79 protein-coding genes and 4 tRNA genes (1 of these 83 only partly in view) are annotated in these 51,180 nt (G+C 55.2%); 40 read left to right on the top strand and 43 right to left on the bottom strand.

Features of this window, described 5'->3' with window-relative positions; translation table 11 throughout:
• Nucleotides 1-189 precede the first annotated feature (189 nt).
• Nucleotides 190-263, top strand: a tRNA-Ala gene (locus tag HXY31_RS04485).
• Here HXY31_RS04485 and HXY31_RS04490 read toward each other — a convergent pair.
• From HXY31_RS04490 to HXY31_RS04500, 3 genes are read right to left on the bottom strand one after another with little or no spacing between them, the layout of a single operon-like run.
• On the bottom strand, nt 245-721 hold the full coding sequence (locus HXY31_RS04490; protein ID WP_292640177.1) for a hypothetical protein: 477 nt from the start codon (nt 719-721) through the stop codon (nt 245-247). The genes HXY31_RS04485 and HXY31_RS04490 overlap by 19 nt on opposite strands.
• On the bottom strand, nt 718-1,416 hold the full coding sequence (locus HXY31_RS04495) for a hypothetical protein (protein ID WP_292640179.1): 699 nt from the start codon (nt 1,414-1,416) through the stop codon (nt 718-720). The genes HXY31_RS04490 and HXY31_RS04495 overlap by 4 nt, the downstream gene beginning before the upstream one ends.
• A complete protein-coding gene (locus HXY31_RS04500) occupies nt 1,413-2,072 on the bottom strand; it encodes a methyltransferase domain-containing protein (protein WP_292640181.1) in 660 nt (219 codons plus the stop codon). The genes HXY31_RS04495 and HXY31_RS04500 overlap by 4 nt, the downstream gene beginning before the upstream one ends.
• Before the next feature lie 108 nt (nt 2,073-2,180).
• Between HXY31_RS04500 and HXY31_RS04505 the strand changes: the two genes are divergently transcribed.
• Complete coding sequence (locus HXY31_RS04505; protein WP_292640183.1) at nt 2,181-2,855, top strand: hypothetical protein; 675 nt, start codon at nt 2,181-2,183, stop codon at nt 2,853-2,855.
• Here the strand turns inward: HXY31_RS04505 and HXY31_RS04510 are convergent.
• The gene (locus HXY31_RS04510; protein ID WP_292640185.1) at nt 2,852-3,247 is read right to left on the bottom strand and encodes a hypothetical protein; all 396 of its coding nucleotides are present in this window, start codon (nt 3,245-3,247) and stop codon (nt 2,852-2,854) included. The two genes, HXY31_RS04505 and HXY31_RS04510, sit on opposite strands and share 4 nt — an antisense overlap.
• A 147-nt stretch (nt 3,248-3,394) precedes the next feature.
• On the opposite strand from HXY31_RS04510, the gene HXY31_RS04515 reads away from it, so the two are divergent.
• Genes HXY31_RS04515 through HXY31_RS04525 form a run of 3 tightly spaced genes read left to right on the top strand, consistent with a single transcriptional unit; the run spans nt 3,395 to nt 4,854 of the window.
• A complete protein-coding gene (locus tag HXY31_RS04515; RefSeq protein ID WP_292640187.1) occupies nt 3,395-4,339 on the top strand; it encodes a hypothetical protein in 945 nt (314 codons plus the stop codon).
• A 35-nt stretch (nt 4,340-4,374) separates the two neighbouring features.
• A complete protein-coding gene (locus HXY31_RS04520; protein ID WP_292640189.1) occupies nt 4,375-4,638 on the top strand; it encodes a hypothetical protein in 264 nt (87 codons plus the stop codon).
• Between the two features lie 39 nt (nt 4,639-4,677).
• Complete coding sequence (locus HXY31_RS04525; protein ID WP_292640193.1) at nt 4,678-4,854, top strand: hypothetical protein; 177 nt, start codon at nt 4,678-4,680, stop codon at nt 4,852-4,854.
• On the opposite strand, the gene HXY31_RS04530 is transcribed toward HXY31_RS04525, so the two are convergent.
• Nucleotides 4,835-5,308 (bottom strand): DNA starvation/stationary phase protection protein, encoded by a 474-nt coding sequence (locus HXY31_RS04530; protein WP_292640195.1) that lies wholly within the window; start codon nt 5,306-5,308, stop codon nt 4,835-4,837. The genes HXY31_RS04525 and HXY31_RS04530 overlap by 20 nt on opposite strands.
• 89 nt (nt 5,309-5,397) lie before the next feature.
• Here HXY31_RS04530 and HXY31_RS04535 point away from each other — a divergent pair, with 89 nt between their 5' ends.
• Genes HXY31_RS04535 through HXY31_RS04545 form a run of 3 tightly spaced genes read left to right on the top strand, consistent with a single transcriptional unit; the run spans nt 5,398 to nt 7,205 of the window.
• Nucleotides 5,398-5,820, top strand: coding sequence for a Fur family transcriptional regulator (locus HXY31_RS04535; protein WP_292640197.1), 423 nt, complete (start codon nt 5,398-5,400; stop codon nt 5,818-5,820).
• 39 nt (nt 5,821-5,859) lie between these two features.
• Nucleotides 5,860-7,005 carry a DUF1512 domain-containing protein gene (locus HXY31_RS04540; RefSeq protein WP_292640199.1) on the top strand — a complete coding sequence of 382 codons (1,146 nt, stop codon included), beginning with the start codon at nt 5,860-5,862 and terminating at the stop codon, nt 7,003-7,005.
• Nucleotides 7,005-7,205 (top strand): hypothetical protein, encoded by a 201-nt coding sequence (locus HXY31_RS04545; protein ID WP_342816339.1) that lies wholly within the window; start codon nt 7,005-7,007, stop codon nt 7,203-7,205. The genes HXY31_RS04540 and HXY31_RS04545 overlap by 1 nt, the downstream gene beginning before the upstream one ends.
• Here the strand turns inward: HXY31_RS04545 and map are convergent.
• From map to HXY31_RS04560, 3 genes are read right to left on the bottom strand one after another with little or no spacing between them, the layout of a single operon-like run.
• On the bottom strand, nt 7,195-8,088 hold the full coding sequence (gene map / locus HXY31_RS04550) for a type II methionyl aminopeptidase (RefSeq protein WP_292640203.1): 894 nt from the start codon (nt 8,086-8,088) through the stop codon (nt 7,195-7,197). The two genes, HXY31_RS04545 and map, sit on opposite strands and share 11 nt — an antisense overlap.
• A gap of 35 nt (nt 8,089-8,123) precedes the next feature.
• The gene (locus HXY31_RS04555) at nt 8,124-8,789 is read right to left on the bottom strand and encodes a matrixin family metalloprotease (RefSeq protein WP_292640205.1); all 666 of its coding nucleotides are present in this window, start codon (nt 8,787-8,789) and stop codon (nt 8,124-8,126) included.
• 32 nt (nt 8,790-8,821) lie between these two features.
• On the bottom strand, nt 8,822-9,163 hold the full coding sequence (locus tag HXY31_RS04560) for a P-II family nitrogen regulator (RefSeq protein WP_292640209.1): 342 nt from the start codon (nt 9,161-9,163) through the stop codon (nt 8,822-8,824).
• Between the two features lie 117 nt (nt 9,164-9,280).
• Here HXY31_RS04560 and HXY31_RS04565 point away from each other — a divergent pair, with 117 nt between their 5' ends.
• The gene (locus HXY31_RS04565) at nt 9,281-11,101 is read left to right on the top strand and encodes a PINc/VapC family ATPase (RefSeq protein ID WP_292640210.1); all 1,821 of its coding nucleotides are present in this window, start codon (nt 9,281-9,283) and stop codon (nt 11,099-11,101) included.
• On the opposite strand, the gene mntR is transcribed toward HXY31_RS04565, so the two are convergent.
• Complete coding sequence (gene mntR / locus HXY31_RS04570; RefSeq protein WP_342816370.1) at nt 11,098-11,466, bottom strand: transcriptional regulator MntR; 369 nt, start codon at nt 11,464-11,466, stop codon at nt 11,098-11,100. The genes HXY31_RS04565 and mntR overlap by 4 nt on opposite strands.
• A 153-nt stretch (nt 11,467-11,619) precedes the next feature.
• On the opposite strand from mntR, the gene HXY31_RS04575 reads away from it, so the two are divergent.
• The gene (locus tag HXY31_RS04575) at nt 11,620-12,411 is read left to right on the top strand and encodes a sulfurtransferase (protein WP_292640215.1); all 792 of its coding nucleotides are present in this window, start codon (nt 11,620-11,622) and stop codon (nt 12,409-12,411) included.
• Here HXY31_RS04575 and HXY31_RS04580 read toward each other — a convergent pair.
• From HXY31_RS04580 to HXY31_RS04595, 4 genes are read right to left on the bottom strand one after another with little or no spacing between them, the layout of a single operon-like run.
• Nucleotides 12,401-13,309, bottom strand: a complete 909-nt coding sequence (locus tag HXY31_RS04580) for an SIS domain-containing protein (protein ID WP_292640218.1) — start codon at nt 13,307-13,309, stop codon at nt 12,401-12,403. The genes HXY31_RS04575 and HXY31_RS04580 overlap by 11 nt on opposite strands.
• 33 nt (nt 13,310-13,342) lie before the next feature.
• Nucleotides 13,343-13,591, bottom strand: a complete 249-nt coding sequence (locus HXY31_RS04585; protein ID WP_292640220.1) for an Lrp/AsnC ligand binding domain-containing protein — start codon at nt 13,589-13,591, stop codon at nt 13,343-13,345.
• 37 nt (nt 13,592-13,628) lie between these two features.
• Complete coding sequence (locus tag HXY31_RS04590; protein WP_292640223.1) at nt 13,629-14,606, bottom strand: methyltransferase domain-containing protein; 978 nt, start codon at nt 14,604-14,606, stop codon at nt 13,629-13,631.
• Between the two features lie 32 nt (nt 14,607-14,638).
• The gene (locus tag HXY31_RS04595; RefSeq protein ID WP_292640226.1) at nt 14,639-15,115 is read right to left on the bottom strand and encodes a hypothetical protein; all 477 of its coding nucleotides are present in this window, start codon (nt 15,113-15,115) and stop codon (nt 14,639-14,641) included.
• A gap of 173 nt (nt 15,116-15,288) precedes the next feature.
• On the opposite strand from HXY31_RS04595, the gene HXY31_RS04600 reads away from it, so the two are divergent.
• The 6 genes from HXY31_RS04600 to HXY31_RS04625 are packed head-to-tail and all read left to right on the top strand — an operon-like array spanning nt 15,289 to nt 18,867.
• Entirely contained in the window at nt 15,289-15,546 is a 258-nt protein-coding gene (locus HXY31_RS04600) for a DNA-binding protein (RefSeq protein WP_342816369.1), read from the top strand.
• A gap of 60 nt (nt 15,547-15,606) precedes the next feature.
• The gene (locus tag HXY31_RS04605) at nt 15,607-16,215 is read left to right on the top strand and encodes a hypothetical protein (protein WP_292640231.1); all 609 of its coding nucleotides are present in this window, start codon (nt 15,607-15,609) and stop codon (nt 16,213-16,215) included.
• A 34-nt stretch (nt 16,216-16,249) separates the two neighbouring features.
• A complete protein-coding gene (locus HXY31_RS04610) occupies nt 16,250-17,167 on the top strand; it encodes a branched-chain amino acid transaminase (RefSeq protein ID WP_292640233.1) in 918 nt (305 codons plus the stop codon).
• A complete protein-coding gene (locus HXY31_RS04615) occupies nt 17,161-18,102 on the top strand; it encodes a Gfo/Idh/MocA family oxidoreductase (protein ID WP_292640235.1) in 942 nt (313 codons plus the stop codon). Before HXY31_RS04610 ends, HXY31_RS04615 begins: the two co-directional genes overlap by 7 nt.
• Nucleotides 18,099-18,365 carry a Trm112 family protein gene (locus HXY31_RS04620; protein WP_292640236.1) on the top strand — a complete coding sequence of 89 codons (267 nt, stop codon included), beginning with the start codon at nt 18,099-18,101 and terminating at the stop codon, nt 18,363-18,365. Before HXY31_RS04615 ends, HXY31_RS04620 begins: the two co-directional genes overlap by 4 nt.
• Before the next feature lie 4 nt (nt 18,366-18,369).
• On the top strand, nt 18,370-18,867 hold the full coding sequence (locus HXY31_RS04625; RefSeq protein ID WP_292640239.1) for an acyltransferase: 498 nt from the start codon (nt 18,370-18,372) through the stop codon (nt 18,865-18,867).
• Here the strand turns inward: HXY31_RS04625 and HXY31_RS04630 are convergent.
• The 3 genes from HXY31_RS04630 to HXY31_RS04640 all read right to left on the bottom strand — a co-directional run bounded on the left by HXY31_RS04630 (nt 18,864) and on the right by HXY31_RS04640 (nt 21,047).
• A complete protein-coding gene (locus tag HXY31_RS04630) occupies nt 18,864-19,832 on the bottom strand; it encodes a D-glycerate dehydrogenase (RefSeq protein ID WP_292640242.1) in 969 nt (322 codons plus the stop codon). The genes HXY31_RS04625 and HXY31_RS04630 overlap by 4 nt on opposite strands.
• 41 nt (nt 19,833-19,873) lie before the next feature.
• Nucleotides 19,874-19,966: transfer RNA gene (locus HXY31_RS04635), tRNA-Gln, on the bottom strand.
• Between the two features lie 49 nt (nt 19,967-20,015).
• A complete protein-coding gene (locus HXY31_RS04640) occupies nt 20,016-21,047 on the bottom strand; it encodes a DUF354 domain-containing protein (protein WP_292640244.1) in 1,032 nt (343 codons plus the stop codon).
• 95 nt (nt 21,048-21,142) lie between these two features.
• Between HXY31_RS04640 and HXY31_RS04645 the strand changes: the two genes are divergently transcribed.
• Together HXY31_RS04645 and cutA are read left to right on the top strand one after the other, a co-directional pair.
• Nucleotides 21,143-22,309, top strand: a complete 1,167-nt coding sequence (locus HXY31_RS04645) for a hypothetical protein (protein WP_292640246.1) — start codon at nt 21,143-21,145, stop codon at nt 22,307-22,309.
• Nucleotides 22,310-22,335: 26 nt separating this feature from the next.
• On the top strand, nt 22,336-22,692 hold the full coding sequence (gene cutA / locus HXY31_RS04650; RefSeq protein ID WP_292640249.1) for a divalent-cation tolerance protein CutA: 357 nt from the start codon (nt 22,336-22,338) through the stop codon (nt 22,690-22,692).
• Here cutA and HXY31_RS04655 read toward each other — a convergent pair.
• The 4 genes from HXY31_RS04655 to HXY31_RS04670 form a co-directional block, all read right to left on the bottom strand.
• Nucleotides 22,645-23,703, bottom strand: a complete 1,059-nt coding sequence (locus HXY31_RS04655; protein WP_292640251.1) for an mRNA surveillance protein pelota — start codon at nt 23,701-23,703, stop codon at nt 22,645-22,647. The genes cutA and HXY31_RS04655 overlap by 48 nt on opposite strands.
• Complete coding sequence (locus HXY31_RS04660) at nt 23,700-24,128, bottom strand: hypothetical protein (protein ID WP_292640254.1); 429 nt, start codon at nt 24,126-24,128, stop codon at nt 23,700-23,702. Before HXY31_RS04660 ends, HXY31_RS04655 begins: the two co-directional genes overlap by 4 nt.
• A gap of 157 nt (nt 24,129-24,285) precedes the next feature.
• Nucleotides 24,286-24,669 (bottom strand): metal-dependent transcriptional regulator, encoded by a 384-nt coding sequence (locus tag HXY31_RS04665; RefSeq protein WP_342816368.1) that lies wholly within the window; start codon nt 24,667-24,669, stop codon nt 24,286-24,288.
• Between the two features lie 112 nt (nt 24,670-24,781).
• Entirely contained in the window at nt 24,782-25,558 is a 777-nt protein-coding gene (locus tag HXY31_RS04670; protein WP_292640259.1) for a TrmB family transcriptional regulator, read from the bottom strand.
• 163 nt (nt 25,559-25,721) lie between these two features.
• Between HXY31_RS04670 and tes the strand changes: the two genes are divergently transcribed.
• The gene (tes, locus tag HXY31_RS04675) at nt 25,722-27,425 is read left to right on the top strand and encodes a tetraether lipid synthase Tes (protein ID WP_292640262.1); all 1,704 of its coding nucleotides are present in this window, start codon (nt 25,722-25,724) and stop codon (nt 27,423-27,425) included.
• A 20-nt stretch (nt 27,426-27,445) separates the two neighbouring features.
• Here the strand turns inward: tes and HXY31_RS04680 are convergent, their stop codons facing one another.
• The 3 genes from HXY31_RS04680 to HXY31_RS04690 form a co-directional block, all read right to left on the bottom strand.
• Nucleotides 27,446-27,943, bottom strand: coding sequence for a winged helix-turn-helix domain-containing protein (locus HXY31_RS04680; RefSeq protein WP_292640265.1), 498 nt, complete (start codon nt 27,941-27,943; stop codon nt 27,446-27,448).
• Between the two features lie 46 nt (nt 27,944-27,989).
• Nucleotides 27,990-28,625, bottom strand: coding sequence for a ubiquinol-cytochrome c reductase iron-sulfur subunit (locus HXY31_RS04685; RefSeq protein WP_292640268.1), 636 nt, complete (start codon nt 28,623-28,625; stop codon nt 27,990-27,992).
• Nucleotides 28,626-28,692: 67 nt separating this feature from the next.
• Entirely contained in the window at nt 28,693-29,055 is a 363-nt protein-coding gene (locus HXY31_RS04690) for a hypothetical protein (protein ID WP_292640272.1), read from the bottom strand.
• A gap of 61 nt (nt 29,056-29,116) precedes the next feature.
• Here HXY31_RS04690 and HXY31_RS04695 point away from each other — a divergent pair, with 61 nt between their 5' ends.
• Nucleotides 29,117-30,565, top strand: a complete 1,449-nt coding sequence (locus HXY31_RS04695) for a M3 family metallopeptidase (protein ID WP_292640275.1) — start codon at nt 29,117-29,119, stop codon at nt 30,563-30,565.
• Here HXY31_RS04695 and HXY31_RS04700 read toward each other — a convergent pair.
• Nucleotides 30,562-30,948 (bottom strand): hypothetical protein, encoded by a 387-nt coding sequence (locus HXY31_RS04700; protein WP_292640278.1) that lies wholly within the window; start codon nt 30,946-30,948, stop codon nt 30,562-30,564. The two genes, HXY31_RS04695 and HXY31_RS04700, sit on opposite strands and share 4 nt — an antisense overlap.
• Before the next feature lie 52 nt (nt 30,949-31,000).
• Nucleotides 31,001-31,660, bottom strand: coding sequence for a proteasome subunit beta (locus HXY31_RS04705; protein ID WP_292640280.1), 660 nt, complete (start codon nt 31,658-31,660; stop codon nt 31,001-31,003).
• Nucleotides 31,661-31,743: 83 nt separating this feature from the next.
• Between HXY31_RS04705 and leuC the strand changes: the two genes are divergently transcribed.
• The 4 genes from leuC (at nt 31,744) to HXY31_RS04725 (ending at nt 35,468) form a co-directional block, all read left to right on the top strand.
• Complete coding sequence (leuC, locus tag HXY31_RS04710; protein WP_292640283.1) at nt 31,744-33,159, top strand: 3-isopropylmalate dehydratase large subunit; 1,416 nt, start codon at nt 31,744-31,746, stop codon at nt 33,157-33,159.
• Complete coding sequence (gene leuD, locus HXY31_RS04715) at nt 33,159-33,746, top strand: 3-isopropylmalate dehydratase small subunit (RefSeq protein ID WP_292640286.1); 588 nt, start codon at nt 33,159-33,161, stop codon at nt 33,744-33,746. The genes leuC and leuD overlap by 1 nt, the downstream gene beginning before the upstream one ends.
• A 37-nt stretch (nt 33,747-33,783) precedes the next feature.
• Nucleotides 33,784-35,157: a hypothetical protein gene (locus tag HXY31_RS04720; protein WP_292640288.1), complete on the top strand. Its 1,374-nt coding sequence runs from the start codon at nt 33,784-33,786 to the stop codon at nt 35,155-35,157.
• A gap of 68 nt (nt 35,158-35,225) precedes the next feature.
• A complete protein-coding gene (locus HXY31_RS04725) occupies nt 35,226-35,468 on the top strand; it encodes a hypothetical protein (protein ID WP_292640290.1) in 243 nt (80 codons plus the stop codon).
• Here HXY31_RS04725 and HXY31_RS04730 read toward each other — a convergent pair.
• Complete coding sequence (locus tag HXY31_RS04730; protein ID WP_292640292.1) at nt 35,463-36,017, bottom strand: hypothetical protein; 555 nt, start codon at nt 36,015-36,017, stop codon at nt 35,463-35,465. The genes HXY31_RS04725 and HXY31_RS04730 overlap by 6 nt on opposite strands.
• 86 nt (nt 36,018-36,103) lie before the next feature.
• On the opposite strand from HXY31_RS04730, the gene HXY31_RS04735 reads away from it, so the two are divergent.
• Nucleotides 36,104-36,412: a hypothetical protein gene (locus tag HXY31_RS04735; RefSeq protein ID WP_292640294.1), complete on the top strand. Its 309-nt coding sequence runs from the start codon at nt 36,104-36,106 to the stop codon at nt 36,410-36,412.
• Nucleotides 36,412-37,236 (top strand): hypothetical protein, encoded by an 825-nt coding sequence (locus HXY31_RS04740; protein WP_292640297.1) that lies wholly within the window; start codon nt 36,412-36,414, stop codon nt 37,234-37,236. The genes HXY31_RS04735 and HXY31_RS04740 overlap by 1 nt, the downstream gene beginning before the upstream one ends.
• Before the next feature lies 1 nt (nt 37,237).
• Here HXY31_RS04740 and HXY31_RS04745 read toward each other — a convergent pair.
• Nucleotides 37,238-37,311 (bottom strand) — tRNA-Pro (locus tag HXY31_RS04745).
• A gap of 154 nt (nt 37,312-37,465) precedes the next feature.
• Here HXY31_RS04745 and HXY31_RS04750 point away from each other — a divergent pair.
• Nucleotides 37,466-37,711, top strand: a complete 246-nt coding sequence (locus tag HXY31_RS04750) for a hypothetical protein (protein ID WP_292640299.1) — start codon at nt 37,466-37,468, stop codon at nt 37,709-37,711.
• 11 nt (nt 37,712-37,722) lie between these two features.
• Here HXY31_RS04750 and HXY31_RS04755 read toward each other — a convergent pair whose 3' ends face one another.
• The 5 genes from HXY31_RS04755 to HXY31_RS04775 all read right to left on the bottom strand — a co-directional run bounded on the left by HXY31_RS04755 (nt 37,723) and on the right by HXY31_RS04775 (nt 39,291).
• The gene (locus HXY31_RS04755; RefSeq protein ID WP_292640301.1) at nt 37,723-37,920 is read right to left on the bottom strand and encodes a hypothetical protein; all 198 of its coding nucleotides are present in this window, start codon (nt 37,918-37,920) and stop codon (nt 37,723-37,725) included.
• Nucleotides 37,921-38,172: 252 nt separating this feature from the next.
• Nucleotides 38,173-38,310: a hypothetical protein gene (locus tag HXY31_RS04760; protein WP_292640303.1), complete on the bottom strand. Its 138-nt coding sequence runs from the start codon at nt 38,308-38,310 to the stop codon at nt 38,173-38,175.
• A 73-nt stretch (nt 38,311-38,383) separates the two neighbouring features.
• A complete protein-coding gene (locus HXY31_RS04765) occupies nt 38,384-38,506 on the bottom strand; it encodes a hypothetical protein (RefSeq protein ID WP_292640305.1) in 123 nt (40 codons plus the stop codon).
• A gap of 37 nt (nt 38,507-38,543) precedes the next feature.
• Nucleotides 38,544-39,047: a hypothetical protein gene (locus HXY31_RS04770; RefSeq protein ID WP_292640307.1), complete on the bottom strand. Its 504-nt coding sequence runs from the start codon at nt 39,045-39,047 to the stop codon at nt 38,544-38,546.
• Nucleotides 39,048-39,087: 40 nt separating this feature from the next.
• A complete protein-coding gene (locus HXY31_RS04775) occupies nt 39,088-39,291 on the bottom strand; it encodes a hypothetical protein (RefSeq protein ID WP_292640309.1) in 204 nt (67 codons plus the stop codon).
• A 151-nt stretch (nt 39,292-39,442) separates the two neighbouring features.
• On the opposite strand from HXY31_RS04775, the gene HXY31_RS04780 reads away from it, so the two are divergent.
• Nucleotides 39,443-40,657 carry a CHRD domain-containing protein gene (locus HXY31_RS04780; RefSeq protein ID WP_292640312.1) on the top strand — a complete coding sequence of 405 codons (1,215 nt, stop codon included), beginning with the start codon at nt 39,443-39,445 and terminating at the stop codon, nt 40,655-40,657.
• 88 nt (nt 40,658-40,745) lie between these two features.
• On the opposite strand, the gene HXY31_RS04785 is transcribed toward HXY31_RS04780, so the two are convergent.
• Nucleotides 40,746-40,997 (bottom strand): Lrp/AsnC ligand binding domain-containing protein, encoded by a 252-nt coding sequence (locus HXY31_RS04785; protein WP_292640314.1) that lies wholly within the window; start codon nt 40,995-40,997, stop codon nt 40,746-40,748.
• 112 nt (nt 40,998-41,109) lie between these two features.
• Here HXY31_RS04785 and HXY31_RS04790 point away from each other — a divergent pair, with 112 nt between their 5' ends.
• Entirely contained in the window at nt 41,110-41,292 is a 183-nt protein-coding gene (locus HXY31_RS04790; RefSeq protein ID WP_292640316.1) for a hypothetical protein, read from the top strand.
• Between the two features lie 99 nt (nt 41,293-41,391).
• Here HXY31_RS04790 and HXY31_RS04795 read toward each other — a convergent pair whose 3' ends face one another.
• Together HXY31_RS04795 and HXY31_RS04800 are read right to left on the bottom strand one after the other, a co-directional pair.
• Nucleotides 41,392-41,694 (bottom strand): hypothetical protein, encoded by a 303-nt coding sequence (locus tag HXY31_RS04795; RefSeq protein WP_292640318.1) that lies wholly within the window; start codon nt 41,692-41,694, stop codon nt 41,392-41,394.
• A gap of 91 nt (nt 41,695-41,785) precedes the next feature.
• The gene (locus tag HXY31_RS04800; protein WP_292640319.1) at nt 41,786-42,430 is read right to left on the bottom strand and encodes a hypothetical protein; all 645 of its coding nucleotides are present in this window, start codon (nt 42,428-42,430) and stop codon (nt 41,786-41,788) included.
• A 91-nt stretch (nt 42,431-42,521) separates the two neighbouring features.
• Here HXY31_RS04800 and HXY31_RS04805 point away from each other — a divergent pair, with 91 nt between their 5' ends.
• The 3 genes from HXY31_RS04805 to HXY31_RS04815 all read left to right on the top strand — a co-directional run bounded on the left by HXY31_RS04805 (nt 42,522) and on the right by HXY31_RS04815 (nt 43,853).
• A complete protein-coding gene (locus tag HXY31_RS04805; RefSeq protein WP_292640321.1) occupies nt 42,522-42,839 on the top strand; it encodes a hypothetical protein in 318 nt (105 codons plus the stop codon).
• 194 nt (nt 42,840-43,033) lie between these two features.
• On the top strand, nt 43,034-43,192 hold the full coding sequence (locus HXY31_RS04810; protein WP_292640323.1) for a hypothetical protein: 159 nt from the start codon (nt 43,034-43,036) through the stop codon (nt 43,190-43,192).
• Between the two features lie 412 nt (nt 43,193-43,604).
• Nucleotides 43,605-43,853 (top strand): hypothetical protein, encoded by a 249-nt coding sequence (locus HXY31_RS04815; RefSeq protein ID WP_292640325.1) that lies wholly within the window; start codon nt 43,605-43,607, stop codon nt 43,851-43,853.
• A 24-nt stretch (nt 43,854-43,877) separates the two neighbouring features.
• Here the strand turns inward: HXY31_RS04815 and HXY31_RS04820 are convergent, their stop codons facing one another.
• The 6 genes from HXY31_RS04820 to HXY31_RS04845 all read right to left on the bottom strand — a co-directional run bounded on the left by HXY31_RS04820 (nt 43,878) and on the right by HXY31_RS04845 (nt 45,809).
• Nucleotides 43,878-44,168: a hypothetical protein gene (locus tag HXY31_RS04820; protein WP_292640327.1), complete on the bottom strand. Its 291-nt coding sequence runs from the start codon at nt 44,166-44,168 to the stop codon at nt 43,878-43,880.
• 84 nt (nt 44,169-44,252) lie between these two features.
• Entirely contained in the window at nt 44,253-44,585 is a 333-nt protein-coding gene (locus HXY31_RS04825; protein ID WP_292640329.1) for a hypothetical protein, read from the bottom strand.
• 109 nt (nt 44,586-44,694) lie between these two features.
• The gene (locus HXY31_RS04830; protein WP_292640331.1) at nt 44,695-44,922 is read right to left on the bottom strand and encodes a type II toxin-antitoxin system HicB family antitoxin; all 228 of its coding nucleotides are present in this window, start codon (nt 44,920-44,922) and stop codon (nt 44,695-44,697) included.
• A gap of 41 nt (nt 44,923-44,963) precedes the next feature.
• Nucleotides 44,964-45,179 carry a type II toxin-antitoxin system HicA family toxin gene (locus HXY31_RS04835; protein ID WP_292640332.1) on the bottom strand — a complete coding sequence of 72 codons (216 nt, stop codon included), beginning with the start codon at nt 45,177-45,179 and terminating at the stop codon, nt 44,964-44,966.
• Nucleotides 45,180-45,223: 44 nt separating this feature from the next.
• Nucleotides 45,224-45,298 (bottom strand) — tRNA-Arg (locus HXY31_RS04840).
• A 34-nt stretch (nt 45,299-45,332) separates the two neighbouring features.
• Entirely contained in the window at nt 45,333-45,809 is a 477-nt protein-coding gene (locus tag HXY31_RS04845; RefSeq protein WP_292640335.1) for a hypothetical protein, read from the bottom strand.
• A 110-nt stretch (nt 45,810-45,919) separates the two neighbouring features.
• Between HXY31_RS04845 and HXY31_RS04850 the strand changes: the two genes are divergently transcribed.
• The 8 genes from HXY31_RS04850 to HXY31_RS04885 all read left to right on the top strand — a co-directional run bounded on the left by HXY31_RS04850 (nt 45,920) and on the right by HXY31_RS04885 (nt 50,578).
• A complete protein-coding gene (locus HXY31_RS04850) occupies nt 45,920-46,612 on the top strand; it encodes a hypothetical protein (protein WP_292640337.1) in 693 nt (230 codons plus the stop codon).
• A 25-nt stretch (nt 46,613-46,637) separates the two neighbouring features.
• Entirely contained in the window at nt 46,638-47,198 is a 561-nt protein-coding gene (scpB, locus tag HXY31_RS04855) for an SMC-Scp complex subunit ScpB (protein WP_292640339.1), read from the top strand.
• Between the two features lie 125 nt (nt 47,199-47,323).
• Complete coding sequence (locus HXY31_RS04860) at nt 47,324-48,148, top strand: MEDS domain-containing protein (RefSeq protein ID WP_292640341.1); 825 nt, start codon at nt 47,324-47,326, stop codon at nt 48,146-48,148.
• A 51-nt stretch (nt 48,149-48,199) separates the two neighbouring features.
• On the top strand, nt 48,200-48,586 hold the full coding sequence (locus HXY31_RS04865) for a 30S ribosomal protein S8e (RefSeq protein ID WP_292640345.1): 387 nt from the start codon (nt 48,200-48,202) through the stop codon (nt 48,584-48,586).
• A 41-nt stretch (nt 48,587-48,627) separates the two neighbouring features.
• Complete coding sequence (locus HXY31_RS04870; protein WP_292640347.1) at nt 48,628-48,948, top strand: signal recognition particle subunit SRP19/SEC65 family protein; 321 nt, start codon at nt 48,628-48,630, stop codon at nt 48,946-48,948.
• 97 nt (nt 48,949-49,045) lie between these two features.
• A complete protein-coding gene (locus tag HXY31_RS04875; RefSeq protein WP_292640349.1) occupies nt 49,046-49,315 on the top strand; it encodes an H/ACA ribonucleoprotein complex subunit GAR1 in 270 nt (89 codons plus the stop codon).
• Nucleotides 49,312-50,307, top strand: a complete 996-nt coding sequence (locus HXY31_RS04880; protein WP_292640351.1) for a TFIIB-type zinc ribbon-containing protein — start codon at nt 49,312-49,314, stop codon at nt 50,305-50,307. The genes HXY31_RS04875 and HXY31_RS04880 overlap by 4 nt, the downstream gene beginning before the upstream one ends.
• A gap of 64 nt (nt 50,308-50,371) precedes the next feature.
• Nucleotides 50,372-50,578, top strand: coding sequence for a hypothetical protein (locus HXY31_RS04885; RefSeq protein ID WP_292640353.1), 207 nt, complete (start codon nt 50,372-50,374; stop codon nt 50,576-50,578).
• Here the strand turns inward: HXY31_RS04885 and HXY31_RS04890 are convergent.
• Together HXY31_RS04890 and HXY31_RS04895 are read right to left on the bottom strand one after the other, a co-directional pair.
• Complete coding sequence (locus HXY31_RS04890) at nt 50,568-50,723, bottom strand: hypothetical protein (protein ID WP_292640355.1); 156 nt, start codon at nt 50,721-50,723, stop codon at nt 50,568-50,570. The two genes, HXY31_RS04885 and HXY31_RS04890, sit on opposite strands and share 11 nt — an antisense overlap.
• A gap of 33 nt (nt 50,724-50,756) precedes the next feature.
• Nucleotides 50,757-51,180: the final stretch of an alkaline phosphatase family protein gene (locus HXY31_RS04895; protein WP_292640357.1), read on the bottom strand. The gene runs 857 nt beyond the window's last position; the window shows 424 of its 1,281 coding nt (coding positions 858-1,281); the start codon falls outside the window, past its right edge; its stop codon occupies nt 50,757-50,759.

Consider the following 51,180-nt stretch of genomic DNA (forward strand, 5'->3'; position numbering starts at 1 on the left):
CGCCCAACCCGCCCACATCAGACTGCTTGCGCAGTCCTCATCGACTGATGGCTCTGATTCCTGTATTCTCTATCTATCATATAATTACAGGAGCACTTCGGGGAGACGGGAGTGGGCTTCAATCAAAAATTCAACAATTCCTAACGCTTTAAACGTATTAATATCGACTTGGGGGCAGAGACTCCAGTTGGGCCGGTCGTCTAGTCCGGTAGGATACGGCATTGGCATTGCTGAGGTCGTGGGTTCAAATCCCACCCGGTCCACCTTTTAACAAAATCTCCTCCCTTATCTCAAACGCTACTTTGCCGCGGTAGAATATCCTGTACGTCCTGTACGGTATCCCGTCGTTTACGCCCATCTTCGTTATCTTTCTGAACGTCTCCAGTCCTGCAGAAAATATGGCAGTTCCTATTCCCAACCTTTTGCGCCTTATCTTTTCGACAACTGCAGGCGGCAAATTCCTGCAGTAGACCTTGGAGCGTGCGCGGATGAGCGGCTCGCCTGCGTCTGACGTGAGCACCACTTCCCTGCTTATGACGCCTTTTTCTTCCGACTGACTTGTCACATTTACGCGAATGGGCGAGCCTGTAAGGATGCTGAGCACCTGCTCCACCGTGCCTGTCTCTGCAAGCAGGATTTTCTGCGCCATGCCAAGTTTAGCGCCCTTTCTCTCGAGCTCCTGAATCTTCAAAAGGGCGCTTGCGCCAAAGTCCTCTCTCACAAGAGCAGCCTCGCCACGACGAGGAGCGCCGAGAACGCTATTGTCGAGAGGCTGAGCACCTTCAGGCGCCTTTCAAGCCTTGAAGCAAGCACAGGGTCATCACCGGACTTTTTCAGCTGCTTGTACGGCCTTGACATCCTTATTTCGGCAAGACTGGCAAGTCCTGCTGCTCCTGCTACCGCAAAGGGAAGCGGGCTCATTTCGCCTGTCTGTATCAGGTAGCCTGCCATGACTGGGAGCGCGCCCCAGGATACCACGAACCAAAAGTCGTTGTGGAACCTGCCGCCCCAGATCTCAAAGTTGTAGGCAAGCAGGAAAAAGCCTTCCAGGATGGCGACAATTGCGAGCAGCGGGACGTAAAGCACGATGTAGTAGACGCCTATTGCGTAGGCTACTGCAAGCGACGAGGCCACGAGGGCAAGCATCTGGCGTTTCGTGAAATAGCTGCCCCACGGCTTGACCTTCCTTGAGCCTATGGTGTCGGCTGCGTGCGCGCCTATGCCAAGCGCAAGCGCGTATATCAGGGCAATGGCGCCTGCCCTGTCCCAGTGCACGTCTGCCGCAAGCATCGAGCCTGCGACTCCAAAGGATATGCACATGCCGGTGTAGGGCAGAAACATCATGCCAACAAACGCGCGGAACCTGGGCGGGCCAAACGCCGGCACGAACCACTCGTTGATTCTCGTGTTGCTCACTTTTTGTACCCCCACACGATTGCTGATGTCCCAAGCGTCTGGTAAACGACGCCGACGTCTTGAAAGCCGCACTCTATCATCGCCTCAGAGACGCTTCCGACCCAGCGCGACCGGCAGATGACGTCGTCAAGCTCGTCAAAGACCGGCCTCCACTGCCTGGAAAAGGCGCCTGCGATGTGCAGGATGTCAAAGTAAGCGTTCCACAGGCTTCGCATCGCGCCTTTCGGGCAGGCAAAGTCGTGGAATATTGCGACGCCGCCGGGCAAAAGCACGCGCCAAGCTTCGTTCACTACAAGCCCCGCGTCGACGTACTTGGCTAGGTACGACGAAACGACGGCGTCAAAAGTTTCATTCCTGAAAGGCAGGACTTCTGCAGTCCCCTGGCACGCCGCCTTTGCCGGCGAGCGCGCAAGGTACCCGAACGCCAGGTCGATGCCGGTCACCGACGCGCCGGTCGCCGATATCATGGACGAGAGGATGCCGGTCCCGGACGCAAGGTCAAGCACGCTTTCCCGCCTGCCTGCAATCTCGACGATCCTGCGCTTCCACGCCCTGTCGCGGCCAAAAGTAGCCACAAGCGACACCCTGTCGTAGCTGCGGGCATTTTCCGGGGTGAAGAACCGCCTTGCGCTTGCGTGGCCCTCGTGCACAAGCACGTCCTATTTACGTGCAACTTGCTATTAAGAGCCGCACCGGCGACGACAAGTAATTAACGCCGTTTTTGCCACTGGTACCAGGTGTACTTTGTAAACTGGCAGCGGCAGGTGTCTTTCGAAGAGCGCGCGGGCCAGAGGGTGGTGGTCAAGCGCACCAAGCCCACGACTGCATTTCACGAGTACATCCTGCTCTCGACTTATACGATGATTTCATTGCTCATGGGCCACCCTTCGGCGCCGCCTCCTGCCGACAGCATTGCGAAAAACGAGGGAAAAGAGACGAGGGCGTCGCTTGCCCGGCTTGGGATACCCACGCCCCGGCTCGTGTCCATGTCAGAGGGCGAGCTTGTGGAGGAATTCATTGAAGGGGGCGACCTGTACAGGGCGCTTGCCTCCGGAGCCCAGCACGCACTTGCGTTTCAGGCCGGCGCGCTCACCGGCAGGCTGCACGGTGCAGGCTATGTGTTTACAGACAACAAGGCGCAGAACTACCTTGTAAGCGGCGAGTCGCTCCTGCGAACCGACCTTGGTTTTCTGCAAAAGAGCGATTCGGTCTATGCAAGGAGCATGGACGTCGGCTCGTTCCTTGCAAGCGTTATAGACCTGCCCGGCTATCGCGACGTCGAGCAGGCGTTCTACGAGGGCTACCGGCGAGAGGCAGGCCACAACTTTCCGTACCTGTCAATCGTTATTCGCAACATACTCTCTGCGGGATTTGCATCAGATACAAGGATGGCGCTAAAGAACATGATGGGCGACACAGGCAGGCTGATAGCGTTCTAGATGGGCGGAAGCTCTGTCTTTTTGTCAAAGCCGCCAGAGCCGAACTTGCAGTAAAAGCACTGGTCTGACTGCATGTAAGTCAACTGCTGTATGACGATTGCGCCAAGCTTTAGCGCGACTTTGGTCATGAACCGGTACTTGAACGGCATCGACGGGATCACCTCGTCAAAGTAGACCCTGTAGTGGTCGGGGCAGAATTTCAGGGTTATCTGGGCCTTCTGGCGCTGGTCAGGGGGCAGGTCCCTGTTGGCGTCGCTGAGGTTCTGGGCGACTTTCATCTGCTCTCGGATGTACTCGTGCTTTGGGCAGGGGCAGTCCTTTCCACCCGGGTGCTTGTAGGCAGGTATGTTCTTCCAGTCGAAATCCGGGTAGTTCCGCTCAAAATCGTCCATCGCGTCGGTGCAGCTACAACCTCATGCAATATAAAGATGTATGAAACAAGGTTACAGGTTGGAAATAACAAAAAATATATTTTCGGGTTCGTTAGAACCCGTAAGTGACGCAGTTCACCCGCTAATGGTGATGGTGCAATCTCTACATTGAGCACAACAAACAACAACATTTCAGTATCGAGTTCCGAGGACCCCAACCTGAAGACTCTACTCGAGTTCAAAAAGGGCGTCCAGGAAGAGCAGAAGGCCGGCGACAAAAAGATCGAAGAAATAAACAGCAAGCTTGAGGCAGTCAAGAAGCAGATAGACGAGGAGAGGATGCAGCTGGACGAGCTGCGCGCCAAGCTGAAGAAGGTGAACGAGGAAAAGGATGCCGATTATCCCAGGTTTGTCGAGATGCGCAACAGCCTGATGGAGGCCAAGAACCAGATGAAGTCCCTGGACGACAAGGTCGGCGCAAGGTCAAGGAAGGAGCGCAGCGAGATGCACGGTCTGCAGAAGGCGCTTGAGCAGATAGAGCGCGACATACAGACAAAGAAGCTTTCAAAGGACGAGGAGCGCAAGCTCGTCGCCCGCTCAAAGGAGATAGCCACCAAGCTTCACACGCTCAAGCTTGCACAAAAGAAGGAAGGCAAGTACCGCGAGATGTCAACGCAGTACGACGAGCTGAAGAGCAGGGTGAACAAGATCTTCAAGCAGAAAGAGGAGTTTGGCAACAAGATAGGCAAGCTCAAGGCAAGCATCGAGGCCCTTGTCAACACGCGTGAAAGCCTCTACGAGGAGCGCAGGCAGGCGATACACCAGGTGAGGGAAGCCGGAGCCAAGCTCGAGATGGTCGAGACCCAGCTGAACGCGATTGCATTCAAGAAATCACGCATGGCTAACGCCGAGGTCAGGCACAAGAAGCAGAAGGAGATGGAGGAGCGCCGCGTCGCAAGGCAGGAGGCGATGCAGGAGCGCCAAAAGCGCGACAAGGAGTACCAGGAGCGCTGGAACGAGCTTAAAGAAGCAGCGCTGAAAAAGATGTCTTCTGGCGAGAAACTGACCTTTGACGAGATGAAGCTCATCTTCGGCGAGGCAGGACAAGAGTAAACGTTTTTGTGACCCGCAGGACAACGCTTTTGCGGATGTCAGAGGACAAGCTAGAGTACACCGGCAAGGTATACCTTTACAGCAGCGGCATGCCGGAGGATTTGATAACACTTTCAAAAGAGAAACTGATGGAGCGGGGCGTGAGCGAAAGCGACATCGTCGTGCTCCTAGACCCTGTCGGAGTGCCCGAGGGGAGCATAATGGCGACCATCTGGCCACACTACCTCTCTGTAGCCAGGGTCAAGAGGGTGCGGGAAGGCTCCATCTACGCGCCCCAGCTGTTCAACATCCAGTTTTAAAGCAAAGCATAAATCGTGTTTCTGGTCTCCTGCTTGCGGATGCTGACCTTTTTTTGCAAGCGGGACAAGCACGGCGACTGCCCCGGTGAGTGGCCGGTGGGCGAGGCGTGCGGGCCTGACCACGACTGCTCGTTTGACATGAAGATGGTCCGGTGCGCTTGCGAGTGCCACGAAAAAAAGGGAAAAAAGGCCGGCTCTAGGCCGAAAAAGCCCTGAGCATCCAGGCCATCTTTTCGTGCTTTTCCATGAGCCCAATCAGAAAGTCGTTGGTGCCCATGTCGTTGTGCTTTTCAGCCTCGTCTGCGGCAGCGCGGAGCGTCCTGATGACTGCCTCGTGGTCGGCAAGCAGGTTTGCAAGCATCACCTGCGCTGACGGGTAGTCACCGGGGCTCTCCTTTAAGCGCGCAGTCTTGACAAACTCGGCAAGGGTTGCCACCGACTTGTCGCCAAGTGCCCTCGTGCGCTCGGCAATCTCGTCGATGCTTGCGTCAAGCTCCTCGTACTGGGCCTGGAAGAACTTGTGCAGGTCGTTGAACTGGGGACCGGTGACGTTCCAGTGGTAATTGCGCGTCTTTGTGTAAAGCACGTACTCGTCGGCAAGCAATGCGTTCAGTATCTGGACCACGCTTTTCCTGTCGCTTTCCTGTATTCCGATATTGGCTTTTTCCATTGCAGTTATTATTAAGAACTATTCTTATTTAAGGATTGTTATCTAAAGAGTATTGTAACTAATAAATAGCAGTCGTTCCAAGTTTATGCGTGCATCAGACAGAGTCTGTGATAGACTCGCTTCGAAAGGAAGGATTCAGGATTACCCCTCAGCGGGTCGCCATTGTAAACCACATTTTAAACACCGAGTCTCACCCTTCTGCGGAGGAACTGCATGCCGCCGTCAGAAAAAAGCACCCTATGGTGAGCCTTGCAACCGTGTACAAGACGCTGGAGCTTTTGAAGAAAAAGGGGATGGTGCGCGAGCTGGACTTTCCGACGGGCGCAAGGTACGACTCTAACCTGGAAAAGCACGTCAACCTTGTCTGCGTAAAATGCGGCAGGATAGATGACATGGACGAGTCTACGCTTGGAGATCTCGAGTCGAGGGTCGCAAAGAAGGCCCGGTACAGCATCCTTGGGGGAAGGTTCGAGCTTTACGGATACTGCAGCCAGTGCCAGGGCAAGAAGTAACCTTTAATTGCTCTGCGCAAGCCAGATGGGCTGTCCGCAATGGCAGACTTTTTCAGCTTCTTCCTCCAGCTCGGGGGCCTTGGCGAGGGTGACTTTGACGCTTCAAACCCTCTCATGTACGTCTACATCATCTCGCTTGCCACGATACCGTTCTTCATGCTGTACGGCCAGAGGATGCAGGGCAAGGTGGTCCTTGGCGAGATATCAAAGTCGCTTGTAAAGCTGAAAGGCATGCGGGACATGGCACGTCTTGACACAATCGAATACGTAAAAACCACACTGCCGCAGTCACCCGATCCTGCTGCCAAGATAGACAAGTTCCTGGAATATTTCACTATAATGCCAGTCGACATCGACCCGACCGGCCTTGTGCGCAAGGTGGAGCACGTCGTGCGCACCAAGGACGAGCGCATGCGCCAGGAAGTGCGCAAGATATGCCCTGGCGTCAGCGACTATGAGGCGTCGAAAATAGAGAACATACTCGAGGCTGCGTCTGCACTCAACATGATCTACAAAGTCGTCAGGCACTTTTACCTGATGGGCAAGCGCACGACAAGCGTGTACGTGCTTGTGCAGCTCCAGATGGTGATGCCCCTTCTTCTCGAGGAGGCGGAGGCCCTCAAAAAGGCGATAGGCACTTTCCAGAAGGGCCAGCCGATTGGCGACGGCATAGGGCCTATGGTGGTCGGAAAAATGATGCTTGGCAAGGAAAAAAAGTACGCCGCCAAAGAGACCGTGTACTCTGAAAGCGAGTACAAGGGCCGGAAACTATACCTGCTAAAGGCAGAAGGTCCTGCAGGCACGGTGGGCAGGCCCGGCGAGGCCATACAAAGACTGGCAGGCGACCTTGCAATAAAGTTCGACGCGGTGATAATGATAGACGCCGCGCTAAAGCTGGAAGGCGAGCGCACCGGCGACGTGGCAGAGGGCATCGGCGCGGCGATAGGTGGCATCGGGGTAGAAAAGTACCAGATAGAGGAGGTCGCAACGCAATACAACATACCTGTCTATGCCGTCATTGTCAAGCAGTCGGTCCTTGACGCGATAACCGTCATGCGAAAAGAGATTGCAGACTCGTTTGACAGGGTGACAGACACGGTGCATGCAGTGATAGAGGACAAGACTGTTGAAGGGCAGTCAGTTTTGATAATCGGCGTCAGCAACACGATGGGGGTGGCCCAGTGATGTTCTGGAGCCAAAAGCCCGAGCCCAAGCCGACGATATACACAGAGGAAACCTGCAATTCCTGCGGCGAGCGCGCGCGGCGTCCGTCTGAGGCAGGCGACAACGTATACGAGCAGGGCAGGACCTGCACCAAGTGCGGCTCGTCTACCGTGGTGACTGCGGTGTACGGCGAGTACCCGCCGGAAAAACCTAAAGCGTGATTACAGTTGACCCGCCGTCGGCAGGGATGAGCGTGTGTTCTGCCTGCACGACGATCTTCTCCCTTCCTTCCACAAGTATAGGGTAGGCGTGCACGTTCTTTTTCTTTATCAAGACGTCTGTGAGCCTGCGCAACCTGGGCACGTCGTACGCGTCTGTGAGCCACCTCAGCGCAAACGGGAGCGATTTATAGCGGCTCCATATCGTGTTCAAAAGCTCGTCTGCGTCGTCGTCCTTGGTGGGCTTTCTCGAGGTGATGCCAAAGATGTTCTTGACCTTGCCCTCGTGCACCACGCCTGCGCCGTCCCTGGTGGTGGCAAAGGGCTCTATGGCATACGCCTCGCCTGCCTGCAACGTAAACGACGAGCCGAGCGTCCAGATGTTTGGAATCGACTTGCCTGCGTGTATTGTATACTGCTGGAGCGAGTGGCCGCTCAGGTTCTGAATGGGCCGGTATCCCATCCTGCTGATGATATTTTCAATGGCCCTGCCGATGTCTGAAGCCTTTGTGCCCACCTTCGCCATCCGGACGGCTTCTGCGAGCGCGGCTTCGGCAGCCTTTACCATCTGGTCATACTTTGGGTCGTAGCAAACGGTGACTGCGGTATCTGCGATGTAGCCTTCGACGTGCACGCCGATGTCTATCTTCAGCACGTCGCCTTCCTTTACGGGCGTCTCGTCGTTGGGTTCTGCGGTATAGTGCGCCGCTATCTCGTTCAGGCTGGCGTTTACCGGGAACGCCGGCTCTGCGCCCATCTCCCTTATCTGGGCCTCCGCATCCTCGCAGACCTGCAAAAGCGTCGAGCCCACGTGGTATTTTTTCCGGGCGTCCTCCCTTACCTTTGATGCTATCTTGCCTGCCTTGAGGTAGGCCTCGACGTTCATTTCCCACACAACTTGTGGGGGTTGGTATATAGAGGTTAGCCGGCCAGGCCGCGGCTGCCGTAAATCTCTGCCAGCGTCGAAAGCTCCATCGTGGTTATCGGCAGCTGGTCGTCCTCTTCCCAAAAGTCGAACTGGGGCGACATCAGGTAGCCCTTGATCTTTGCGTTGTGCGAAAGTCCAAGCACGTGCCCCATCTCGTGGACCGCGGAATTCCGAAAAGCGTAACCTGGAAGGTCGATTTCTGTCGAGCCGTCGCCGTGGAGCACCTTTGGCGACAGGTACACATCTGCCTCGTCGGAGATCCCGCCAGTGTACTGGACTGCCGTGTAGGCTCCCTTCTGGTCGGGGTAGCCCGGAAAGTCCTTGTACGTGTCATAGATGTGGACCCTTACGTCGCACCCTGCCATCGCGCCGTCGGGCGCGTACCTTGCGCTCATGCTCCACGCATCCGCGTCGCCGGTGTATTCCCTGAGCGCGCTGCGCCAGTCCTGCACGGCAAGCTTGGACCAGACATAGTACTTGTTGGGAACGCCGTCTTCCTTGCTTATGCACACCTGGAGGCTCTGCCTGTCCCACCTGTAGCCTGCTTCCGGCACGGAATGCTCGTCAAAATCAGTCTGCTCCTCGTAGTATGTGGCTGCAAATGCTGGCATAAAGAACAGGGAAACAAAAAGCGACGCAGCGAGCGCTAGCCTCAGCAACGGTACTTTTTCCCGTGCGATGCTTTTATGTCTTAGGCGAAACTCTTGTCGCCCTTGTCAAGCGTGGCGATGTTTATCGACTGCTCGACTGTGGACACAAAGATTACGCCGTCGCCGTGCTCGCCGGTCCTAGACGACTCGACTATCGCCTGGATGACCTTGTCCATGTCGGCGTCGGCCACGAGTATCTCGAACTTGATCTTGGGCAGAAGGTCGTAGGCCACAGGCTGGCCCCTCCACTGGAGGTGGAGCTCACGCTGCTTGCTCCATCCTGACACGTTGGAGATGGTCATGCCGCCTATACCGAGTTGCCTAAGCTTTTCCTTGACGACTGGCATCTTTTCAGGGCGCACGATTGCCTCGAGCTTTTTCATCCAAACCCCCTATGCTAGAACAATCTTAAATTCTTTGTTATTATCCACATATACGAATTTTATGATAAATGGTTATGCTTGGCATGCTTTTTAAGCGCCCTCTCTGAGAGAAGGGCATTGGCAAAGTTTGTACTTGACACGAGCATAATAATCGACGGCGAGATAACGAAGATGCTTGAAGCCGGCAAGGTAGACGAGGGAAGCGAGATAATCATCCCCCTCGCGGTCCTTGACGAGCTGCAGTCGCAGGCGTCGACTAACAAGGAGCACGGGTTTGTCGGGCTTGCGGAGATAAAGAAGATGCGCGAGCTGTGCGCAAAGAAAAACATCAGCCTGCGCTTTGTGGGCCAGAGGCCGGACATCGACGACATAAGGCTTGCCAAGCACGGCAGGATAGACGCGATTATCAAAGACGTCGCGATGCAGGAATCCGCGACTTTGTTGACTGCAGACTATGTGCAGGCGCTCGTCGCAGAGGCGCAGGGGATAAAGTCGCAGCACATAAGGGCGCCAACGAAAACGACAGACCTTGAATTTGAGAAGTACTTTGACGAGACCACGATGAGCGTGCACCTGAAGGAAAACGTGGTGCCGATGGCAAAGAGGGGGAGGCCCGGCAATTTCCAGCTTGTGCAGCTTGGAAGCGACAAGAGCACGTACGGCGAGCTGACCAAGATAATCAAGGAAGTGTCAGAGGCAAGCAGGGTGTCGGGCGCCGGCACAGTCGAGATTAGCAGGAGCGGCGCGACTGTCATCCAGTTTGGCAAGTACAGGATTGCCATCACCCGCCCGCCGTTTTCCGACGGCCTTGAGATAACCATCGTCAGGCCGACTGTCCGGCTGGCGCTTGCAGACTATAACGCAAGCGACAAGCTGATGGAGAGGCTCGCCGGCAAGGCGGAGGGCATCATCATCGCCGGTCCTCCGGGCTCCGGCAAGAGCACGCTTGCAAGCAGCCTTGCGGAATTTTATGCGGACAAGGGCAAGATAGTAAAGACTTTTGAATCGCCGCGAGACCTGCAGGTGCCCGAAGAAGTAACGCAGTACGCGCCGCTTGAAGGAAGCTTTGAAAAGGCAGTCGACATTCTGCTCCTTGTCCGGCCCGACTACACCATATACGACGAGGTGCGCCGTGCACAGGACTTTAACGTGTTTGCAGACATGCGCCTTGCCGGCGTGGGGATGGTCGGGGTCGTGCACGCCTCAAGCCCGCTTGACGCCGTCCAGCGCTTTATGGGAAAAGTCGAGCTTGGCATGATACCGCACATACTTGACACTATAATCTTTGTCAAGGACGGTGCGATAAACAAGGTCTACGAGCTTGCGCTCACTGTAAAGGTGCCGACAGGCATGACAGAGGCCGACCTTGCAAGGCCGCTTGTGGAGGTCAAGGACTTTGAATCCGGCGCAGTGGAATACGAGATCTACACGTACGGCGAGGAAAACGTCGTGGTGCCTGTTTCAAAGGTGAAGGGGACTGCAGGAGAATCGGGCGTGCGAAAGCTTGCCCAGTCAAAGATAATGGACGTCGTGAGGCGCTTTGATCCGCGGGCCGAGGTCAACATCCTGTCCGACAGCAGGGTGCAGGTCAAGGTGAGCAAGGAGGCGGCGCCCAAGATAATCGGAAGAGGCGGCTCCACCATCAACGAGCTGGAGGAGGAGCTTGGTGTACATATCGATGTCGAGGTCAAGACGCCGACGCTTGGAAAAGAGATAGCGTTTGAAGTAAGTGAGTCGGGCTCTGCCATCACGCTGCTGGTGGACGAGGCCGTCATTGGCAAGACCGTTGACCTGTACATCGAAGACGAGTACGTGCTGTCAAGCCAGGTGGGCAAAAAGGCGCGGGTAAAGGTGGACAAGCGCTCCGATGCCGGCAAGCAGATTTTCAACGCCATCGTGTCGGGACAGGAAATGCGTATGTTTCTGAGCAAGCGCTAGCGGAGCAGGCGCTGGCTTTTTGCCAGCTTGATAAACTCCTCGAGCTTTTTCAAAGTCTCGGGGTGCAGGTGGTGCTCTATGCCTTCCGCGTCATGGTTTGCAGTCTCGATGTCGACGCCTATCATCACCAGAAACTCTGCAAGGATCCCGTGCCTTTCGTGCATGCTCTTTGCGATTGCGGTGCCGGTGTCGGTGAGAGTTATCCCCCTGTATTTTTCATAGTTGACGTGGCCGGTCTCGCTCAGCCTCTGCAGCATCTTTGTAACGCTTGGCGAGCTGACGCTCAGATAGTTTGAAATGTCGACAGTGGTCGCGTAGCCCTTCAACTGAATCAACTCATAGATGACTTCAAGGTAGTCCTCCATGCGGGTTGTCCTGGACGCCTTTTCCGCCTTGTGCGCGTCGCGGATTGAGTCAAGCCTGCTTTCGTCCAGTTTTTTTCTAGCCAATGCGGCCCTGCATGGGAGACATGCTTGACAGCAATAAATATTAGCATTGTAAAAAGCCTTTGTAGCCGCTTGAAACTCGTAATTTCTGCCGACGAATTGCATTCACTTATCGAGAAAAAAGGCATGAACCTGCTAATAGTGGACGCAAGGCCGTATGCCGAGTATGCGCAGGGCCATATTCCGGGCGCAGTCAACATCGACCTGATGCAGTTTCACTGGATAGACACATCACAGGAAGGGATTCGGCAGTTCAACCGCCAGTCAAAGATGCTCCTGTCAAACATCGGCGTGTCAAAGAACAGGTTCGTGGTTTTCTACGACAACGTTTCAGGGCCTTCGGCTGCAAGGGGCGTGTGGCTCTTGCTTTATTTCTCACACAGCAAGGTGGCAATGCTTGACGGCGGCCTCGAGGGCTGGAAGGCAAAATACGGGACAGAGACAAAGACAAACCCTTTCAGGCACGCCAAGTTCGAGGGCAGGCCGGACCCGAAGATACTTGCAGACTACAAGACTATCCTGTCTGCAATGAAAAACAAGAGGACAGTCATACTTGACGCGCGCTCAAAAGAAGAGTACGACGGGACCGCGGTAAGGGCGGCGCGTGCAGGCCACATCCCAAAGGCAGTCAACATAGACTGGAATGACAATGTTCACGGGCCGCAGTTCAAGGACTCGGAGGAACTTGCGCAGATGTATTCCAAGATGCCCAAGGACGCGGAGATCATCACCTACTGCCAGGGCGGATACAGGGCTGCAAACAGTTTCGTAGTCCTCAAGATGCTTGGATACGAGAACGTCAGGATGTACCTGGGCTCGTGGGGCGAGTGGGGCAACAGGCAGGACCTGCCGGTCAGTAAATGATGTCCGAGCTTGCTGCAAGCAGTTTCTCGTTTTGCAGAAAATAACATTCCTTCATCCTTTTCCTTCTTGCAACAGCAAGGACAAGGTGCTGCATGAAAAACGTCGCATAGAGTATTGAACAAAGTCCGTCGTATTTTCCGCAATCAACATACAGCACTTTCAGGCCGGCGCGCCCCAGCCGCCGGGAAACACGCGCGTCATCTCCAGAGCCTAACACAACGGTCTGTTCATCTTTGTGACCGAAGAGAGGGGCGTGGCAGAAATCTTCCAAAGGATATGCTGCAGCCCTTGAGCCAAACACCTCGTTGAGCTTGAGGGCGCCGTACACTGCGGCAGGATAAAGCAGGGAATCTCCAAGCAAAACCGCGCTTTTTGTCTGGATGCTGCTTGCAATTCTTGTCGCCTTTTTTGACGCGGCGCCGTAGATTGCCTTAAGGTCTGCCGGACACGCGGCGCCTGAAGCAATCTGCGCGCATGCAAGCAACGACGCGGTAAAGCCAATCGTGCCGGACGTCTTGCCTGCGTTTTTGAATTGAAGGACAAATGTATTGTCGCACGCCTTTGCAAGCGGGCTTGAAGGCTCGGCGGTGACTGCGACGGTGGATGCGCCTGCACTGCGCGCCGCCTCTGCAGCCTGCACGTTTGCCCTCGTTTTCCCTGATATTGAGAGGAAATACGCGCTTGCACCTTTCACAATCGCAGGATTGGCGATAATGTCTGCCGGATAAAAGCACAGGACGCGGCCGGGCGAAAGATGGCTGCCTGCAAGGGCCGCGGCGTACGAATCGCCCGAGCCGGCAAATATCGCCCTGCCCCGGGCAGGCTCTGGCAGGGGCATGGCCGGCAGGTCGACAAGCTGGCGCCAGATGTCAAGCGCCATCGCTTCTATCGAGTTCACTGCCTTGATAAAAAGATGGAAAGATAATAAGGTCTACTTTTTGCCGCCCTGCCCCTCTATCACTATCATCGTGAGGGTCGAGCGAACCTTGTCTATCTTTCTCACGTGCCACGTGATGGTCTCCCTGAGCTTTTCCATGCTGTTTGAGCTGACCTTGGCGATGATGTCGTACACGCCGTAGACGCCGCTCACCTCGACGGTTTCAGGCATCTTTCTCAGCTCGCGTATAATGTCGTCCTCGGAACCCAGATCGCAGTTGATTAGCACGTATGCAGTTGGCATGCACGCGCATGGCGCGACCATATTATTAAACGGTTCGTCAGAACTTTTCCTTCGATCTCTTCTGTGCCTTCAAATAGTCCACAAAATAGTAGAGGTAGGCACGCTCGTTCACCTTCAGGACCCACGGGATGTAGGACTCGTTCTTGCTGCTTTTCTCAAAGATCTCAAAGCCCGAGTCCTCGACGAGCCGGCGGAACGACTGGCCGTCGTAGATCTTTTTCGGGGGCGGGTCGCGGTTAAAGTCGTAGGGGTCTGCGATTATCGTGCTTGCGTGCGGCTTTAACAGCCAGTGTATCGACGCCAACAGTTTCTCCGCGTCGACAAGCTCGAGCAGGTTGATTGCAAGGACCAGGTCGAACTTGTTTGGATGGAACGGCGGCGCAAGCGAGTCGGCTACGCAGAATTCCACGTTGCCGAGCTTTTTTTCCATCATCTTCTTGCGCGCTTCTCTGATGAACGAAAACGACAGGTCGATGCCTATTGCAAACGCGTATTTCTGAGCAAGAAGGAGCGTGCTGTACCCCATGGAACACGCCATGTCCAGTACGACGCCGTCCATGTTGGAGTTTATGCCGTGCACTACTCTGTTGTATACCTCGTTTGGGCGCAGGTGCCACCTCATGTGCTTCAAGAACCTGTCCTCCTCGGTGTGCTCGTACTGGGTCCACCTGTAGGGCAAAAACCAGCTGCCGCCCTCCTCGTACCTGTCGTTGGTGGTGCTGGGCGTCAGCTTCGAGCCGCTCTCCTTCAGGAACTCCTTCATTTCCTTGGTGGAACTTTCAAGGAGCCACTTGCCGTACGTGTGCGACCTGCCTGCGGCGTAGGCGGCAAAGTCCTTGACTACTATTGCCACGCCCTGAATTATCGGATAGCGTGTGCCGCACTCGGGGCACTTCAAAAAGCCTTCGGTGCACTCGTTCTCGTTCTGTCCAGTCGCCAGCGACTGAAGTTCAAGCCGTATCTGCCGCTCGCTGTGCTGCAGGCAGACCAGGTGGTGTGCAAACTGGACCTTCATGGCTTCCCGTCGTGGCCGGCCACATATATAGCCTAGAGCAGCCCGTCCTGGTGGAGCCGGTCAAGGAGCGGCGCCAGAAATTCCCTTACCTCTTTTTCGCCAAGCGTTATCCTGCCCCTGAGGCCTATCGCTATTGAAAGCATGTTCCTGTCCTCCCTTGCAGTGTGCACGCCTGACCCGAATATGGAAAACTCCTTTGCGTGCCTTGCAATCCAGCCCTTCCAGTCCTTTGACCTTGCGAGGTTTGCCTCAAGCGACCCAATGGCGTAGTCGATGTCCACGCCCTCCTCGTGGTCGAGCAGGTCGAGCTTTGCCATGGGGACAAGCAGGGTGCCTTCGTGCACGTCTTCGTGCCTCTTGTTCATCTGCTCGATTATCTCGTCCTCCTTTTCTTCAGGCACGATGCTCCCGTAGTGCGGGAAAAAGTACCCTGCAAGCCCGCCGCTTCCGTCGTAGACCTTGTAGTAGGTGTAGTCATACTCCACCTTCCACTTGATCCTGTCAGGCAACCTGACTTTTTGCCATTGAGGAGTATTTGTAGCCTACCGTTGACTTAAATTAGCCCTGTGCCCCTTTTCTTTGCATGACCGAAGCACCTAGCACACCAGACGGACAACCAAGCACACCACAAACACAAGCCACCCCGCAGAGGCCGGAAAGAAGGGACGGGCCACACGATACAATCTACATCGGCAAAAAGCCGCTCATGGCGTACGTGACTTCGACCCTCATCCAGCTGGCAAACCAGCCGACTGTCACCATCAAGGCCCGCGGCCTCAGCATCGGCAGGGCAGTCGACGTGTCCCAGATAACCATCAAGAGGATGGAGAGCGCCGGCTACAAGATAGGCGACGTGAGGATAGGCTCGGAGACGGTCAAGTCCGAGGACGGAAGAACCCGAAACGTCTCCACAATCGAGATCGAGATAAAGAAAGCCTGAGCCTGCACGGCTCCTCTTTTTGACTTATATTATATTGCTCTGTTCTATGGTTAGCAGAAAATGGCTACAGCTGCCATCTACCTTGCGCACCTGAACCCGCTGACAAAGGCGCACGAGGAGATAATATCGACGCTTCTTCGGAACTACAAGGTGTACGTCTTTCCTGTGCGCTTTGTGCAAGGCGATGTCGAGATAAACACGAAAAGTTTCCCATTCTCTTTCGAGGTCCGCAAGCAGATGGTCGAGGCAGTCTTTGGGGACAGGGTCAAGGTGCTCCCCGACTATACCTTTTACGCGCCTTTTTCAAAGTACATGCCGCCGCTCCTGTCGTCAAAGTCGTGGGAGCTTCGAAACCAGATTGTGTCGCACGTAGAGGAGCGCGACTTTGTCAGCTACACCGGCGACAAGGCAGAGCGCCTGATGCTCAAGATATACCGCCTAAACCCAATAAAGGCCGAGAGGCTTGACATATCTGCGTCGTCGGTAAAGGAGATGCTGTACGCCGAGGCTCTTGGGCAGAAGGAACAGAACGGCTGGCGCGGGATGGTGCCGGAAGCAGTGGCAAAGATAATAGCGGCAAACTGGGACGTCGTGACAAAGTTTGCAAAATCCGAGGACGCCACTTCGCGCGTCATGGGCATGAAGTTCCCAAAACAGGGCTACAAGTGACATTTTTAAAGCGGAGTGCAAATCCCAGTCCTACATGAAGGAAAAGGGCGGGGAGTACATCTGGTTCGACGGCAAGTTCGTCAAGTGGGAAGATGCCAAGGTGCCGGTGTTCACCCACGCCATGCACTACGGGACCGCGGTCTTTGAAGGCATACGCGGCTACGCGTCCAAGGACAACGTCTACGTCTTTCGCTTAAAGGAGCACGTGGAGAGGCTCCGCCGGTCTGCCGGCGTCTACTCGATAGCATTACACCACTCTGTAAAGGAGCTGTGCGACGCTACAGTGGCTTTGTTGAAGAAGAACAACATGAAGCAGTCAGTCTACATCCGCCCGCTCACGTTTGTCGGCCTGCACGGCATCGACCTCAACGTGACTGACAAGTCGCCTACGCACACCGTGATAATCGCCTTTCCGTTTGAAAAGTACTTCAAGGGCGAGGGCATCAGCGCCTGCGTCTCTTCGTGGCGGCGCATAAGCGACCAGTCGACGCCGCCGCTTGCAAAGGCGGCAGGAAACTACCTTAATTCCATACTTGCGACGCAGGAGAGCCACCGCAACGGCTACGACGAGTCGATACTGCTTGACATGGCCGGGAACGTCAGCGAGGCTTCCGGCGAGAACATCTTTGTAGTCAGGAACAAAAAGATCTACACGCCCTTCTTTGCAGACTCGGCGCTTGAGGGCATAACCAGAGAGTCTGCCATGGCGATAGCAAAAGGCATGGGTTACGAGGTGGTAGAGCGCCCGATCCCAAGGGCCGAACTGTACATGGCAGACGAGATATTCCTCACCGGGACTGCCGCAGAGATTGTGCCAGTAACTAGCGTCGACGGCCATGCCATCGGAAGCGGCAAGGAAGGGCACATAACGCGGAGCATACGCGAGGCCTATGCGCGCATCGTTACCGGCGGCGTCAGGGAATACATGGGCTGGCTGACGCCCGTATGGTAGCCCGGACGGCTGTCATCGGCGTAGGCGGCTGGGGCAAGAACCACGCAAGGGTGCTAGCCGAGCTTGGCTCGCTTGCAGCAGTGTGCGACGCAAATCCTGCGCGCGCAAATGAAATCGCGGGCAAGCACCGTGCAAAGGCGTATTCTTCAGTCGACGACATGCTGGCTTCCGAAAAACTGGACGGCTGCCTTGTCTGCACTCCTACCAGGACGCACTCGGCAGTCGCAAAGAAGGTGATGGAAAAAGGCCTGCACGCGTTTGTCGAAAAGCCGCTTGCGTTTTCCTCGCAGGAGTGCGAGGAGATGTCGCTCCTTGCAAAGAGAAAGAGCGTCATCCTGACTGCCGGCTACATCGAGCGCTTCAACCCTGCCGTGAGCGAGACGAAAAAGCTCATGGAGGAGAAAAAGTACGGCGAGCCGCTCATGATAGAGTTCCACCGCGAGAACAGGGCGTCGCTGAGCGTCAAGGACGTCGGCATAATATTTGACAGCTCTGTGCACGACATCGACACTGCGATGTTTCTGTTTGACGCCAAGCCGCACGTGGTGTTTGCAAGGGCCGGCAAGCACGTGCATGCGTTTGAAGACTATGCCACCATCATGCTCGGCTTTGCAAACCAGAAAGTTGCAGTCATCGCGTCAAACTGGCTCACGCCAAAGAAGGTGCGCACGTTCAGCGCGGTCTGCACCGAGGGCATAATCTCCGGCGACTTTATCACGCAGGAGACGAGGATAGACCACGCAGGCGAGACTCTGGTCCCGCGCAGGCCTTTCCAGGAGCCGCTGACGCTTGAGCTGAAAAACTTTATCGAGTCCATCGAAGGCAGGGCAAAGCCGGTGGTCGACGCGTCGTCTGCTACCGACGTCACCCGAGTAGCAGAGGCAGCACTTTTATCAAGCGAGACCGGCTCTCCAATATACCTGGATCTGAAATGAAGCGCCTGATGCTTGACATACTCGCATGCCCGATAGACAAGCACTACCCTCTGGAACTTTTCGAGCTGCAGTCAAAGGACGAGATAGAGGAGGGCGCGCTCTACTGCCAAGAGTGCGGCCGCTATTACCCAATAATCGACGGGATACCTGTCATGCTGCCAGACGAACTGCGTGAGAGAAAGCGCGACACCGACTTTCTAAGCAAGTGGCAGGGCAAGCTCCCTGACAAGGTTTTAAGGCAGGGCAACCCTTGGCATCTCTGATTCGATGGCAGCATACAAGCCTCCAAAGGGCGTCAAGAACTATGTCGACAGAAAAGCCAAGGTTGGCAAGAACGTCAGGATATGGCACTTTGCCTACGTCGGCCCAAACACAGTCATAGGCAACAACGTCAAGATAGGCTCGCTTGCGCACGTCGACTATAACGTCAGGATAGGCAACGATTGCAAGATAGAAGGCTCTGCATACATACCGCCGCTGACTGTGATAGGAAACGGTGTCTTCATAGGCCCTGCAGCCACTTTTACAAACGATCCTTATCCGATGAGTCCCAAGATGGTGGGCGCAGTGGTCGAGGACGGAGCCGTGATAGGCGCACGCGCGGTGATCGCACCCGGCGTCAGGATAGGCAAGAACAGCGTAGTTGGCATGGGCTCCGTCGTCACAAGGGACGTTCCGCCAAACATGGTGGTGATGGGCGTCCCGGCAAAGGTCGCCTACAACAGAGAAGAGTTTGACAGGAAAAAGAAGTCCTGGGAGTCCTAGGGGACCTGAGGGTTTACAAGAAAATAGGGGTCGGGCCTCTTGCCTGAAAGGGCGTCCAGAACGCAATTTACGGCTACTTCTGCCATCCTATGCCTTGTCTGCCTTGATGCGCTGCCGATGTGCGGCAGGAGCACAACGTTTTTCATCCGTACAAGCGGGCTTGACTTTGGCAGCGGCTCTTTTTCAAACACGTCAAGGCCGGCGCCTGCTATCTGGCCCTTCTTCAGCGCCACAATCAGGTCGCGCTCGTTTACTATTGCTCCCCTTGCGGTGTTTATCAAAAATGCAGTCGGCTTCATCTTTCGCAGCTTTTCCCTGTCTATCAGGTGGCGGCTTGCACCGTTCATCGACGCGTGTATCGAAACAAAATCGCTTCGCGCAAGAAGGTCGTCAAGCTCTGCGTATGTGGCAAGCCCTTGCTCCTTCTGTCTCCTGCCGTAGTACAGCACGTCCATGCCAAAGCCCTTTGCGCGCCGGGCAACAGCAGAGCCTATCCTTCCAAGGCCAATTATCCCGAGCGTCGCACCGTGCACCTGCTGACCCAGAAGCAGGTCGGGCATCCAGCCCGCTTTCCATCTGCCTTGTCTCACCATCCTGTCACCCTGCACGACGTTTCGGGCGCAGGCAAGTATGAGCGCAAGCGTGAGGTCGGCTGTTGCTTCTGCCAGTATGTCTGCTGTGTAGGTCACGTAAATGCCCCTTTTTGTAGCCTCTTCGACGTCGATGTGCTCAAAGCCGGTGCTGTACGAGCTGATTATCTTCAATTGCGGGCCTGCCGCGTCCATGATCTCTTTGTCTATCCTGTCAGAAAGCATGCACAGGATCGCGTCCTTGCCTTTCACGTTTTTCAGAAGCTCCTTCCTTGAAGGCGGCAGGGCCTTTCTGTGAAGCGTGACTTTGCACCTCTTGGCGAGCTCGCCAAGTGCCGGCCCGGGCAGGCTCCTTGTCACGTAAACACTCTTCACGCATGCCGGTCGTACGCGCGGCGTTATGAATTTTTAGAAAATAGCCCGGCCCAGATTCGAACTGGGGTCAAGGGCTCCAAAGGCCCCTATGCTTGGCCACTACATTCGGCGGAAAATAATTCCTCCACCGGGCTTCCGGGCGTAACTCCACTGCCAATCTGGTCTTTATAATCCTGATGATTGTCAGTGCTTTGTTATTGCAGAGATCATCACCTGCGTCGGATCCTCCATCGACGCAAGCAGCCTTGCCGCCTTCTTTCTCAGGTTCTTTCCAAACTTCTCGTCTGACAGCATCTTTTTGCCGGTGCGGACAAGCGACTTGGCGTCGCGCGCCCTTGCCACGAGGCCGGTCCTGACAAGGTAGTCGTCGACGTAGAACCTCACCGGCGCTATCGATATCGTGGGAACGCCCAAAAGCGCGGCCTCGGCGCTCATGGTTCCGCCTGCCCCCACGAAGAGGCTTGCACCCTTTATGAGCATCGCGCCGTCAAACACGTCCTCTGCGACCTGCGCCTTTCCTTCATAGCGTTTCTTGGCTTCCTCTATCTGGTCGTGGTACCTGCACAGCACCAGCACGTCTGCAAGTTTTGAAAACTCGTTTATCGCAGCGTCAACAAGCGGCAGGCTTGCAAGCCCCTTGTCTGCGATATAAGACGCCTTGCTTTCTTCGAGCCTGACAAGCACCTTTTTCCTTTCTCTTGTGGTCTCGCCTGCCGGCATGCGCTTGAGCCACGCGGCGGGGTCAAGCGCCCTGTACCGCGTTATGTTTTTCCTTGCAATCCCGTACCTTGTCCACGCAGAATAGGGTATCACCCACGGGCACAGCAGCCTGCTCATGAGAGGGACAGTCAGCCGTGCCACCGGCTCCGAATGTGGCGAGTCATTAAAGCCGACGTGCCTGACGCCAAGGCCGTAGGCGACGCGCGCGCCTTCCGGAGAAGAAAAAGTGACAGCAGCATCCGGGCCAAACCTGCCCACCACCTTTGCAAGTTCAAGCGTCCTTTCAGAGCTTGCGAGAAGCTTTTCGTACCTGTCAGCCCCGCCGTGCCTGCCCACTATTTCCATGGCAAATCCTTTCAGCCGCGCAAGCTCCACTGCCTCTCTGTACTGGCGGGAGGTGCACAGGACTTGATGACCTTTTTCGCGCAGGAGCGACACTGCAGGGCTGAAAAACATCACCTGCTTTGGCGTCAGCACGTCAAACCAGATCTTCAATTGCCTGAACACTAGACCGCGCCAGTGGAAAAACCTTTTCTTTAAGGGTGAGAACGAGTATATAGCGGATTGTTCGGGGGAGCTAAAGGCATACTTTGAGCGCAGCAGCTATTCCGCCGGTTGCAGTGTACGGGCTCAGCACGGAGGGCTACCGGATAGCGTCGTCTATAGCGGTCAAGGGCGCCAAGGTCTCGCTCATCGACGAGTCGCTCAGAAACGCGATAACGCTCAAGGCAGACATCGCACGCACCTACCCGGACGTGGGCTCGCTTGTTGAAGACGAGCCGCTGCTCGGCCTTGAGCCTATGGACGTGGCCGTGAGCGCGGCGTCGTATGTCTTTTTTGCGCCAAGGATACGCAAAGTGGGAACAGAAGTCAAGGCCGACGTGTCTGCCAAGTTCAAGGACGCCGTCAAGGCCATGAAAAAAGGCTCGTCGCTTGTGTACATGCTGCCTACCGGCGTGGGGGGAAACAGCGAAAACATCGCACTTGTCGAGCACGTAACAGGCATGGAAGTGGACAAGGACATCTCGTACTACTACATGCCTGCAAGCAAGGTGGCGGCAGGCACCGAGAACCTGGTAGGCTCTGTCCGGTCAAAGCAGGACGCGACGCTTGCCAAGATGCTGGCAGACTATGACGGCAAGCGCAGGGTGGGCTTTATTGATACAGCGTCTGCAGAGCTGTCGCATGTCATCCGCACCCTTTCCCATTATTCCGGCATGGCAAGCATTCTCGAAGTCTGCAAAAAGGCCGCCGACGGCGGCGTGCCTGCTGACGAGCTTGCGCACGGCACGTTTTCAGAGCTATTCATAGACGACGTGACATCGGGGCTCTACGATCTGCGAGTCATCGGCTCGTCGCTTGACGGCGCAGGGCCGCTCATGTACCTCGTAAACGGCAGCATCCGCGGAATCGAGGGCTATGTCAAGCATCTCATCGACCAGGTGAGGGCGACTCTAAAAAAGCGCGACCTGAAAGCAAGCAGGACAAAAGTGGCAATAGCCTGGACCATGGACCCGCACGAGATGCGAGGCGACAAGATGGAGCTCTTGTCGGCTCTTGAAACCAAGGTGCGCGACTACATCGGCGACGTGGAGCGCCACCAGGGGCCGACTTTTGATCTCTATCATACAGACAAGACTACAGTCGTCATCGCCTGCTCAAAGGCAGACTTTGAAAAGGTGTCGTCGAAAAACGCGCAGAGCGACGACCTGATAGTGATAAAGGCAAACCCGATGTGCGAGACTGTGCAGGGTTAAATACGCCGGCCCGTACCTGAAAAAAGATGGGCAAGCAAAAGGGCGTAATCGTCATCTCTACTTTTGCAAACGAGCAGGCGGCGCACGACGTCTCAAAAAAGCTGGTCGAGGCCGGCCTTGCCGCATGCGCCAACCTTGCACCCGTGCGCTCCATCTACGCCTGGCGGGGCAGGGTCGAGGACCACGGCGAGTGTCTAGTGCTCTTCAAGACGACGAAAAGCAGTTCAAAGGCGCTGAAAAAAGAGCTAGCAAAACTCCATCCATACGACGTGCCCGAGATAGTGGAGATAAAGATGGCCGACGTCGCCAAGCCGTACATGGAGTGGCTTGCAGGCTCAGCGGATGGCAAACCTAAGAAGCGCAACGATGCCGCCAAGCGATGACACACGCATGCCTATGTCGGTAGACGAGTCGACGGCGTACGTCGCCGCGCCGTGGCTTTCAGCCGCGTTCAGCATCTTTACGATTGCGCCCTCGTCGGAATTTTTAAAGATCGAGTCGGAAAAGATTATCGACTCGACTGCCTTTATCCTGACTGCGTCCTCAACTTCCTTCGGGCCCATGGCAAACTTGTTCTCGCCCCTGTTGACCATCAGCATAACGCGGTCAAGCATCGCAGAGACCGTCGCAAGCTTGCTTGCGCCCATTGCCTCCTTCATCGCCGGCGAGCGCAAAAACACGAAAATCCCGTCCTCGCCTGCCACGTCGACCCCGTCTGCCACCTGCGCCCTGTCCTTTGGGATTCCGTGCTTGTCCAAGGAATTGTAGAACCGCCGCCGGGTCTCGCCCGGCCCGAACACTATGACTTTGTCGGACTCGCCAAGCACCGAGGCGACGAGCTTGGCGGTGTCCGCAAAAAACGTCTCGAGGCTGACGTTTTTTGTCTGGTAGCGCTTGCCGCTCTGGCCTGAATAGATGTTTGGTATCACCTTGACGTGGGTGCCGGAAACCTTTGCGACTGCCGCCTCCTGCGTGTCGATGGCAACAAGTATGAACGACGAGCCGTCGCCGGACCGCCTCAGAAGTTTCAGCTCCACGTCCTGCCACCTGCGGTTTTTGTCTATTGTGAGCGGGTCGCCTGCTTGGACCGACAGCGCGTGGTGGACTCCTTTGGAGACAAGCTCGTTGCTTGTCGCAATTATCGCGCCTGCAATGCGCAGCCTGTCGACAGACGAATCCAGTTCAACCCTGTCTACCCTGATGGTGAGCCTGACCTTGACGCGCTCGCCCTTGTCCGGCCTGCCGTACTCGGTTTCCTGCTTGACGACCCTCGTCGTGTCGGCGATCACAGTATCGCCCTGCTCAACCACGCGCCTCAGGGTAAAGAGGTCGTCGGCGTCTTCGGGTATCACGAAAAATGCGGTGGCAGATGCCTGGCTTGGCTTTACTATCATGCTTGCTGGGCAGCGTTTTCCTGGCCTTCCGGCGCGGCTTCCTTGGTTGAAGCAAGGTACTGGTCGACCCACTCCTGCGTCAGCACGCCGGCTTCAACCAGGTTCACAAGCGCGTTTGGCGACGCGGTGCCCTGCACCTTGCCGGAGCGCCTGCGAGTCTGCCTCCACTTTAGCTGCGTGTTGCCTGACTTTGAAGAGTAGATTATCCCTAGGATCTCCTTGGCGTTTACAAACGTCATCTCGCGGATCTTTTTCAGCGTGACCTTGTCTGCTGCCTCGATGTATATGGCTCCCGGCCCCTCCTCGCGCTCGGGGAACACCTCAAAGTCGCGGAGGTAGCTCTCAGGTATGAACGACCGGCACGTGCTTACTATGATGAATTTCCTGAAACTTTCCAGAGAACACGTAGTTTCTATTGGAACCATTTCCAACTATGAAGGACATGTAGTCATTTATCAAGCTTGTGAGAAATTTTGAGCGGATGGACAAACTCCTTACTCAAGATCCTCCTCACCACGTCAGTAGGGCTAGTCCTGTCATTGTCTGACCATCCGCTTGAAGATTGGCGCCGGCACTAAAAAACTATGGGCAGCAGCGGCCCTTTGGTATGTCGTGGTTGTGCGGGCACTTCCTCGGGTGCTTCAAGAGCGTGCACAGCGCGTCGGTAAAGATGTTCTTCATGTGGTGCTCTATGCCGCAGACCATCTCCTCGTCGATGTCTATCTTCAGCGCGTCCTTCATCAGGACTTCTAAAAGGCGCGTGTTGCGTATCATCTGCTTGCCTATCCTGTCGCCTTCCGCTGTCAGCTCAACCGATCCTTTGCCGTACCGCACCAAGTTGGAGCCGTTCAGCTTGCGCAGCATCTGCACGACTGACGGCTGCGTGACGTTGAGCATCTTTGCGATAGAGCTTATCTTGACCTCGTCGCCGCGCTCGCGGATGTACCAGATTGCCTTCAGGTACATCTCGACGTGTTCCGACTCGGCGGTCCCTATGAAGAGTTCCTCGTCGGGCGCGGACTTGAAAGACTCCAATGGCTCCGGCTAAAGTTATTGCAAATACCTTTTAACCTTATCTCTAGGGCTTTTTCCTTGCCTTTGCGTCGTCCCAGAGGTACTGGAAGTAGTCCTTGGCAAAGCCCGCAAGCGCCGCATGGTCGGCCCAGATGGCTATAGGCTCCACCATGCCACGCTCGCCTATGCTCTCGCCGAGAAGTATCACGACGTGCTTGCCGTCGCCTATGACTCCGCCTCCGAACATGACCTTTTTCAGGCGCACGTCTGCCACCCTAGAGATCGCCTTTACGACGTCGGGATTGGTCTCGTCGGAGGCAAGGACGCTTATCCTGACGCCACGCTCGTGCAGGGTCCTCAGGACCGGCTGCATCTGCTTGGCAATGCCTTCAGCAACGCCTGGGAGCGCGACCAAAAGTTCCTGCTGGCAGTTCTGCACAATCTCTCCGACCTTTGAAGCGATATTGTATATCCCACGGACGACCCAGATCTCTGGGCGCTCCTTGATGCCGCTTTTCGTGTACATGGGCATCAGCTCGTTCACGATGGCAGCCTGGCTGTCGCGAAAGTTGTTCTCGCTCCGCATCCTCATGGCCTCGAGCGCCGTCGAAGGCGACCTTGGGAAGAACTGCTGCGGGCGGGAGCTGTCAGATTCAAGCCAGCCCTTTTCTTCAAGGCTGTTCAGGACTTCGTAGATCTTTGAATATGGAACGCCAGACTGCTTGGATATGGACGAAGCCGCCATTGCGCCGGATTCCAAAAGCGAAATGTAGACGCGTATCTCGTAGCCCGTCAGGCCCAGGTCCTCCATGGCCTTTTTCGACCTGTCGCTGATGCTCAAACTAGTCAAGTTTTATTACGCCGTTATATAATACCTATCATCAACAATCGAATGAGGCGGGAAAAGGCCCGAAAAGGGGTAAAAAAGCTGTCACCCATTCCCACTAGTATTTGGTAGGTTATCTTTATATATAAAATCTGGAACTTTTTGTATAGAAAGTAGCATGGAGCTAATACAGATCTCGAATGTATCGAGCAAGAATGTTGCCGCAAGGAAGACTATACGCTTTACGCAGAGCATCTGCCCTGACTGCAACATGATACTTGACGCCGAGGTTTTTGAACGCGATGGCAAGGTTTTCATGAGCAAGACCTGCCCGACCCACGGTGAAACCGAGGAACTCTATTTCGGTTCATACGAAATGTACAAAAAGTTCAGCACGTACTGGATGGACGGCAAGGGTGCGCATGCGCCAAACGTCATGATAGACAAGTGCGCGTGCCCGAACAACTGCGGCCTTTGCACCAACCACCTTTCGCACTCTGGACTTTCCAACATGATTATCACCAACCGCTGCGACCTGACCTGCTGGTACTGCTTCTTTTACGTCAAGAAGGGCCTCGAGGGCGCTTATCTCTACGAGCCAAACCACGAGCAGGTGAGGGCCATGATGAAGACCCTGAAGGCAGAGAAGCCTATTGCGGGCAACTCTATCCAGATAACCGGAGGCGAGCCGATGCTCCGCGACGACATCACAGAGCTCATCAAGATAATGAAGGAGGAGGGCGTCGACCATGTGCAACTGAACACCAACGGCATAAAACTTGCCATGTCGCCTGAGACGATGCGCCAGGTGAGAAACGCCGGCGTCAACAACCTCTACCTGTCCTTTGACGGTGTGACGCCGAGGACGAACCCCAAGAACCACTGGGAGATACCCTATGCACTCGAATCGGCCCGCAAGTGCGGAATGACAGTCGTTTTCGTCCCAACAGTCATCAAGTCCATCAACGACCACGAACTTGGAGGCATAATCCGCTTTGCCCAGAAGAACCTGGACGTCGTACATGCGGTCAACTTCCAGCCGGTGTCTCTGACAGGCAGGATGGGCAAGAAAGAGCGCGAAAAATACAGGATAACGATCCCCGACTGCATCGAGCGCATCGAGGAGCAGACAAACGGCGAGATAACCAAGGACGCCTGGTTCCCGGTACCTTCGTGCATGCCCATGACAAACATCATCGAGGCGTTCAGCAAGAAGCCCAAGTACGAGCTGTCGATACACTTCGCATGCGGCGCAGGCACGTACGTCTTTGAAGACACGCAGACAAAGAAGATGACGCCTCTGACCTCGTTTGTCGACATCAAGGGCGTGCTTGAATACTTTGAAGAAAAGGCCGACGAAATAAAGTCGGGCGCAAACCGCTACTGGACCATGCTTGAAGTGGTCAGAAAGCTAAAGACATTTGTTGACAAGGAAAAGCAGCCACACGGCCTCGACCTGGCAAAGATGTTCTCTAGCATACTGATGAAGCAGAGCTTTGACTCTGTCGGCAACTGGCACGTAAGGTCGCTGTTCCTGGGCATGATGCACTTCCAGGACAAGTACAATGAAGACCTTGAAAGGCTCCAGAGATGTGATATCCACTACCTGACTCCAGACCTGAGGATCATCCCCTTCTGCGCCTTCAACGTCATTCCGGAATGGTACAGGGACCGCATCCAGAAGAAGTACAGCATCCCTGTGGAAGAGTGGGAGAAGGCACACGGCCAGACGCTCGAAGCGGGCCTTTACCGCGGCCTCATGAGGCGCGGCAAGCCAGAGGCACAGATGGGCTGCGCGCTCTCGGAGATGCACAGGGAAGCCGCGATGGCAAACGACGACCACCGCGGAGTGGAACTGCGCAACAACATGGCAGGCGCGTAAAGCGCACCCTTTTTCCTCTTTTACCCTTTTTGACAGTCAGACGCTAGCGCAAGCGCACGCTTTCCTTTTTCTGTCACAACATAGACGGTGCACGTCCCTGCTATAGCTGCGACCTGCACCAGGCCAAATTCCCGCATCTTTTCCACGTGCCTGTCGACTGCCTTCCAGTCTATTCCAAGCTCGTTTGCAAGCTGGAGCTTGTTTTTAGGCTCTGCAAGCAGGGCAAGGATCCTCGCTCGGGTGGGGCCGCCCCTCATCTGCACAAGTAACTCATAGACTCCGGCACACATGCCGCTTCCAGTCCAAGCCAGCCTGGTCTTTCCGCGGAAGCACTCGCCGAGAAAAGAGTGCCACTCGATCCCGAACTTGCGTGTCTGCAGGTACTGCATCTGGTTCAGCTGTTTTGCTTCTGCCCTTGCGTCGGACGCTCCAGATCTGTAGTCGACAAAAGCTGCATGCGCAAGGGTGAGGGCCGTGAAAAGCGCAACGATGACGCTCGCCGTCTTTGCAGCGTTCATGGTGCTCGCGCTTGTACTATCTATAGTGTTTTTTGGATAAAAGGTTTTAGAGGTATCTTCCATAGCCCACTATCCCGTTTCCTCTGACGTTCCAGCTGGGAGGCAGTATCCACAGGTCGCCTGCCGGATCTGCCTCAAGTTCGAGCCTCGGGAGCACATTTGCAGGTGGCGCCTGCAGAGCCGCCGGCCCGCCGTACGCCTTGCCCGTAAAAACATCGTAGGTGCTTGCGTGGCAGGGGCAGGCGCCGTTGCCGCCCACAATCTTTGTCGGGTCGTCGGCGTCAGGCCTTCGTGGGTAATACCTCCACAGGCACCACAGGTGCAGGCAGACCATGCTGTACAGGCGAAACGCCGTGGCGTCGTTCTTGCTTCCGCCCATCTCTTTTGGGAGCCTTATCAGCTGCCACGTCCTGAAAGCCTCCTTGTTGAGCACGGGGTCATTGGTTTTGGGATAGATGACCACTTCTGCGTGGTCTACTGGAAAACTAGAGATGTTTGCGGTAACTCCGCTTGCCAAGACTATCTTGGTTTTGCCTGCCGCCTCGTTGCCTGAAGGGTTTGGCAGATACCTGCCCCACTCGACAAACGGGGCAAAAGTCATGGCGATGCCGGATGCTGCCATGAGTTTCATGAAATCCCTCCTTGACACCCTGCGCGACGCTACTCCAACCCCCGGCTCCACAAGTAAATTTGTGGAAAAATCGATTTAACGGTTGGTCCAAACGTTTGGACAAAATCTTTTATCGTTGTTATAAAAGCGCGTTTCTTATCTCTTCTGCAACCTTTTCCTTGTAGTCCACCTGCACAACCACTTCCCTGTAGACAAAGTCGTGGAGCCTTAGTGTCACGCACTTTTGCCTGTCGCTTAAAGCAAGGAAGATGAGGCCGGTGCCAAAGCTGTAGAACCTGCCTGCAAAGTGAGGCGGGAGCGCGGTCCCGCCCACCCTGACGCTCCTGTATATCTTGGGCCGGGGCACAGGTGCGGTGCTGACTGACTTTACGCAGGCAAGCGGGATTTTCATCCTTATTTTGAGCGCGGCAAACTTGGATATCCTGCCTTTTGGCTCTATCACGAGGCTGTCCTTTGATATGTGAACGACAACAGAGACCAACGGCTGGTATCCGCAGGGAAAAGTTATAACGTTTTTAACATCATCAGCCGCGCTAGTTGCCATGAACCTAGAGCAGTGGTGCCAGCTCGACGAGCGCATCTACGTCGCAGAGTCCGACGAGCGCTACAAGCAGTACGCCGGCCTGCCGTACAGCGAAAAAGCGATAAAAAGTCTTGCCGAGATAAAAAACACAAGCGCCAGGTCGTTTCTGGAAAACTTTGACAAGCCACGCGAGCTGGTGCTTGCGGCCATCGAAAACATTGCCGACTCGTCCACGAAAAACCTGGAACTTGAGCTGTACGATGCAAGGAACAAGAAGGTGGTCTCAAAATTAAAGTTCGCCGGCGCGCCTGTGAACTGGAGCTCGTGGCGGCAGTTCAACAGCAGGGCAAAGGACGACGGCGCCCGCAAGCAGGTGTTTGACGAATTCGTCAAAAAGACGCGCTTTGTCTCGCCCGTGATAAGAAAGAGGTTTGCAGAAATCGGCCGCGTCTATGAGAGATATGGAACAAGCAAGAAGGTTCCAAGCCCGCTTGACGGCTACCTCGAGAACGAGCGCATCACTCATTCAAAGCTGATGCAGTTTGTCAAGTCGATGGGCCAGCAGGCCAAAAAGCCGTTCCAGGAATACCTTTCCGACCTTTCGCAAAAGGTGCTCGGCAGGCAGGCAGAATACTACGACGACTTTTACTTTTTCAGAAACCGCGTCTACTCTGACATCGAGCGGCACTTTGCAAAGGTCAGGCCGCCGGACCAGGTCACCAGCCTTCTGAAGCACCTGCAGTTTGACATGTCGCGCATTGCAATAGACGCGCAGAACCGCAAGAACAAGTACCCGTCGCCGATCTGCTTTTTCGTGCAGGTGCCTACTGACATCCGCGTCCTGTACAAGGCCGAGAGCCCGTATTTCGACCTGCAGGGCTGCTATCACGAGATGGGCCACGCCATGCACGCCTCGTCTGTCAACGAGAATGCCACGTACTGGGACCGCTACGGGATCTCGATGGGCGTCGCAGAGATATTCTCTATCTTTTTGGAACGCCTCACAAAGAACCGGCTCTACCTGAAATCGCTTGGCGTCACAGACGAAAAGGTGCTTGACGACCTTGAAAGAAGGAACAACTTTATGGAATTGTTCTTTGTCACGTTCTACACGGCAAACTCGCTTATGAAGGCCGAGTTCTGGCGCAAGGGCCTGTCGATGGAGCAGGCAAGCGACCTTTATGCAAAGCTGCTCAGAGAGTACGTCGGCCTTGACGTTCCTGGCGAGTACTGGATGCTGCACCACATACTGCCTGACGCTATAATGTACGTCCCAAGCTACATGCTTGCAGCAGTGAGGGCGGCAGAACTTGAACGCCACCTGCAAACTAGGTTCGGAGAAGAATGGTGGTCCCAAGCGCAAGCCGGAGCACACCTGCGGGAAATTATGGCGCCCGGCGCCTCGATAAAACTGGACAAATTTTCCAAGATGGACCCGGGCGTGTTCATGAAGGAAATAACATCCTAGACAGCCGGCCCGCCGGGCGGATGGAATGTAGACGTGTCAAACGAGCCGCCAAGCTCGGACAGCTGACACTTCTCCGGCGACTTGATGCAGTCAAGCACGTACAGCCCAAGCTCTGTCAGCCTTACTTTTGTGTTGAGCATGCGAAAGAAAAAGTCGCCCGACTCGAAGGCTTCGCCGACGGTTTCCTCATGTGGCGCTCCTGCCTCGTACGCGATAACTCCCTTTGCAAGGGCCCTGCTTACCTCTTGCCTCGTAAATCCTGAAGCCAAAAGCTCGAGTACCGACATGCTTGTGATGTCGATTATCGTGACAAGCCTGATTAACGCGCTGTCCTTCATTACTTCGACTAGGGACTCTGCGCTGATGGGCTGTTTTTCGCTCACGCTGCTGTTTTTGAAAAAGAAGTAGATAACGGCTTCGAATGCAGTGCCGTGCTTAGTACACTACGCCGACTGCAGCTTTTTGCTCTTTTGAAAGCTCGCGCCAGCCGTCCTTGTCGATTATGACGACGTTGATGTTGTCGCCGGTGCCTGCGTTCCTGCGTATAGCCGCTGCGATTGCGTGCATCGCTATCTTGTACGCCTCGTTCACGCCCAGGCCTTCCTTGTATTCGGACTCGAGGTAGCCGTAGGCCACGGGCGAGCCGGAACCTGTGGATATGAACTTCTCTGTTGAGAGCGAGCCGAAGAGGTCGATGTTGTATATTTGCGCCCCCTCTTTTGCAGTGTAGCCTGCCATGATGAGCTGCACGTAGTAGGGGAAGTAGCGCTGGTTAAACAGGACATTTGAGATCAGCCTCGCCGCCGACTTGATCGGCATGGGCTCCTTGTTCTGCAGGCGGAAAATGTTTGCATTGTAGCGCATAAGGTCTACCAGGTTCTGCGCGTCTGCGACGCCGCCTGCAATCGTCATGCCAAGGTGCTTGTCGACCCTCTGGATCTTCATGACGTGTCTGTCGGCTATGAACAAGCCTGCGCTTGCCCGGGTGTCGGCTGCCAGGACCACTCCGTCCTTGCATGTAAGCGCACAAGTCGTGGTGCCCTTCTTTATCTGCTCAGCGATATACTCGGGATAACGGTTGTCCTGGGGGTGCATTTTACACCATCTTGGAGCAGAAAACCTGATTTAAGGTTTGTGAGTGCTAGGTTCAAATTTCCCTGCCGCCAACTCTACCTGCCTTGTCTGGCAGGACGCTGTTTGAGAAGATCTGGGACAATCATGTTGTCGCACAGAAGGACGGCGGGCCGGCGCTTCTCTACATTGACCGCCATCTGGTGCACGAAGTCACATCCCCACAGGCGTTTGACGGCCTGCGCATGAGCAAGCGCAAGGTCAGGAGGCCGGACCTAACGTTTGCCACTATGGACCACAACGTTCCTACGACAGCACGCTCGCTGCCAATAGTCGACCAGATCTCTGCCACGCAGATAAGGACACTTGCAGAAAACTGCAAGGAGTTTGGAATCACGCTTTACGACATGCACAGCCCGGACCAGGGCATCGTCCACGTTATAGGGCCGGAGCTTGGGCTCACGCTACCCGGGACTACAATCGTGTGCGGCGACAGCCACACGTCGACGCACGGGGCGTTCGGGGCGCTTGCACTTGGAATCGGCACAAGCGAGGTCGAGCACGTCCTAGCCACGCAGACCATGTGGATGGACAGGCCCAGGACCTTTGCGGTAAACCTCGAGGGCCGGCCCAAAAACAAGCACGCCGTGACTGCGAAGGACATGATACTCTACGTCATAAGGACAATAGGGACTGCCGGCGGCACAGGCTGTGTCTTTGAGTACCGCGGGAGCGCGGTACGCGACATGTCGATGGAAAACCGGATGACTGTGTGCAACATGTCAATAGAAGGCGGGGCGCGCGCCGGGCTCGTGGCTCCTGACGAAAAGACGTTTGACTATGTAAGGGGAAAAAGGTTTGCGCCAAAGGGCGAGCAGTTTGAGCGCGCAGTCGCGCAGTGGAGAGCGCTTGCCACGGATGCCAGCGCCGCGTTTGACAGGTCCATCACGTTTGACGTAGCCCGTCTTGCACCGCAGGTGAGCTGGGGCACAAACCCCGGGATGGTCGTGAGCGTGGACGAGGCAGTTCCACATCCCGACGAGTTTGCAAAGGGCAACGAGAACGAGAGAAAGGCTGCGGTAAGAGCGCTCGAATACATGGCCCTTGAACCGGGCACGCATGTCACCGACATCAAACTTGACAGGGTGTTCATCGGCTCGTGCACCAACTCGCGCCTTGAAGACCTGGTGGAAGCGTCAGTCGTCGTCAAGGGGCGCAAGGTGTCGCCGGCAGTCAGGGCAATGGTGGTCCCGGGCTCGCAGCACGTCAAGGCGGCTGCAGAAAAGCTCGGCCTCGACTCTGTGTTCAAGGAAGCGGGCTTTGAATGGCGCGAGTCTGGCTGCAGCATGTGCCTTGGCATGAACCCTGACATTTTGTCGCCGGGGGAGCGCTGCGCAAGCACGTCCAACCGCAACTTTGAAGGCCGCCAGGGCTCGGGCGGAAGGACGCACCTTGTGAGCCCGGTGATGGCAGCAGCTGCTGCAATCGAGGGGCATTTTGTAGACGTGAGGGAGTGGCTCTAGTGGAACCTTTTGTCGTGCTAAAGAGCAAGGCGACCCCGCTTGACAGGGTCAACGTCGACACCGACCAGATAGTGCCAAAGCAGTTCCTGAAACTTGTGAGCCGTGCAGGCTTTGGCAAGTACCTATTTTACGACTGGCGCTTTGACAAGGACGGCAGGCCGAGGCCCGACTTTGTGCTCAACGACTTGAAATACGCGGACAGGAAGATACTCCTTGCCCGGGACAACTTTGGCAGTGGCAGCTCGCGCGAGCACGCAGCGTGGGCTATACTTGACTATGGCTTTCGCGCAGTGATTGCGCCGTCGTTTGCAGACATATTCTACAACAACTGCTTCAAAAACGGCGTGCTCCCTGTCAGGCTTGCGCCGGAAGAGGTCGACTATCTCTTCAAGAACGACGTGGAGATAGAGATAGACCTTGCACGCCAGTCGATATGCGCCGGCGACAGGGTGATGCGCTTTGAGATAGACGAGTTTCGAAAGAAACTCTTGCTCGAAGGCCTTGACAGCATAGCCCTTACGCTCAAGCTCGAGGCCGACATCGCAAGGTACGAGCGCGAAAGGCAGACCTTTGCGCCGTCTGCCTGACAAGATTTTTATCTATACTGCAACATGTGTCCGGTACATGGCCGGGATTGTCGCCATATACAGCCACGGGACCGAGTCCAACAAGGCAGTGGTCTACCTGCTTGCGCACGCCATGAGGATGCTCCAGCACAGGGGCAAGGCACACTGGAAGATGATGGTGGGAAACGGCTCTGCCGGCGCGGAAGGCTCGCTTCCCTCCGACGACGCGATTTTAAAGCTGGCGCACAGGGAAAAGCTGCACGGCGTCTGCGGCCTCGGCTACCTTTCGAAAAGGTCGCCGCCGTTTTCAAGCATGAACACGGTCCAGGCCGCGTTTGACGGATTTTTCGTCGACACGGAACGTCTGCACCTGCACCCATACGTCGGCACGGCAAAGGACTCTGACTCGCTTTACAAGATTTACCACATCTTTACCACTCTTCTGAAAAAAAACCCCGAAAGGGCCGCAGAGTTTCTCGACCGGCACCTACGCGGCAACTTGGTGATAAAACTCGGCGACGAGATATACGCGTACAGGGACAGCACCGGCTTCAAGCCGCTTGTGACTGCCGTCAGGCGCGACGGGATGCTTTCGATAATCGCCTCTGAAAACTCGCTCCGCACGTCGCTTGACCTAGAGTTTGCAGACGTCAAGCCGGGCCAGCTGGTGATGGCAAGCCGGGACGAAGGGCTGCAGGTGATAGCGACAAGCCCCGGCGCAAAGCTGATGATGGACCCGTTCGAGTTCATCCGCGAGTCAAACGTGGTGGCAACCCTTGGCGGCAAGAGCATCTACTCGATACGAAAGGACATCGGCAGGGCGCAGGCAGACTTTCTCTCGCTTGACCTGAAGGTGAGCGACCTTGACTCTGCGTATGCCGAGCCCGACTATACACGCCCGATGACGCTTGGCTTTTCCCTTGCATACCGGTCGCATTTCCGCTCGTTTGAGGTGGGAGAAGGCGTCATAAAGGACAGGTACGACGACTCGGACAACATGATAGACTTTTCAGAGCTTGACAGCAAGAACAAGCTCCTGACGACCGGCAGGTCCCTGAAATTTGTCATGCAACCGCTGGTGCAGGGAAAAAAGATTGCCACCGTTCAGGGCACTATACAGACAAGCGCGACTGCCAGGGAGACGATATACTACCTGCGCAACGCCGGCGCAAGGCGCATAGACGTGATTGTAAGTTACGTGCCAACAGTCGACGGCCGGCAGGTGGGGCTTTACACACACAACCGCGATCTTATCGCAAACAAGTACGTGGGGGAGGTCTCGTCGATAAACGAGCTGAACCTGAACATCGCAAAGGAGCTTGGCGCCGACAACGTCTACTACAACTCGCCTTCGGTGCTTGCAAGGGGCATAGGGGTGCCGGAGCACAGCCTCTGGTTCCCCGAGTGGGTGAGGTTCCTGGACTACAAATGAAAAGCGACCTTGAGCCTGGCCGCACAGGCGGGCCTCCCGCAAAATCGTTACAGCTCTTGCACAATCAGATGAAGATGGAAGGGGTCTTGATAACAAAGATGGAGATGCGGCAGTACGTCGAGCGCAGGGACGAGCGCCTCGGCGACTACTCGCTTTTGACGGTGGTCGTGGAAACTGACCGGGGCGCAGTAGAAATGAAGTACGACGAGGGATTCCGCGGCCCCGACGCTCTCGAGTCTGCCGCAAAACTGCTACTGCAGTACGCCGGCCTTGCCGCGCTCATCAACAGGGCGCTCATAGAGCTGTCATAGCAGGCGCTCTGCCTCAGAAAGCGTGTTCACCCTTGCCGGCCAGCTAAAGTCCCGGTTCCAGGGCTGGTTGAAGAGTATGGCAGTCTTGGGCGCGGGAATGTCTACCAGGTTTTTTGGCGCGTCGTCGATGAGGACGTCAAACGGGTACTCGGCCTTTGGCACGGCGTCAAACACGAACAAAAGATCATCGAGGTACACGCCATTGTGGTCAAGCCACTTTGCCACGTACGCGACCGTGGGGCGCTCCCTCTTTGTGATGACAGAGATCCTGTACCCCTTTCTGTGCAGGCGCTCGGTGATTGCGCCTATTCTGTCCTCCGTGGGCGGTATCTCCTCCCACCTTTTCTGCCACACATGGATAAAGTACTCGTAGACCTGCTCGGGCGTTATTGGAAGCACTGTTGGGATGTCCCACCTTGTTATGTCCTCCTTTGTTATTTTCGTGCCCCTGCGCCTGTTGTACTCATCGACCCAGACCAGCATCACGTCGGCAAGGACAGAATCCACGTCTATTGCAACCGTCCTGACAGCCTCTGAAATGCCGGACATGACGCGGGGATTTGGGGGCGGACTTTATTTATACGATGTCAAAACTACACATACTTTTATAGAACATCTCGCTATATGTTGAGACATTGAACCTGCAGCGGCTTGCATGGAAGTGCACGCAGGAGGTCATAACCACGCTTGGCGAGCCTACAATGCAGTCACTTGAATGGCACATGAGCCAGTCAGGTATTTCGATGGTCCCGGAGAAGTTTGACATCAAGAGGTTCCACGCCGCGCTATACGAGCTCATGGGGGATGGCGCGGACATCATTATGGAGCTTGTAGCCAAGCAAATGGCAGAAAAACTAGAGATTTCAGCCGATTACGACAAGGGCCTGATCGGCATCGAGAGGGTCCTGAGGCTCTTCGAGATTGCCGAAAAGGTGAAGGGCTAGTGCAGACAACAGCGTTTGATCCGCAAGTCATCCGGCGATGGCTCACTGTCACGCTCGCAGTCGCCCTGGTCGCTCTCAACCTTCCGTTAATACTCGCTGATGGTGAAGGAAGGGTGTTTTTTGGCAACTGGATACTGAACGCTACTTCTGCCGGCGCGTTTGCACTGGCAGCAGTTGTGGCGCTGCGACAAGGCAAGTCCGGCCTGTACGGAAAGGCGCAGGCTGCGTTTGCGCTTGCGCTTGGACTCTGGCTTGCCGGCGAGCTTTTGTGGACCTACTACGAGCTCGGGCTTGGCATCGACAACCCCTTCCCGTCGCTTGCAGACGCTGCCTGGCTTGCCGGGTACGCGCCTGCCGCGTACTATCTTTTCAGGATTTACCGGTTCTTTGGAGCAGGGCAGAACCGCCTTGCGCTTGCCGTCTCCGTCGCGACTGCCGCCTTTGTGGCCTACAGCGCGATAGAACTGGTGCTGGTCTCCGCGGACCCGGAAGGGGACGCCCTCTCGCTTGTCGTGTCTCTCCTTTATGTGGCAGTTGACGGGCTGCTGATAGTGCCGGCAGTCCTCGTGCTTTTGCGCCTCAAAAGCGGCAAGTTGACAGGGGTGCCCTGGTTCCTGCTGTCGATATCAATGCTGCTTTTTGCCGCAGCAGACCTGGGCTTTGCCTATCATTCGGCAATAGGCGCCCCTGAAAACGACTGGGTGTGGGACCCGCTCTACAACGCAGCTTACATCATGATGGCGGCCACGCTTTTCTGGCACAACAGGTTCTTCATCTACGACAGGGACGCCGCCAGGAAGACGTGGCAGCAAGAAAACCGGTAAATGGGGCCGGCCGGATTCGAACCAGCGACCTCCAGCGCCCGAGGCTGGCATCCTGCCAAGCTAGACAACGGCCCCCAGAAAACCAGTGCCCGGCAACCCCATTATATCTCTTGTACTTGCAAAAAATGCGTTTGTAGTACGCTGCACTGCGGGGGACGCCGTTGTAGTGCAATATCGTGCACAGTACCCGTGTCGCTAAAATAGCAAAATCGCCACTGTTATGGCGGACATGCCTGCGATAAGCAAGTGCGACGCCGACACGATGTACCTGGCTCTCAGCGAGATAGGCATCAACATGAGGGAGCTTGACAAGAAAGATCCCTCCCTGCAGTATCTCCAGGAGCTCTATGCGTTTCTTCTGTATGCACAGCTTGTCGCATGGAGGTCAGGCAGAGGCCACCGCCAGCTGATAAGGATAGTCAACCAGACCCTGGTAGGCCCAAAGCAGCAGAAAACGATAAGGGCGAAAAAGTAGATCTCTTTGGTCTAGTAGGAATGCTCGTCTGCCTTGTGCGTCCTGAGCAGCTTGAAGCTTGAAAACGGGCTGCCGCACTTGTCGCACTGCCACTTGTTTGCCCTTGCGTCCCTGTACGTGTCAAACGCCATCCTGCCTACCTGGTACGTCCTTGTCAGCGCGTCGTACCGCACGGGATTGTGGTTCAGCCTGTACTTGATGCCACTCATCATCACACGCAGTTTTGGGCGCACGACTAAAAAGTAGATTGGTGGGGTATTACAGAATTCGTTTCCATAGTCTGGCTCGCTGAATGAAAACCGTGTGACTAATAGGGGATAACGGCTTCACCAGTATCCATAACGAGAAACTTTTTATACAAACACCCCTATTACAACGCTACAGCCAACCCCTACTGTACGTCACGTGCATTCGGGCCCGAAAGTCGAAGGATGAGTAGGGCCTGACAACTTTTCCAAAGCTTAGTGCAGGACCGTCATCGCGTCCTTTTCTTCGTCGCCAAACCTCCTTGCTGAAAAGAGGTCAAACTCGTGCAGGATGCTGTATGTGTCGGCGCACTCGTCGCACTTGCACCTTCTCGGCGGCTCGGTTGCTCTCATGCGTTTTCGTTGCAATCCTACTGATAAAAGGTAGCTCAATTTAGATCCGTGGCGTGAGCTAGCTGAATATAGATCACTTGCCCTGCGAGCTGAACATCAGCTCGCAGTCGCCGGAGCAAAAGTGGCGCGTCTTTTTCCCTTCTTTGACGGTTATCGGGTCGCTGCATGCTTGCCCGCAGGTGGCGCAGTTTGGCACAGGTGCCCGGACGCACCCGGCATATTTGCACATTTCGTCACTGCCCGTACGCGGAGGCAAGGGCCCTGTCGACGTCGCTTTCTGCAAGCCCGAAAAACAAGAGCGCGTCGGCTATCTTTGGCTTTTGCAAACGAGCAGAGCCTGCAGCCACTGCGACGTAGGCGTCAGACGCTTCCACAAGCACCAGGCGCGCATGCGCAGTCCATGCCTGCAGGCCGCCCTGTTCGTGCTTTATCAAGTGGACGAGCTTGGCAAAAGCTGCGGCAATTGCAACCCTGTATTTCTGGAGCAGGGTCTTGGCAGGCGAGTCTGCAAGCGACGGAACGAGCGCGCAGATCCTGTACTGGTATTCGTCGAGGTTCTTTGCGACGCTGAACGCGTCGGCAAAGGCCTGCGAGCTCTTTTTAGCGGCCCTTGCGTCTATTGAAACGCCCCCAAAGGCGCCGCCAAACTCGCTGACTGTAAAGTCCAGCGTCGTTATCCCGTCGCCGGCCAGAAATTTCCTGCACCTAGTCTGCGACATGACCGCGTCTACGAGCATGACGCCAAGTCCTGCGCCTGCCGTGTATAAACCGAGCCGGTCAGGCCGCCTGGGAGCTTGCAGCAGCACTGTTTTCCTGCGCGCCTTTTCTTGATTGCAGGTAGCCCAGGTTGTCGTCGAGCTCTGTCTTGATGTTGTGGATGTACCTGATGGCGTCGTCGATGTTGCCCTTTCCAAGCGCTACTTCGAGTCCCTTGAAGTAGACCCTGAGGTCGTTGGCAACTATCTCCACATCTTTCGCCATGCAGTTTTTTCGCCGCAAAATTACAAAAGCGATCTGGTGGCTCGCTCTGTACGACATCTAGGCAGGAAAGACAAGAGGGTTCAGTCTACCAGAGTGCGCTTATAGAGAGATATCTGATAAGTCTTTAATTTAAAAAACGAAAGTATCTTGTATGGAAGTCAAGGTGTTGGCAATGCTGCTGGGGTCCGTCCTCCTGGCAGGGGTTGTCCTGACCGGTGCAAGACCTGCATACGCAGAAAATTATACGTGCGCAGCAACCCTGGACGGCTCGCAGGAGGTCCCTCCTGTCGAGACCGACGGCGCGGGAACGGCGTCTCTGACGTTTGATTCCGCGACAAACACGCTTGCCTGGGAGATAGAATTCTCAGGACTGTCCGGGCCTGCGACTGCGGCGCATTTCCACGGCCCTGCAGTTAACGGGACCAACGCCGGAATACTTGTAGACATTGGCGGTGCCTCAGACGTCTCGTCGCCCCTGACAGGCTCCATAGTTGTCGGATCCAATTCCGCGACCTACCTGCTTGCCGGGCAGATGTATATAAACATACACACCTCTGCAAATCCAAGTGGCGAGATTCGCGGGCAGATAGCCTGCGAGGCTGTGGGAGAAATGAAGACTGCTGCTCTGACGTACGGCGAAGAAGAGCACGAGATCCAGTATTCGATTACCAACGGAACGCTGACCGAACTGACCGGCGACGCAGATAACAAGATGATAACTGCGCAGATATCTGCCGCGCATGACGGCGAGCTGAAAATCCAGCTTCCAAGGGAATTGATAGATTCTGCCGCAGGAGAGCAGGACCTTGACTACATAGTCTTTGTCGACGAGATGGAAGTGTACGCCGAGGACGACTTTGGGGCGGACGTGAGGACACTCACTATTCCGTTCACGGAAGGAAGCGCGCTTGTAGACATCGTCAGCGCGTCTCCGCCGGCAGCCGAGCCTGGCCTGCCCGCAACCACTCACACGGTGTCAGTCGCAGGCGCAAACATAGACATCGCCGTAAGGAGCTCGTCGACGATAACCGCGTTCTCGCTGGACGAGGGAAGCAAGACCGTCTCGTTTGCAGTCGCAGGTGAAGAAGGGACGCCGGGCGTGACTGAAATCACAATCGGAAGAGTGCTTGAAGGGCCGTACACAGTAATGGTCGACGGCGACGTGACAACCGACTTTGAAGTCGACGAAAGTTCAGGAGAGAGCGTGATAAGGCTGACGTACGTGCACGGCATCGGCGAGGTGACCATCACGGGTGCCAACGTCGTCCCAGAATTCCCGCTTGCCGCAGTGGCGCTTGCGGCAGCCATAGTCGGCGTCGTCGCAGTCACGGCAAGGTACGGCAAGTTCAGCTTCCTGCCAAAGTAGGAAGCTGGACCGTCCCCCTTTTTCTGTCATGAAAAACCGGTAGCAGACAGAGAGACACTGTCTTGCCTAGGATACGAACATCGCTTTGTCAGCCTGATTGCCAGTTGCCCAGCTCTTCTGCGACAATCATGGTGGAGCACGACCTGACATGCGCAATCAGGTGAAACTTTCTGAGAATGCTTGTTATCCCGTCATTTGAATCGGCTCTGAGCTTGGCTACTATGTCATAGATTCCTGAAACTCCGACAGCCTCAGAAACTCCCGAGATGGACCTCATGCTGAACAGCACTGATTTCTCTGCACCGATGTCGCAGTTCAACAGGACAAAAGCAAGCGTCATGATCAGGTTGTGCATCCCCGCTATAAAAGGCCGCTTGCAGCTCTTCAAGCTACGCAAGACGGATCCGTGCCCTGTTTGAAAGCCATATAAGCCGATGCGGGGTACAGGCGCAGTGGCAAAACCATTTCAAACAAGGCCTGCAAAGGCGGGAACAAAGGGCGGCACAGGTTTTTGCGTGTCATGCGCGGCGGTGGCAACAACAGAGGCTCTGTTCAAACTCGAAGGCGCGATAGTCATTCAGAGGTACTGTGACAGCTGCCTTCCTCAGGCGCGGTACGAGACTTCAGGATACTGAGATGGCTCTGACTTTTCTGCGCAGGGACGTCTGCCGGAATTGTGGCTTGAGGGATGTCCGGGCCGGCAATTACTGCGACGGCTGCGCGAGGGCCTGACGTTACCGGTCAATTCTCGAGCCGTCGACTGCGTCCATTATCACCTGGGCGGCGTGGCTGCCAAAGTTTGTCTTGCAGTAATTTTCGTTTCGCAGTTTCGAGTCCAGCCTGCCCGCCCTTATCAGGTCAGAGATCCTGTTTACGGCGGCAAGAAAGTTCATCGACGACGTCCACGTGAGTATTATCTCGCATTTGTCGCACACCTGCATCCTTGCGTTGCGCGCAAATATCTCTCCACAGAATATACAGGTGCCGTATACCATCGACTTGCCGGAGCGCGGGGCGCCTATGCCAAAATGAACCATGTTGAAACACCCCCTGCACAGGTGCTTTGCGCATGTCAGGCAGGTGTGGTATTCCTCGCCTTTGCTACAGATTTCGCACAGGACCAATCGATCACTGTTCTTTGAACCGTCGGTACACCTTATCCTGGAACTCGAGAAAATTGATTTCCACGCTGGAGCCTTTCAACGATTGCGTTTTTGCTGCAAGGCGCGACGGGCGGCAGTCATAGCCATAGGAAGACGAGTAATACACGCTGCGCAGGCTGGGGTGCGCTGCCAAGATGTCTCTGATTGCGCTGAAGTACTCTTGCAACGGCTCGGCACCGGTCGCTTTCCTTCCCGCGTTGTTGTTTTGCATGCCTACGGCCACCAGCTCTTCTGTCGCGCGACTGAATATGCAGACATCGAAAACGTGCTCCTGATTTGACCTGCCCCGGATCTTGTTTGCCATTACAAACTTGTACATTGCAGGAGTAAATTTCGACGACAGGAGCACCGCAAACCTGAACCTTGAAAAAGAGTCCTCGCAGTCAAGGAACGTCCGCCTCAGCTGGATAAGCGACTGGTCGTTAAGCCCGGATATCAACGAAGGCTTTTTGCTTTTTCCCCGGGTCTCCCTTCTGCCTGCGACGGCTTCGCTGCAGTTGCATTCTTCTGCTATGATTTCAAGGATCTGAAAAGGGATGTGGTAATTTGCAAGGCGGGACTCGATCTCCTGCCTCTCCTTCGGGGAAAGCCGCTGTTCAACTGCAGACAAGTGCATTCTATACAACATGACGACTATTAAACCCGGGTATTTGGCCGCATCAATTTCGCATGTTTATTAGGCACGCAGTGCCTACGACATCATGTCACAAAGCAATAACTCGACCTTGTTGAAAGTTAACGAGGGCATCAATGAATTGTGCGACAAGCTAAAGCTTACATCTTTTGTGAGGGAGAGGTGCCTTGAAATGTCCGGAAAACTGGAAAGAGAAGGCGGCGCAGGCCTGACCGGCTCTACCACAAACGCGGTTGCCTGCAGCATTGTATCAGTGGTCCACGAAGAAGCGCATCGGCGGGGCAGAGTGCCCATGCACCTTCCTGACAAGATGATAGGAAAAGTGTTTGGTCTGGACGGCGGGGATATAGCCCGGGGCAAGCACATAATGAACTCGCGAAGGTGACATTGGAGGTAGTGAACGGCCTCGGGAGACCTCGTCTTAAAATCTGGCTCTGCCGCTGAAAGCGTAGTGGCAGAAGGCATTTCGCCAGAATAGCTGCAGCACTGCGCTTGGCAGAGTTTTGCTGGGAGTTATATGTCCGTACGGTCATCATTATTCTGTGAGCATGGCAAATGTTTTCTTTATCCGCCTGGGCCATGCCCATAGTCAATGCGCTGGGGCCGTCCGGCTACCCTGCGCTTCAGAACTTTCTGTGGCACGTATTGGACAAGAACCGGCTCTTCTCGTCAGGTAAGAGGATATTCTTTATCCTTCTTGCTGCTGTCACTTTTGAGATGCTTGAGGAAGCAATCTAGCATGCGTCGGTAGGCATTTCTGCGGCGTCTGAATTCGCAGGGGTTTAAGTTTGCCTGAGCTTTACAGGTAAATCCGCCGACAATTCTGTCATGAATGGGAAATCTCTTTGAACGAAGGCGACGCTCCGACAAACCTGGCAATTTTGTGCTTTAGAAAAACTTCGTGCTCTTTGCCGCAGTCGTTGCATCGGAGTCGAATTCTGCCGGAAACACTTCTGTATTTTGGCTTTATTGTGTCATCTTCTGCAACGCATACCATCACGTTGCCGCAATCGCAGGAAAATGACTGCTTTACCATGTGTCTGTTTGGCATGCCGGCCTCTTAAGGTTTGATAGAGTATGACGCGTGCAGAAAGTGGCGGGCCCAGGGGGTCCAGGAGTCTTTATAGAACACGCAGAGGTGACAAAAGCATTGAAAGGTAACAGGCTGCCTTATAAAAAAGAAGGCGTGTACATCCTGGCGCGCAGCAGCACCCGCCCCGAATACCATATTGCAAAAATCATAAGCGAGGGCGAGACGTCCAACCCGAGTTCGGTTGGAAATGCGAGCACGAAATGCCTGCGCTATTACAAGAGCCACGAATATTCGATAGCGGAAAAGGAGCCCCGGCGCGACGAGATTTGCCGCAAATGCCAGTCGATGAGGCATGCCGGCGGCTGAAACCGTGCCTGCCAATCATTGTGTCTAGATCTCACTGGTGCCCTTCCAGCCCATCTTTTTCGCCCCTGCCTGCCACGACTTGGCAGCCGCCTCTGTCGCGAAATCTTCGGTGTACACTTCGCTCATCGAATCCCTCACGTTGAACGGGCCTCTCCACAAATTCAGCTTTGCGTCTTTGTGTTTCGCCTTTATGTGGTCGTTTATCGACATGCGGTGCTCTGCGCTGGTCTTGTAGTCTTTGGCGATTATGTAATGCCCGCAGACGCCGCAATAGGCTGCAATCGCTGCAATGCGCTTGCCTTCTTTGCTCGCCACCGTGTTCTCCTGCCTTTACTCCTTGAGCCAGCCACCACTAATAATTCATCGCTCTGTCATCAAGCCGCAGGTTTCGGATCGCGGCTATTGAAACTCTGGAAAATGTTTGCCAAGCATATTGATGCCTTGCCTGGTGATCGATACTTCATGGAAGTCCGCGTGATTTCTTAGAAAACCCCTGTCTATCATCCAGCGCGTGATTTTGTAGAGGTTGCGCCTGTAGCTGTCGCCTGCATTAATGCGCAGATATTTCTCCAATTCAAGCTCGTTGCCCCAGTAATTCTTTGCTTTTATGTATTCGACGACGTTTGTCATGAGCACGGTTCTTCCCACCACCCCTCCTTTCATCTCGTATATCCCACGCAGGAGCCAAGGCCACAGGGTTTCATTGTCTTCCGGACTCCACCTTTCTGACACAGGGATTGAATGCAGAACCGGATATTTTAGGCAGCTTCCCGTTCAGAACAAAGTACGGGCCCAGAGGGACTCGGACCCGGATGGGTTCGGGTCTTGTAGAAAAATACAGCTAATTGGGGATCTCTATTACGATCTTTCTGTCCTTCTTTGCCTGCTCTTCAAGTGTATCCAATACCAGCTGGATGGCTTCGGTCATGTTCTCTTTCAATTCTTCAATAGTTTCGCCTTCGCTGATGGCTCCGGGAAGCTCTATGCATTGCCCTGTATATCCTCCTTCGGGCGCTTCCTGGATTCTTATCGTGAATTTTCTATTACCGACGTTCTTCTTAAGGGCCATCTATGGGATATAGCCTCGTTTGATTATAAAAGCTTAGCATGCTATAACTCGTTGAGAAACTCTTCCTTGGATATCCCTGCTTGGTCGAGTATCGACTTGAGGGTCGGTTCCTTTATCGGATCGTGCCTTGGAACCGTGGCATACCTTCCGTCCTGATGCATCAAGATGATGTGGCTGCCGCGCTGCCGGACTATTCTGAAGCCTTTGCGATCAAGTACTTTCAAGACATCGCGGTAGCTATGATTGCGTAAGCTCACTCCTTGTAGGACTGAAAAAGTTGTATATGAATATGTACGGAAAGCGGGCCCAGAGGGACTCGAACCCTCGACCAACTGCTCCGCAGGCAGCCATTCTGTCCAAGCTGAACTATGGGCCCAGTAGGGGTCAAGTCTAGCAACCATAATTAATACCTAGCCGGCTGCAAGAACGGCGGCGTCTGCCTCTGCGCTGTATTTCAATGAAAGCGACAGCAGGTCCTCGGACTTGCGCAGCTCGCTCTCGTCGCCTGTGAGCAGGTAGTTCTTGAAGTGGTCGTTGCTTATCATCTCGGTCTCTATCGACTTTACGAGAAGCTCGCGAGATTCTGAATACTTGTCAGGAGTGTCGATGGCGTTTGCCCTTGCTATGAGCGACTGGTAGCGGGGCCTGTAGTCGTCGACGATGCCTGCCATCTCCTCGTTGCTGTACCCGCCTGCCTTCCACTTGCCTTCATGCGCCTGGTATTCCTGCGTCAGGTCGCCTGTCTCAAAGGCGATGGCGTTCCACGACTGGCGGAACGCGATGTCGCTTGCGTTTGCTATCTGGGGGTAAACGAGCAGGACGGCAAAAGCAACAACCGCCCCTATCACGCCGGCGGTGAGGATCAGCTGCCTCTGGCTCTTGCGCAACGCCTGTAGTGTCCAAAAGCGCAAAATAAACTAAGCGTCATTGGAGCAAGGTGTCAGGTTTTGTTGCGCGATAGCGTATTATATGCAAAAACCGACCTCAGGGTGGAGAATTGTCAGAAGCTGGGGGAGTGCCGGACACAAAGAAGACCATAGCCCAGCCCCCGCTCAACCTGCTGTTCAACCCCTCAATCCTTGCCAAAAAGGACGTCTGGAACGTCGACATCGTGGGGATACTGCAGCTGTTCCTCAACCTTCTCAATGCCACCGGCAACAAGGACCTGAGGATCTGCGGAATCGCGGCCGTGTCGTCGTCTATGATATACAGGCTAAAGGTCGAGAGCATATTTTTGCTTGAAAAGATTGCGATGCAGAAAAAGGGCCTGCAGGATCAGGAGCAGCTTCCGATCCCCGACCTTAACACGATAGAGCTGCCGTTCAGGGTCGAGTCCACCTACCCTGTTTCAGTCGAGGACCTGATGAAGGTGCTTGAAAACATGATAATGGAGCTTGCCCATCCAAGGCCGCGGAAAAAGCAGGTTGACCTTGAGCCCATCCAGACCTTTGACTTTGACCAGTACCTCGTAAAATTCGAGCAGATAATCCAAAAGTACGAGGACATGATATTTGACATAGTAAGCGCCGACGGCTCGGCCACGTTCAAGGCGCTGGTCGCAAACATGGACCCTGTCGAGATGGCAAGGTGCTTCATAGCGATGCTGTACCTTGCCATGAAGGACAAGGTCGACCTGGAGCAGCCAGACGATTCAGACGACGTCAGGATAACGCTGAAGCAGAAACAATAAAGTAATTCAGGCTTTCACACTAAAAATGGTGCGCAACACGCTCCCTGACGACGAGGTGACTGCAAGGATAGAGGCCGCGCTCTACTCTGCAGGCAGGCCGCTGACAGTCGACGAGCTGGTCAGGGCGTCGGGCACAAACTCGAAGGAAAAGACGGTGCGCATAGTGGGCGAGCTTGTGAAAAAGACGAAATCGACGTTCAAGGCAATCGAGATAACGCCCCTTGAGGACGGCTCGTACGTCTTTCAGCTAAAGCCTTCGTTTACCCCCCTCATCCGCAAGTTCGCGCAGAGACCCATCATATCCGGCGCCACGCAAAAGACCCTCACCTACATCGCCTACGAGCAGCCGGTGACCTCAAAGCGCCTGGTGCAGATACGCGGGAGCCAGGTCTACCAGCACGTCAAAGAGCTTGAGCAGATGCAGTTTGTCGAGCACGAGTCGCTTGGAAGGCTGAAGGTGTACAGGACGACTGAAAAATTCAAAGAGTATTTCGGCATAACCGACCTTAACTCCATGAAGAGCAAGCTGGTGGCAGAGACCAACCGGCAGAACCCCAAGCCTGCCGGCAAGCCTGAAGAGGCATAGCGGCCCGGCTACAAGTATGAAAAATGAAAAAATTCTGAGACAAAAACTTATTTGCAAGCCCGGGGATGCGACGAATGAGCATCCGCGTGACAGCCGGTACCCCTGCTGAAGTGATAGATGCCGCCATGACGGAGACACTCGGATCCTCGGCGGCAAATGCGCTAAAGTTTCACATCGCAAGGATGGCCGGCGTGGGCGACGCGTCCGCTCTTGCAGTCGAGGACCCTGACGCGTTTGAAGAGGTGGCAGCGCGATTGTTTGGCGCAGGCTCTGCCGCGCTCCTCAACAGGCTGGCCGCCTACCTGTTCCGGTCCATAGTTCCTGCTTCTCGGTCCGGACCGCCTGATTATGCAGTCAAGGGCTCATTTGGAGAGCATGTGCGCCAGCTACGGGGCGCCTACATCATCAAAAACGCCGTGCTTGAAATGAAGGACCGCGACCACGTGATAGCCTACTATTCGTCGCCGTTCCAGCTCGAGCAGATGGTGTACCACTTTGTCGTCAGGGGCCTGCAGAACAACCAGGTAACTTTCATGGCCGTGAGCAGGCAGGAAGAGCGCGCGTTCAGGGAGTTTCTTTGGGCAAACGGCATGGACGCAGACAGCCTTGTTAAGCGCGGGGACATCGTAACCGTGTCCCACGACGAGCTGTATCCCGAAGGGCTTGACCCGTCCATCGAGCCCATCCTTGCCCGTCTGTATGCCGCAAGGGCTGAAATAAAGTCGAGGAAAAGGGCCGGCCTGAACATAATCGGGACCGTCGCAGGCAACCTTGCCCTGCGCGGAGAGGACGACAGGTGCCTCCGCCTGGAGCAGGCCTGGCACAGGACGGTACAGGACTATGCCGTGCCCGTGACCCTGCTGTGCCCCTACTCGGCAGACGTAATGACAGCCGAGTCAAGGGCAATGCTGATAGAGTGCCACAGCCGCAGCGTGCGCCCGCCCCTCTGACCAGCAATCCGGCGCATGTTTTTTATTAGAGTGCAAAATACACAACTGCAAATGCGCAAGTCTATAGAGAACCTTGCGGGCCGCAAGTTCACAGGTGGCCGCAGGATTGCCAACAGGGGCAGGAGAAAGTTCGAGATTGACAGGTATCCAAATGAGGCTATTGCAGGTCCTACCGACATCGTGACAAGGAGGACGAGGGGCGGAAACGTCAAGGCTGCCTTCAAGTTCGCCGAGTTTGCAAACGTCATCGACCCTGCTACGCACAAGGCTGTCAAGTCCAAGATAACCAAGGTCGCCAAGAACCCGGCAAACCGGGACTATGAGAGGCGTGGCGTGGTAAGCAAGGGCGCGCTCATCGAGACCGAGGCAGGCACTGCGCTTGTCACCTCGAGGCCGGGCCAGACGGGCGTCGTGAACGCCGTTTTAGTGAAGCAGTAATCCCGCCTCAATTTATTAATGAGGCACTGTTCATTTTTGCCGTGAAGGACTACGACCACGTCATACTCTGGCTTGACTACTTTAACAAGAACTTAAAGCGCAGGCAGGGCCGCAAGGTCAAGCGGGAGAGGGCTGTCTTTGACCCGACGGTTGCAGAGCTGACAGAAGCCGTCAAGACCGCGGGCTTTGAGGTGGCCGACGACGAGGTGAATGACCATGCGCGCTTTCCGCGCAGGTCGTTTGTAAAGTCCGGCTACGTCATGATAACCAAGAAGGAAGGCGTGAAGAAGTCCAAGGTCCTTGACGCAGTTGCAGAAAAGCTGTTGCAAAAGCGCGCGAGGCAGAAATCGGGCAAAAAGTAACTTAGCTTCGCATCCGTCGATTTAACTGCGGCCGCAGGAATATTGTTTATCTACAAACTTAACAATTTTGACAGAAGCTTATGATAATGACATCAGCATGATTGCCAAGTACGTGGGGGAGATCGGGGAAGTCATGCATCTGGCAAGAAGCGGCAGGCTAATCGTTAAACTTTCATCGGAGGCGAGGCCGGGAGAGATTCTCGTCGACGCTTCAGGCAAGCGCGTTGGAAAAATTGCAGAGCTCATAGGTCCGGTAAAGGCGCCGTACGCGTCTGTCATACCCATGACTGACAGGACCGCAAAACTGGTGGGCGCCAAGGTGTTTTCGGCCGGCATGGCCAAGCCTGCAAGGAGGCAGAGGCGATGACTTCAGTAGAATACGCGACGCAGTGCACCGAGTGCGGCGCAAACCTCATCCAGGATTACTCTAAAGGCGAGTTCATCTGCGAGCGTTGCGGGTGCGTGGTCGTGGACGAGATGTGCGACTATGGCCGCGAGTCCAATTCCACCGACTTTGAGGAGAAGGCCCGGACCACCCGCGCAAGCGGCTCCACCAGCTTTGCATTGCACGACTACGGGCTCAGGACCGAGATTGCCTTTGGCTCAAAGGACTATGCCGGAAAATCAATAGGCTCTGAGATGGCCGAGCAGATGAACAGCATACGCAAGTGGCACATAAGGTCGCGCATAGTCTCGCCCCAGGAGCGCAGGCTCTCAAACGTGCTTACAAGGATAAACGAGACCTGCGCCGCCATGTCGCTTCCAAAGCTGATACTTGAAACGGCCGCTATGGTCTACCGGAACTACGAGAGCATGCAGGAGGCAAAGGGCAAGTCCATTGCCTGCATGGCGGCTGCCACAATCTACCTTGCCTGCAAGAAATGCAACGTCGTCAGGTCGCTTGAGGAGATTGTCGTCGCCACCGGCGTGACTGAGCAGGACAGGTCGAGCGTGAAATTGGCCTCGAAGTACTACCGCATGATGGTCATGGAGATGGGAAGTTTCTCCGAGCCGGAAAAGCCGGTCGAGATGCCGCAGGTCCAGTCCGCCACGTCGATTGACCAGTACATTTCCAAGCTCTCAAACATGGCCAAGATTGACACCAAGGTGGAGAGGCTTGCAATAGACATCGCCCACAAGACAAACGACCACCTGCTTGCTGACGGCAAGGCACCAAACGGCCTTGCGGCGGCATACATCTATGTCGCGGCAATCTTGCTTGGCATAAACATACTGCAGCGCGACGTGTCAAGTTTGTCGGGCGTCACGGAGGTCACGATACGGAACAGGTGCAAGGACATACTCGGCTTATTCAAGCTGACAGTCACCGTCAAGCCCGGAAGGCCGGGCTTTGCCTGATTTTGGTTCTTTTCTATAACATTTGTCGTAATTGTTTAAAAGCAAGCTGTGCGGTAGACTAGCAATGCTTTGCAGAGCATGCGGAAGCGAGATGGAGCCTGCAGAGACCTGCCCGTCGTGCAACGAAGCAGTCCTCTGGAAGTGCCCGTCTTGCGAAAGAGAGAACGACCGGTCCATACACACCTACCACGCCAGGTCGTCATGGGCCGCGTCACTTTTCTGGGCGGCGCTCAGCATGATGTCCGGCGCGACTACGTACGTCATTCTGTAGGCCAGTCCGGCTGCTTGTTCCTCTTGTGCCTCAGGTACATCGCTATGCCTACAAGGATTGCGAGCCCCGCGACAAGGACAAAAAACACGCCCTCGTTCCTGACGCTACCTTCGGGCAGTATCTGCATGGCCGGCAGCCAGTCCATGGATCTAGCGTGCGCAAGAGACCTTTTATGCGTTTAACCAACGAGTTTTATTGCAGTAGCAAGGACCTCTGCGCCCATCAGGAGTCCGAGGCTCCCCTTCTTGCCGTACTTTTCCGTGAACCTTGCGCTTCCGTCCTGCTTCACCCTGCTTCCCGACACGAGGAGCGGGACGGGGTCGTCGCTGTGCGCCTTTTTGACGCAGGGAGTCGAGTGGTCGCCTGACACAACTATCACCGGGTTCTTGACGCCTGCAAGGTCCTTCAAGAGCGTGCCAAAGAACCGCCTGTCGATGTCTTCAAGGTTCTTCTTCTTGCCCCTTGCGTCGCCGTCGTGTCCAAACTCGTCTGGGCCCTTTATGTGGACGTACACGGCGTCGACCTTTGACAGGCTCTTTGCCGCCACCCGCGCCTTCAGCTCGTAATCCTCAAGCGAGCCGGCCTCAAACATCTTCATCCCT

It is taken from the genome of Nitrososphaera sp. (genome assembly GCF_013388945.1).
Classification (GTDB): Archaea; Thermoproteota; Nitrososphaeria; order Nitrososphaerales; family Nitrososphaeraceae; genus Nitrososphaera.

Bases quoted from the DNA above. Each gene is read 5' to 3' on its own strand.
- HXY31_RS04510 (WP_292640185.1), bottom strand. From the start codon at position 3,247: ATGGACGATTTTGAGCGGAACTACCCGGATTTCGACTGGAAGAACATA.
- HXY31_RS04520 (WP_292640189.1), top strand. From the start codon at position 4,375: ATGTCAGAGGACAAGCTAGAGTACACCGGCAAGGTATACCTTTACAGC.
- HXY31_RS04525 (WP_292640193.1), top strand. From the start codon at position 4,678: ATGCTGACCTTTTTTTGCAAGCGGGACAAGCACGGCGACTGCCCCGGT.
- HXY31_RS04530 (WP_292640195.1), bottom strand. From the start codon at position 5,308: ATGGAAAAAGCCAATATCGGAATACAGGAAAGCGACAGGAAAAGCGTG.
- HXY31_RS04540 (WP_292640199.1), top strand. From the start codon at position 5,860: ATGGCAGACTTTTTCAGCTTCTTCCTCCAGCTCGGGGGCCTTGGCGAG.
- HXY31_RS04545 (WP_342816339.1), top strand. From the start codon at position 7,005: ATGTTCTGGAGCCAAAAGCCCGAGCCCAAGCCGACGATATACACAGAG.
- map (WP_292640203.1), bottom strand. From the start codon at position 8,088: ATGAACGTCGAGGCCTACCTCAAGGCAGGCAAGATAGCATCAAAGGTA.
- HXY31_RS04560 (WP_292640209.1), bottom strand. From the start codon at position 9,163: ATGAAAAAGCTCGAGGCAATCGTGCGCCCTGAAAAGATGCCAGTCGTC.
- mntR (WP_342816370.1), bottom strand. From the start codon at position 11,466: ATGGAGGACTACCTTGAAGTCATCTATGAGTTGATTCAGTTGAAGGGC.
- HXY31_RS04585 (WP_292640220.1), bottom strand. From the start codon at position 13,591: ATGCCAACTGCATACGTGCTAATCAACTGCGATCTGGGTTCCGAGGAC.
- HXY31_RS04590 (WP_292640223.1), bottom strand. From the start codon at position 14,606: ATGAAGGTCCAGTTTGCACACCACCTGGTCTGCCTGCAGCACAGCGAG.
- HXY31_RS04605 (WP_292640231.1), top strand. From the start codon at position 15,607: ATGGCTACAGCTGCCATCTACCTTGCGCACCTGAACCCGCTGACAAAG.
- HXY31_RS04610 (WP_292640233.1), top strand. From the start codon at position 16,250: ATGAAGGAAAAGGGCGGGGAGTACATCTGGTTCGACGGCAAGTTCGTC.
- HXY31_RS04615 (WP_292640235.1), top strand. From the start codon at position 17,161: ATGGTAGCCCGGACGGCTGTCATCGGCGTAGGCGGCTGGGGCAAGAAC.
- HXY31_RS04620 (WP_292640236.1), top strand. From the start codon at position 18,099: ATGAAGCGCCTGATGCTTGACATACTCGCATGCCCGATAGACAAGCAC.
- HXY31_RS04625 (WP_292640239.1), top strand. From the start codon at position 18,370: ATGGCAGCATACAAGCCTCCAAAGGGCGTCAAGAACTATGTCGACAGA.
- cutA (WP_292640249.1), top strand. From the start codon at position 22,336: ATGGGCAAGCAAAAGGGCGTAATCGTCATCTCTACTTTTGCAAACGAG.
- HXY31_RS04655 (WP_292640251.1), bottom strand. From the start codon at position 23,703: ATGATAGTAAAGCCAAGCCAGGCATCTGCCACCGCATTTTTCGTGATA.
- HXY31_RS04660 (WP_292640254.1), bottom strand. From the start codon at position 24,128: ATGGTTCCAATAGAAACTACGTGTTCTCTGGAAAGTTTCAGGAAATTC.
- HXY31_RS04665 (WP_342816368.1), bottom strand. From the start codon at position 24,669: ATGTACCTGAAGGCAATCTGGTACATCCGCGAGCGCGGCGACGAGGTC.
- tes (WP_292640262.1), top strand. From the start codon at position 25,722: ATGGAGCTAATACAGATCTCGAATGTATCGAGCAAGAATGTTGCCGCA.
- HXY31_RS04680 (WP_292640265.1), bottom strand. From the start codon at position 27,943: ATGAACGCTGCAAAGACGGCGAGCGTCATCGTTGCGCTTTTCACGGCC.
- HXY31_RS04695 (WP_292640275.1), top strand. From the start codon at position 29,117: ATGAACCTAGAGCAGTGGTGCCAGCTCGACGAGCGCATCTACGTCGCA.
- HXY31_RS04705 (WP_292640280.1), bottom strand. From the start codon at position 31,660: ATGCACCCCCAGGACAACCGTTATCCCGAGTATATCGCTGAGCAGATA.
- HXY31_RS04720 (WP_292640288.1), top strand. From the start codon at position 33,784: ATGGCCGGGATTGTCGCCATATACAGCCACGGGACCGAGTCCAACAAG.
- HXY31_RS04725 (WP_292640290.1), top strand. From the start codon at position 35,226: ATGAAGATGGAAGGGGTCTTGATAACAAAGATGGAGATGCGGCAGTAC.
- HXY31_RS04730 (WP_292640292.1), bottom strand. From the start codon at position 36,017: ATGTCCGGCATTTCAGAGGCTGTCAGGACGGTTGCAATAGACGTGGAT.
- HXY31_RS04750 (WP_292640299.1), top strand. From the start codon at position 37,466: ATGCCTGCGATAAGCAAGTGCGACGCCGACACGATGTACCTGGCTCTC.
- HXY31_RS04755 (WP_292640301.1), bottom strand. From the start codon at position 37,920: ATGAGTGGCATCAAGTACAGGCTGAACCACAATCCCGTGCGGTACGAC.
- HXY31_RS04760 (WP_292640303.1), bottom strand. From the start codon at position 38,310: ATGAGAGCAACCGAGCCGCCGAGAAGGTGCAAGTGCGACGAGTGCGCC.
- HXY31_RS04770 (WP_292640307.1), bottom strand. From the start codon at position 39,047: ATGCTCGTAGACGCGGTCATGTCGCAGACTAGGTGCAGGAAATTTCTG.
- HXY31_RS04775 (WP_292640309.1), bottom strand. From the start codon at position 39,291: ATGGCGAAAGATGTGGAGATAGTTGCCAACGACCTCAGGGTCTACTTC.
- HXY31_RS04780 (WP_292640312.1), top strand. From the start codon at position 39,443: ATGGAAGTCAAGGTGTTGGCAATGCTGCTGGGGTCCGTCCTCCTGGCA.
- HXY31_RS04785 (WP_292640314.1), bottom strand. From the start codon at position 40,997: ATGACGCTTGCTTTTGTCCTGTTGAACTGCGACATCGGTGCAGAGAAA.
- HXY31_RS04795 (WP_292640318.1), bottom strand. From the start codon at position 41,694: ATGGTTCATTTTGGCATAGGCGCCCCGCGCTCCGGCAAGTCGATGGTA.
- HXY31_RS04805 (WP_292640321.1), top strand. From the start codon at position 42,522: ATGTCACAAAGCAATAACTCGACCTTGTTGAAAGTTAACGAGGGCATC.
- HXY31_RS04810 (WP_292640323.1), top strand. From the start codon at position 43,034: ATGCCCATAGTCAATGCGCTGGGGCCGTCCGGCTACCCTGCGCTTCAG.
- HXY31_RS04830 (WP_292640331.1), bottom strand. From the start codon at position 44,922: ATGGCCCTTAAGAAGAACGTCGGTAATAGAAAATTCACGATAAGAATC.
- scpB (WP_292640339.1), top strand. From the start codon at position 46,638: ATGGTGCGCAACACGCTCCCTGACGACGAGGTGACTGCAAGGATAGAG.
- HXY31_RS04860 (WP_292640341.1), top strand. From the start codon at position 47,324: ATGACGGAGACACTCGGATCCTCGGCGGCAAATGCGCTAAAGTTTCAC.
- HXY31_RS04865 (WP_292640345.1), top strand. From the start codon at position 48,200: ATGCGCAAGTCTATAGAGAACCTTGCGGGCCGCAAGTTCACAGGTGGC.
- HXY31_RS04875 (WP_292640349.1), top strand. From the start codon at position 49,046: ATGATTGCCAAGTACGTGGGGGAGATCGGGGAAGTCATGCATCTGGCA.
- HXY31_RS04880 (WP_292640351.1), top strand. From the start codon at position 49,312: ATGACTTCAGTAGAATACGCGACGCAGTGCACCGAGTGCGGCGCAAAC.
- HXY31_RS04885 (WP_292640353.1), top strand. From the start codon at position 50,372: ATGCTTTGCAGAGCATGCGGAAGCGAGATGGAGCCTGCAGAGACCTGC.
- HXY31_RS04890 (WP_292640355.1), bottom strand. From the start codon at position 50,723: ATGGACTGGCTGCCGGCCATGCAGATACTGCCCGAAGGTAGCGTCAGG.